The organism is Klebsiella sp. 141203 (assembly GCF_032601985.1).
Lineage (GTDB): Bacteria > Pseudomonadota > Gammaproteobacteria > Enterobacterales > Enterobacteriaceae > Klebsiella > Klebsiella aerogenes.
This window is the reverse complement of record NZ_JAQIRL010000003.1, coordinates 1-57,671: the sequence shown is the minus strand read 5'-3', so window position 1 is coordinate 57,671 and position 57,671 is coordinate 1. Positions and strand designations below refer to the sequence as shown.

Here is a 57,671-nt window from a genome sequence, read left to right as displayed (position 1 = left end):
CCGTTCGTCAATGAAACCGGCTCTGATTCAAGCTCGATGGATAATATGCTGGAACTGCTGCTGGCAGGCGGGATGGATATCGTCCGCGCGATGCGCCTGCTGGTACCGCCAGCCTGGCAGAATAACCCGGACATGGATCCGGAGCTGCGCGCGTTCTTCGACTTTAACTCCATGCATATGGAGCCGTGGGACGGCCCGGCGGGCATCGTCATGTCCGACGGCCGCTACGCCGCCTGTAACCTCGACCGTAACGGTCTGCGTCCGGCGCGCTACGTCATCACTAAAGACAAACTCATCACCTGTGCGTCTGAAGTCGGTATCTGGGACTACCAGCCGGATGAGGTGATGGAAAAAGGCCGCGTTGGGCCTGGCGAGCTGATGGTCATCGATACCCGCAGCGGGCGTATTCTGCACTCGGCGGAAACCGATAACGATCTGAAAAGCCGCCATCCGTACAAAGAGTGGATGGAGAAAAACGTCCGCCGTCTGGTGCCGTTCGAAGACCTGCCGGAAGAAGAAGTCGGCAGCCGTCAGTTGGATGATGACACGCTCGCCAGCTACCAGAAACAGTTTAACTACAGCGCCGAAGAGCTGGACTCTGTCCTGCGCGTCCTTGGGGAAAATGGCCAGGAAGCGGTCGGTTCGATGGGCGATGATACCCCATTCGCCGTGCTCTCCAGCCAGCCGCGTATCATTTACGATTATTTCCGCCAGCAGTTCGCCCAGGTGACAAACCCGCCTATCGATCCGCTGCGTGAAGCGCACGTGATGTCGTTGGCTACCAGTATCGGCCGTGAAATGAACGTCTTCTGCGAAGCGGAAGGCCAGGCGCACCGTCTGAGCTTCAAATCGCCGATCCTGCTCTACTCAGACTTTAAACAGCTGACCACCATGGAAGAGGAGCACTATCGCGCCGACACCCTGGATATTACCTTTGATGCCAACGAAACCACGCTGGCCGAGACGGTAAAAGCGCTGTGCGATAAAGCGGAACAGATGGTGCGTAACGGCACCGTACTGCTGGTGCTGTCCGACCGCAACATCGCGAAAGATCGTCTGCCGGTACCGGCGCCGATGGCCGTTGGCGCCATCCAGACGCGCCTCGTCGATAAGAGCCTGCGCTGCGACGCTAACATCATCGTCGAAACCGCCAGCGCCCGAGACCCGCACCACTTTGCGGTGCTGCTGGGCTTTGGCGCGACGGCTATCTATCCGTATCTAGCTTATGAAACCCTGGCGAAGCTGGTAGATAGCAAAGCTATCGATAAAGAATACCGTGCGGTGATGCTGAACTACCGTAACGGCATCAACAAAGGCCTGTACAAAATCATGTCGAAGATGGGGATCTCGACCATCGCCTCCTACCGCTGCTCGAAGCTGTTCGAAGCGGTCGGTCTGCATCGCGACGTGGCCGACCTCTGCTTCCAGGGCGTAGTGAGCCGCATCGGCGGCGCCGGTTTCGACGACTTCCAGCAGGACCTGCTGAATCTGTCGAAACGCGCATGGCTGGCGCGTAAACCGCTGGCTCAGGGCGGCTTGCTGAAATATGTCCACGGCGGCGAATATCACGCCTATAACCCGGACGTCGTTCGCACCCTGCAGCAGGCGGTTCAGAGCGGTGAATACCGTGATTATCAGGAATACGCGAAGCTGGTTAATGAACGCCCGGCGGCCACGCTGCGCGATCTGCTGGCGCTCAACCCAGGCGATGAAGCCGTTAGCATCAATGAGGTGGAATCAGCGAAAGAGCTGTTTAAACGCTTCGATACCGCGGCCATGTCGATCGGCGCACTGAGCCCGGAAGCGCACGAATCACTGGCGGAAGCGATGAACAGCATCGGCGGCTTCTCCAACTCCGGTGAAGGCGGTGAAGACCCGGCGCGCTACGGCACCAACAAAGTCTCGCGTATTAAGCAGGTGGCTTCCGGTCGTTTCGGCGTTACTCCAGCCTACCTGGTGAATGCCGACGTAATCCAGATTAAAGTCGCCCAGGGCGCGAAACCTGGTGAAGGCGGACAGTTGCCGGGTGACAAAGTGACGCCCTATATCGCCAAACTGCGTTATTCGGTACCGGGCGTGACGCTGATCTCCCCGCCGCCGCACCACGATATTTACTCTATCGAGGATCTGGCGCAGCTGATTTTCGACCTCAAGCAGGTCAATCCGAAGGCGATGATTTCCGTCAAACTGGTTTCCGAACCGGGTGTCGGCACTATCGCCACCGGCGTGGCGAAAGCCTACGCAGACCTAATCACTATCGCCGGCTACGATGGCGGCACCGGGGCGAGCCCGCTCTCATCGGTGAAATATGCCGGCTGTCCGTGGGAACTTGGCCTGGTGGAAACCCAGCAGGCGCTGGTCGCCAACGGCTTGCGTCATAAAATTCGCCTGCAGGTAGACGGCGGCCTGAAAACCGGCCTCGATATCATCAAAGCGGCGATCCTTGGCGCGGAAAGCTTCGGCTTCGGCACCGGCCCAATGGTCGCGCTGGGCTGTAAATACCTGCGTATCTGTCATCTGAACAACTGCGCCACCGGCGTGGCGACCCAGGACGACAAACTGCGTAAGAACCACTACCACGGCCTGCCGTTCAAAGTGACCAACTACTTTGAATTCATCGCCCGCGAAACCCGCGAGCTGATGGCGCAGCTGGGCGTGAAGCGTCTGGTGGACCTGATCGGCCGCACCGACCTGCTGAAAGAACTGGAAGGCTTTACGGCGAAACAGCAGAAACTGGAGCTCGGCAAGCTGCTGGAAACCGCTGAGCCACTGCCAGGCAAGGCGCTGTACTGCACCGAGAGCAACCCGCCGTTCGATAACGGCGTGCTCAACGCGCAGCTGCTGCAGCAGGCGAAGCCGTATGTGGATAACAAACAGAGCAAAACGTTCTGGTTCGATATTCGCAACACCGACCGTTCCGTTGGGGCGTCGCTGTCCGGTTATATCGCCCAGACTCACGGCGACCAGGGGCTGGCCGCCGACCCGATTACCGCCCACTTTAGCGGTACCGCGGGCCAGAGCTTCGGCGTCTGGAACGCCGGCGGCGTTGAGCTGCACCTGACCGGCGATGCCAACGACTACGTGGGTAAAGGCATGGCGGGCGGTCTGCTGTCGATTCGTCCTCCGGTCGGCTCCGCCTTCCGTAGCCATGAAGCAAGCATCATTGGCAACACCTGTCTGTATGGCGCGACCGGCGGTCGTCTGTACGCGGCAGGACGCGCGGGCGAACGCTTTGCGGTACGTAACTCCGGCGCCATCACCGTGGTGGAAGGCATCGGCGACAACGGTTGTGAATACATGACCGGCGGTATTGTCTGTATCCTGGGGAAAACCGGCGTGAACTTCGGCGCAGGTATGACCGGCGGCTTTGCTTACGTCCTGGATGAAGATGGCGACTTCCGTAAACGCGTTAACCCCGAACTGGTGGAAGTTCTGGACGTGGACACGCTGGCTATCCATGAGGAGCACCTGCGCGGCTTAATTACCGAGCACGTCCAGCTTACCGGTTCGCAGCGCGGCGAAGAGATCCTCGCCAACTGGCCGGCCTTCGCGGCGAAGTTTGCGCTGGTTAAACCGAAGTCCAGCGATGTTAAAGCACTGTTGGGTCACCGTAGTCGTTCCGCAGCTGAGCTGCGGGTGCAGGCGCAGTAAGGGGTTAAGATGAGTCAGAACGTATACCAATTTATCGACCTGCAGCGCGTTGATCCGCCAAAGAAACCGCTGAAGATCCGTAAAATTGAATTTGTAGAAATTTACGAGCCGTTTTCAGAAGGCCAGGCCAAGGCGCAGGCGGATCGCTGCCTCTCCTGCGGCAACCCGTACTGCGAATGGAAATGTCCGGTGCACAACTACATCCCTAACTGGCTGAAACTGGCCAACGAGGGGCGTATTTTTGAAGCGGCGGAGCTGTCGCATCAGACCAACACCCTGCCGGAAGTCTGCGGACGTGTCTGCCCGCAGGACCGCCTGTGCGAAGGTTCCTGCACCCTGAACGATGAGTTCGGCGCGGTGACCATCGGCAACATTGAACGCTATATCAACGATAAGGCGTTTGAGATGGGCTGGCGCCCGGACTTGTCCGGCGTGAAGCAAACCGGAAAAACCGTCGCCATTATCGGCGCCGGTCCGGCAGGCCTGGCCTGCGCGGATGTGCTGACCCGCAACGGCGTGAAGGCTATCGTCTTCGATCGTCATCCGGAAATCGGCGGTCTGCTGACCTTCGGCATCCCGGCGTTTAAGCTGGAAAAAGAGGTGATGACCCGCCGCCGCGAGATCTTCACCGGCATGGGGATTGAATTCCGGCTCAATACCGAAGTGGGTCGTGACGTCCAGCTCGACGATCTGCTGAAAGAATACGACGCGGTATTTCTGGGCGTGGGCACCTACCAGTCCATGCGCGGCGGGCTGGAAAACGAAGATGCCAACGGCGTGTATGACGCGCTGCCGTTCCTTATCGCCAACACCAAACAGATCATGGGCTTTGGCGAAACGGCGCACGAACCCTTCGTCAGTATGGAAGGCAAACGCGTGGTAGTTCTCGGCGGCGGCGACACCGCGATGGACTGCGTGCGGACCTCTGTTCGTCAGGGGGCGGCGCACGTTATCTGCGCCTATCGCCGTGACGAAGAAAACATGCCAGGCTCCAAACGTGAAGTGAAAAACGCGCGTGAAGAGGGTGTCGAATTCCAGTTCAACGTCCAGCCGCTGGGCGTGGAAGTGAATGCCAACGGCAAAGTGTGCGGCGTGAAAATGGCGCGCACCGAAATGGGCCAGCCGGATGCGAAAGGCCGCCGCCGCGCGGAAATCGTCGCCGGTTCCGAGCACGTGGTGCCCGCAGACGCGGTGGTGATGGCGTTTGGTTTCCGTCCACATAGCATGGAATGGCTGGCGAAGCATAGCGTCGAGCTGGATTCTCAGGGCCGCATCATCGCCCCGGAAGGCAGCGACAACGCGTTCCAGACCAGCAACCCGAAAATCTTTGCCGGCGGCGATATCGTTCGCGGTTCAGACCTGGTGGTAACGGCGATTGCCGAAGGCCGCAAAGCGGCAGACGGTATCCTCAATTACCTTGAAGTCTGATTAAAGCCTGAGTCTCAGCGCATAAAAGCCCGATGGTTAACGCCACCGGGCTTTTTTATGCTTGATCGTGGTTAAGCGTGGGCAAAAAAAACAGGCCCCGGAGGGCCTGTCAGGAATTACTTCACAACGCGCAGCGCCGGACGACCACCGCGCGGCGGCGGTGGCGTATCGTCAGGATCGTCATCGTGATTATCCGGCTTATCGCCATCAATCACCGACATCACCGTTTCGTTTTCGCTCTCAGGCGCAACGTCATCATCGTTGAGGCTGCTGACATCTTCGTCATAGGCCGCTTCAGGTTCAAACATCGTTCCTGCGCCGTTCTCACGGGCATAGATAGCGAGTACCGCAGCCAGCGGCACGGAAACGTTGCGCGGTACGCCGCCGAAGCGAGCGTTAAAGCGCACTTCGTCATTCGCCAGTTCCAGATTGCCCACCGCACGCGGCGCAATGTTCAGAACGATTTGGCCGTCGCGAGCGTACTCCATCGGCACGAGAACGCCTGGCAGCGTCACATCGACGACCAGGTGCGGAGTCAGCTGGTTATCCAGCAGCCACTCATAGAACGCCCGCAGCAGGTACGGGCGACGCGGCGTCAGCTGTGATACATCCATTATTTAGCCCCGGCCGAGGCGCATTTCACGCTCGGCTTCAGTTAAAGAAGCGAGGAAAGAATCACGTTCGAAGACGCGAGTCATATAGCCCTTAAGCTCTTTCGCGCCAGCCCCCACCAGTTCTACGCCGAGAACCGGCAAACGCCACAGCAGCGGAGCCAGGTAGCAATCGACCAGGCTGAATTCGTCGCTCAGGAAGTAAGGCTTCTGAGTAAAGACCGGCGCAATCGCCTGCAGTTCTTCACGCAGCTGCTTACGAGCGGCATCAGCCTGGGCCGCGGTACCGGTCTGGATGGTATTCATCAGCGAATACCAGTCTTTCTCGATACGTTGCATGTACAGACGGCTTTCACCACGCGCCACCGGGTAAACCGGCATTAGCGGCGGATGCGGGAAACGCTCATCCAGGTATTCCATAATGATGCGGGATTCCCACAGAGTGAGCTCACGATCCACCAGCGTCGGGACGCTTTGATTCGGGTTGAGGTCAATCAGATCCTGAGGCGGGTTATCCTTCTCCACGTGCTCTATCTCAAAACTGACACCTTTTTCGGCCAGCACGATGCGGACCTGATGGCTATAGATGTCAGTAGGACCAGAAAACAGCGTCATTACCGAACGTTTGTTGGCAGCGACAGCCATGAAAACCTCCAGGTATATTCAGAATTTTTACTGCTGCCGACCACGCATGGCCAGCCAGATGTATAAACCCCATTCGCACGGCGACGATATGTTCATTGATTAACTAAAAAATGAACAACCACCAGCATTTGGGCAGAAAATTGGATGATAGTTTACCAGATTTTGCGGACGTTGTGGTGAGGGTATTCTGGAAATGCTGAAAAAGTGGTAAGAACAGACCATTTCTTTGTGGATAACAGCTGTTTTATCCATAAAAAAACCCGCCGAAGCGGGTTTTTTCGCAAATTGTTCTGCGTGAGCAGAAAACAATTAACGTTTGGAGAACTGCGGACGACGACGTGCTTTACGCAGACCGACTTTCTTACGTTCAACCTGACGAGCGTCACGAGTAACGAAGCCAGCTTTACGCAGTTCAGAACGCAGGGACTCGTCGTACTCCATCAGAGCGCGGGTGATACCGTGACGGATCGCACCAGCCTGACCAGAGATACCACCACCTTTAACAGTGATGTACAGATCCAGTTTCTCAACCATGTCGACCAGTTCCAGCGGCTGACGAACTACCATGCGGGCAGTTTCACGACCGAAGTACTGTTCCAGCGAACGCTGGTTGATTACGATTTTGCCGTTGCCCGGTTTGATGAAAACGCGAGCTGCGGAACTTTTGCGGCGACCAGTGCCGTAGTATTGATTTTCAGCCATTGCCTATAATCCCGATTAGATGTCAAGAACTTGCGGTTGCTGTGCCGCGTGGTTGTGCTCGTTACCAGCGTAAACTTTCAGTTTACGGTACATAGCACGACCCAGCGGGCCTTTTGGCAGCATGCCTTTAACCGCGATTTCAATCACACGCTCAGGACGGCGGGCAATCATCTCTTCAAAGGTCGCTTCTTTGATACCACCGATGTGGCCGGTGTGGTGGTAGTACATTTTGTCTTCGCGCTTGTTGCCGGTTACAGCAACTTTTTCTGCGTTCAGAACGATGATGTAATCACCAGTATCAACGTGCGGAGTGTATTCCGCTTTGTGCTTACCGCGCAGGCGACGAGCCAGTTCAGTAGCCAGACGGCCCAGAGTTTTACCGGTCGCGTCAACAACATACCAGTCGCGTTTTACGGTTTCTGGTTTAGCTGTAAAAGTTTTCATTAAAAGCTTACCCAAATAAATAAGTTACACGTTGGTGAACACCCAAACGTTTAGTCAGTTGAGGTTCACACGACAAAGTCCGGCAAACCTACCCCTTCGAATAGCCTATGCCAGCACATAGAAGATTTCGGGAAAAAAAACCTTCTCGTAACGTGGGGTCGCAAGATTATAGAGAAGTAGGGGCCAAAGATCGACCCCTTTATGTGATTTGCAGCAGGTTTTTCTCAGCGTGAGAAGAAGGCTGGATTCAGGGCATGTGCGGCTGCTTCAGATACTCTTCGCTTTGCATTTCCTGCAGGCGCGATAAACAGCGCTGGAACTCAAATTTCAGGCGTTCGCCCTGATAGATCTCATACAGCGGTACCGCCGCGCTGACCACCAGCTTCACGTGGCGTTCGTAGAATTCATCCACCAGCGCGATAAAGCGCCGCGCTTCGCTCTCGAGCTGCGTCGTCATCACCGGCACATCGAACAACATCACGGTGTGGAACAGGCGTGACAGCGCGATGTAATCATGCTGGCTGCGCGCATCCACGCACAGCGTGTCAAACGACGCCGCCAGGGTCTGGTTTTCCACGCCCAACGTCGGCAGCGGCCGGTGGTTAATTTCCAGCGTCGGCATCTGCTCGCGTTTAGCCCCCGCCAGCGCCAACCAGAGCTTATCCATTTGCTGGCTGGTCTCGCCATCGAGCGGCGACAGCCACAGATGCGCCTGGGTCAAAGTGCGCAGGCGGTAATCAATCCCCGCATCCACGTTCATAATGTCGCAGTGCTGTTTGATGGCGTCTATCGCCGGCAGGAAACGCGCGCGTTGCAGACCATTGCGGTAGAGTTCGTCCGGCGGGATGTTCGAGGTAGCGACCAGCGTAATCCCACGCGAGAACAGCGCTTTCATTAAGCCGCCGAGCAGCATGGCATCGGTGATGTCGGAGACAAAAAACTCGTCGAAGCACAACACATCGGTTTGCGCTTTAAAGCGATCGGCAACGATCTCCAGCGGGTCGCTATGCCCCTGCAGGGTGGTTAACTCTTCGTGCACGCGCAACATAAAGCGATGGAAATGCAGGCGCTGTTTACGTTCGCCCGGCAGGCTTTGATAAAACATATCCATCAGCCAGGTTTTACCGCGCCCCACGCCGCCCCACATATACAGGCCACGCACGGCGGTTGCTTCCGCCGTCGGTTCGCGCTTGCCGAGTAGTTTGCTGAATTTCGCCCGCAGCCCGCCGCCCGCGGGCGCTGCGGCTACAGGTTTTTCCTGCAGTTCACGATAGATGGTATCGAGGCGGCTGACCGCTTCTTGTTGCACGTCGTCAGGTTGATGGCTGCCCTCTTTGAGAGCTAAAAGGTAACGCGATGTTGGGGACAGGCTTTGCATGATCTTATTGTTATTCCTTGAAAACCGTGGCGCCGTGACGCACGATTGACGAAAAAAAGGCGGTTCTACAGTACGCGATGATACGCCAGGATTCCACTTCTGTGGAATTAGCGGTTATAGTGGCACTATCGGGCGCAGGCGGAGAGCCTAACAGCCACCCTACGGAACCACAAAACAACGGGAGATGTTCATGACCTGGGAATACGCGCTAATTGGATTAGTCGTCGGTATCATCATCGGTGCCGTCGCCATGCGTTTTGGTAACCGCAAATTGCGTCAGCAACAAGCGCTGCAGTTCGAACTGGAAAAGAATAAAGCAGAGCTTGAAGAGTATCGCGAAGAGCTGGTCAGCCATTTTGCGCGCAGCGCAGAACTGCTGGACAACATGGCGGATGACTACCGTCAGCTGTATCAGCACATGGCAAAAAGCTCCAGCAGCCTGCTGCCGGACGCGATGGCGGAAGCTAATCCGTTCCGCAATCGCCTGGCGGAGTCCGAAGCCAGCAACGATCAGGCGCCTGTCCAGATGCCGCGCGATTATTCTGAAGGCGCATCCGGCCTGCTGCGCGGTGGCGCGAAACGCGACTGATCCCGCTGTCTGCGTAAAAATATTTACCGGGCGCGCCTTCCGCGCCCGTCTTCCCCCTGCATCCCAGCTACAATTTAAGCACGGACCGCATTGTTAGCCGGTCGAAAATTCAATAACATCAAATCATTCGGACGTTTTTTCCATACACCTCAGGTTACGAGAGCCAGCATCTAATGAAGAAACAGACTTTGCTGTTGAGTGCGTTAGCGTTAAGCATTGGATTATCGTTGTCGGTCCTGCCTCCGGCGGCGGCATCACTGCCGACCCAGGTTCCAGGCCAGGGCGCGCTACCGAGCCTCGCGCCGATGCTGGAAAAAGTATTGCCTGCGGTGGTGAGCGTGCAGGTAGAAGGCACCGCCTCGCCGGTGCAGAATATGCCGGAAGAGCTGAAAAAATACTTCGGCGATAACGCGCCGCAAGAGCAGGCGCAGCCGTTTGAAGGCCTCGGTTCAGGGGTGATTATCGACGCCGCCAAAGGCTACGTGCTGACCAACAACCACGTAATAAGCCAGGCGCAGAAAATCAGCATTCAGTTGAACGATGGCCGCGAGTTCGATGCCAAACTGGTCGGCAGCGACGAGCAGAGCGATATCGCTCTGCTGCAGGTTTTAAAACCCAGCAATTTAACGCAAATCGCCATCGCGGATTCCGACAAGCTGCGCGTCGGCGATTTCGCCGTTGCCGTCGGCAACCCCTTCGGCCTCGGCCAAACCGCCACTTCCGGCATCATCTCCGCGCTGGGCCGAAGCGGCCTTAATCTCGAAGGGCTGGAAAACTTTATTCAGACCGATGCCTCAATTAACCGCGGCAACTCCGGCGGCGCGCTGCTGAATCTCAACGGCGAGCTTATCGGCATTAATACCGCCATTCTGGCGCCGGGCGGCGGCAGCATCGGCATCGGCTTCGCCATTCCGAGCAACATGGCGAAGACCCTCGCCGATCAGCTTATTCAATACGGCGAAATCAAACGCGGCCTGCTGGGCATTAAAGGCATGGAAATGAGCGCGGATATCGCCAAAGCGATGAACATCAACGCTCAGCGCGGCGCCTTCGTAAGCGAAGTCCTGGCCAATTCCGGCTCCGCAAAAGCGGGGATTAAATCCGGTGACGTTATCGTCAGCATGAACGGCAAGCCGCTAAGCAGCTTCGCCGAGCTGCGTTCGCGTATCGCCACTACCGCCCCTGGCACTAAAGTGAAACTGGGGCTACTGCGCGACGGCAAACCATTGGATGTCGAAGTCACGCTGGATAAGAGCACCTCTTCCACCGCCAGCGCCGATCTGATTATCCCGGCCCTGCAGGGAGCGGCGCTAAGCGATGGCCAGCTGAAAGACGGCACTAAGGGCGTGACCATCGATAACGTCGATAAAGGCAGCGCGGCGGCGCAGGTTGGCTTGCATAAAGACGATCTGATTATCGGCCTCAACCGCCAGCGCGTGCGTTCCATCGCCGAGCTACGTAAAGTGCTGGAAACCAAACCGGCCGTCATCGCGCTGAATGTGCTGCGCGGTAACGAAAGCATTTATCTGCTGCTACGCTGACGGCTGCTTCCGGACATCGTGCGTCGTGCGATGTCCGGATAAGTCATGCTATGCTGCGCCTGCCCATTAATTAACGATATTCGCATCATGCCAGGAAAGCTTTTACGTTCAGTCCTTATCGGTTTAATCGTCGGCGGCATCCTGCTGGCGGCGATGCCTTCGCTGCGCCAGTGGCAACTCTCATCGGCGACGCCGAGCGATACCGCTGATGAATCGCCCGCCAGCTATAATGCTGCGGTAAGACGCGCCGCGCCTGCGGTGGTCAACGTCTATAACCGCGCGCTGAACAGCACCAGCCATAACCAGCTGACGCTTGGCTCCGGCGTTATCATGGACCAACGCGGATATATCCTCACCAACAAGCACGTCATCAACGATGCCGATCAGATAATCATCGCTTTGCAGGATGGACGGGTATTTGAAGCCCTGTTGGTCGGTTCTGATACCCTGACCGACCTGGCGGTGCTCAAAATCAACGCCAGCGGCGGCCTGCCGGTCATCCCGATTAACCCGAAACGCGTTCCACACATCGGCGATGTAGTACTGGCGATAGGCAACCCGTATAACCTCGGGCAAACCATCACCCAGGGCATCATCAGCGCGACCGGTCGTATCGGCCTGAACCCTACCGGGCGGCAGAATTTCCTGCAAACCGATGCTTCTATCAACCACGGCAACTCCGGCGGCGCGCTGGTCAACTCGCTGGGTGAACTGATGGGAATTAACACCCTGTCATTCGATAAGAGCAATGACGGCGAAACGCCGGAAGGGATCGGCTTTGCCATCCCGTTCCAGCTGGCGACCAAGATCATGGATAAACTGATCCGTGACGGCCGGGTGATCCGCGGTTACATCGGGATCAGCGGCCGCGAGATCGCGCCGATGCATGCGCAGAGCGGCGGCATGGATCAGATCCAGGGGATCGTCGTCAATGACGTCGCCCCGGATGGCCCGGCGGCGCAGGCGGGGATCCGCGCTAATGACGTGATCATCTCAGTGAACGATAAACCAGCGGTTTCGGCGCTGGAAACCATGGACCAGGTCGCAGAAATTCGCCCGGGTTCAGAAATCCCGGTGGTCATCATGCGCGATGATAAGAAAATCACCCTGCACGTGGCGGTACAGGAATATCCGGCGACAAATTAACGATTAGCGCTCCGTTATCGGAGCGCGATTAATCAACAAACAGCGGCCCGGCCGGGAATCTGGCCAGAAACCCGGTCACCGCCAGCAGCGACCACAACGATGGCCAGCGGACCTGCCGCTCCCGCAGTTCATCATCCAGCGTCAGTAACGCGAACTCCCCTCTCTCGCCGAGAACGCCGCCCTGCCACAACAGCCGTTGCGCCTGCTGCCGCGCCCACGGCGATTCACTCTTCCAGGCCAGCAAATGCAGCAGCGACTGCTGTAAACAAACGCTGTGCGAATGACTGTCCCGCAGCAATCGTCGATACACCGGCAGCGAGATACTGCGTACGCTGTAGAAACCGCTGCGCGATTCACTATCAGCCTGCGCCACGCTGGCGCACATCTGCCCGGCCAGATCGCATAAACGGTTATGCGTCAGCGGCTGGCGCAGCGCATCCAGATGCCCGGCGGCGGCGCAAAGCAGGCCGCTCCTTTGCTGCTCATGCGTCCGCGAACCCAGCAACGCCGCTACCGTTTCATCCTCCCCGGTCTGCGCATGCTGTACACCCGCGTCATAACAACAGACAAAGAAATCATGGCTGCCATGGTCGATTGACGGGTGCGCCAACAGATTCAGCGCCGGGTGCAGTTGTTCAAGCTCCTCCAGCGACGCCAGGGTGTCATCAACGACTCCCTCTTTTGCCGATGACCTGCTGCCAGGACGTAATGCTACCGTTTCATTCATCAAAGCCTCCTCAGGGAAAATTCCCGGCTCGCGCTACGCTTACCGGGGCTACAAACCGGAGCGGACCGGTCGCCCGGATAAGGCGCCAGCCACCATCCGGGAACCTCTCCCCGGTGGCGCTGCGCTTACCGGGGCTACAAACCGGAGCGGACCGGTAGCCCGGATAAGGCCTCAGCCGACATCCGGGAACCTCTCCCCGGTGGCGCTGCGCTTACCGGGGCTACAAACCGGAGCGGACCGGTAGCCCGGATAAGGCGCCAGCCGCCATCCGGGAACCTCTCCCCGGTGGCGCTGCGCTTACCGGGGCTACAAACCGGAGCGGACCGGTCGCCCGGATAAGGCGCCAGCCGCCATCCGGGAACCTCTCCCCGGTGGCGCTGCGCTTACCGGGGCAACAAACCGGAGCGGACCGGTAGCCCGGATAAGGCGCCAGCCGCCATCCGGGAAGGATGCCGGTTACATCGCCAGCACGTACTTGAGCATCACCCCGGCGGCGATCGCCGAGCCGATCACCCCGGCCACGTTCGGGCCCATCGCGTGCATCAGCAGGAAGTTCTGCCCGTCCGCTTCCAGACCCACCTTGTTGGACACCCTCGCCGCCATCGGCACCGCCGACACCCCGGCGGAGCCAATCAGCGGGTTGATCTTGTGTTTACTGAACACGTTCATCAGCTTCGCCATGATCACCCCGGCCGCGGTGCCCACGCAGAAGGCGATCACCCCCAGCAGCAGGATCCCCAGCGTCTGCGGCTGCAGGAACTTGTCCGCCACCAGTTTGGCCCCCACCGACAGCCCGAGGAAGATGGTGACAATGTTGATCAGCGCGTTCTGCACCGTGTCGCTAAGACGATCCACCACGCCGCTTTCGCGCATCAGGTTGCCGAAGCAGAACATCCCCAGCAGCGGCGCGGCGTCCGGCAGCAGCAGCGCCACCAGCAGCAACAGCACCGCCGGGAAGAGGATCTTCTCGCGTTTGCTCACCGTACGCAGCTGTACCATGCGGATCTTCCGCTCTTTGTCGCTGGTCAGCGCCTTCATGATCGGCGGCTGGATCAGCGGCACCAGCGCCATATAGGAGTAGGCGGCCACCGCGATGGCCCCCAGCAGCTCCGGCGCCAGTTTGCTCGACAGGTAGATAGCCGTCGGGCCGTCGGCGCCGCCGATGATGCCGATGGCCGCCGCCTGCGGCAGGGTGAAGTGGATGAAGCCGAAGTAGTTCAGCGCCAGCGCCCCGAGCACGGTGGCGAAGATCCCGAACTGCGCCGCCGCCCCCAGCAGCAGGGTGCGCGGGTTGGCCAGCAGCGGGCCGAAATCGGTCATCGCCCCGACGCCCATAAAGATCACCAGCGGCGCGATACCCGAGCCAATCGCCACCTTATAGAAGATGGCCAGCACCCCGGAGGAGTAGCCCATGTCCACCGCCAGCGTCTCCATCTGCCCCTGCACCGACGGCAGGGCCAGGGCCAGCGCCTCCTTGATGGCGTGGACGTCCGGCGCGCAGTTGAGCTTCGCGGCAATCACCGCCAGCTGGACCGGGTCGTGATGGGCCAGCAGGTTTTCCAGCGCGCTCAGCGCCAGCCCGGCCTCCGGAATATTGGAGAGCAGGCCGCCAAAGCCAATCGGCAGCAGCAGTAACGGCTCGAACTTTTTCGCAATCGCCAGCCACAGCAGCAGCAGGCTGACCAGCAGCATCACCGCCTGGCCGGCCCCCAGGTGCATCAGCCCCATGCCCTGAATCAGGGCGTTCAGACTTTCCATTTGCGCTCCTCGTCCTTACGCCAGCTGCAGCAGGGTGTCGCCGACCGCCACCGCATCGCCGGATTTCACCGCGATACCGCGTACGGTACCGGCCTGCGCGGCGCGGATTTCGGTTTCCATCTTCATGGCTTCCAGAATCAGCAGTACCTCGCCTTCCGCCACCGCCTGGCCTTCGCTGGCCAGCACCTTCCAGATAGTGCCCGCCAGCGGCGCGGTCACCGGGGTGCCGGCGCCTGCCGGGGCCGGGGCGGCAGCGGCTACCGGCGCAGCGGCGCTGAGCTGGCTGACGTCGCCGCCGTCGCTGACCTTGACCACGAAGGCTTTGCCTTCCACTTCGACGGTGTAGACGCCGGAGGCGGCGGCTTTTGCCGGCGCGGCAGATTTTGCTTCTTCCACCTGCGGCACGGGCTCAAAGGCCGCCGGGTTGTGGCGGTTTTCGAGGAACTTCAGGCCGACCTGCGGGAACAGCGCCACGGTGAGCACGTCGTCGATGGCGTTTTCGGCAAGCGTGATGCCCTTCTCCTGCGCCTGGTGTTTCACGTCGGCTTCAAGCTCCGCCAGCTCCGGCTTGAGTAAATCCGCCGGGCGGCAGGTGACGGCGTCGGCGCCGTTGAGCACCCGCGCCTGCAGGGCGGCGTTAACCGGCGCCGGGGTGTGGCCGTATTCGCCTTTCAGGATACCGGCGGTCTCTTTAGCGATGGTTTTGTAGCGCTCGCCGCCCAGCACGTTGAGCACCGCCTGGGTGCCGACTATCTGCGAGGTCGGGGTGACCAGCGGGATGAAGCCGAGGTCCTCGCGCACGCGGGGAATTTCCGCCAGTACTTCATCCAGACGGTGGGCGGCGCTCTGCTGTTTGAGCTGGCCTTCGAGGTTGGTGAGCATCCCGCCCGGCACCTGGGCGACCAGGATGCGGCTGTCGGTGCCTTTCAGCTGGCCTTCGAAGGCGTGGTATTTTTTGCGCACCTCGCGGAAGTACGCGGCGATGCTCTCCAGCTTGTGGATATCGAGGCCGGTGTCGTACGGCGTGCCGGCGAGGGTGGCCACCAGCGCTTCGGTAGCCGGGTGGCCGTAGGTGGCGCTCATCGAGGAGATGGCGGTATCAACGCCGTCGACGCCGGCTTCAATGGCCTTCAGCAGCGCCATTTCCGCCATGCCGGTGGTGGCGTGGCAGTGCAGGTGCAGGGTGACGGCATAGCGTTTTTTGATTTCGCTGACCAGCTCAAAGGCGGCATGCGGGGTGAGGATGCCGGACATGTCCTTGATGGCGATGGAGTCGACGCCGGTCTCCAGCAGCTGTTCGGTGAGGTCGAGCCAGGTCTGCAGAGTGTGCGCCGGGCTGGTGGTGTAGCTGAGGGTGCCCTGGGCGTGGGCGCCGTGGCGGCGGACCGCCTGCAGGGCGGCCTGCATGTTGCGCGGGTCGTTCATGGCATCGAAGACGCGGAACACGTCCATGCCGTTTTTGACGGCGCGCTCCACGAAGCGCTCCACCACGTCATCGGCGTAGTGGCGGTAGCCAAGCAGGTTCTGGCCGCGCAGCAGCATCTGCAGCGGGGTTTTCGGCATCGCCTTTTTCAGCTCGCGCAGGCGGAGCCACGGGTCCTCGCCGAGGAAGCGGATGCAGGCGTCAAAGGTGGCGCCGCCCCAGCATTCCAGCGAGCGGTAGCCGACGTCGTCGAGCGCGGCCGCAACGGGCAGCATATCGTCGAGACGCAGACGGGTGGCGAACAGGGACTGGTGGGCGTCGCGCAGGACGACATCGGTAATGGCAACGGTCATAAATTCCTCCGTGAATTAAGGATTAAGGCGGCGATGGTGGTGAATGGCGGCGACAATCGCCGGTTTTAAACGGGCGAAGTCGTCGGCGGGCGCGACGGCCGCGGGCGCCGCTTTGGGCGCGGCAGGCGGCTCAGGAAACAGACGGGTAACGGCGACGGACATCCCCCGGATGGCGAAAATGAGCAGCAGCAGAAACAGCAGCACGAAGCCCATGCCAAGAAACATCAGGGTGAAGCCTTCGCCTAACAGCGCAGCATCAGTCATAAAATAGCCTTTGGAGGGGCGCAATAATGGCGTAATAAACAGCCGCGATAGCCGAGTGGATTTCCCCAGACCACATAGTCAGAAGCCTCTTTATCGCGGAAATTAATTTTCGCCACTACTGCGCAATATATTTAACCGGGAGTTATTTAATAAAACTTACGTGCTGACAGATTTCATCAGCGACAATCTCTTTGCGCTGATTAAATATCACTTTATTCTGCTCAAACAGGTTATTCCCGTGGGTATCGATCGACACAATCAGTGGACCGAACTCTTTCACCCGGCAAACCCATAAGGTTTCAGGCATCCCCAAATCACGCCACTGGGCATCTTCAATTTCTTCTACACAGACCGCGGCGACCACCGCGCAGCCGGCCGGGAAGACACAGTGGAGCGCTTTATGTTCGGCACAGCCCTCTTCGGTCCCCTTACCCATGCCGCCTTTGCCGACGATTAATTTCACACCGGTCTTAGCAATAAATTCTTTTTCAAATTTCTCCATGCGCATACTGGTGGTTGGCCCAACAGAAACCATTTCAAATTTATCTTCCGTACCTTTAATCGGCCGTACAATGGGTCCGGCATGTAATATCGCGCCGCCGGCAACGTTGACCGGTAATTCGCGACCGCCTTCAATTAAACGACGATGAGCAACATCACGACAGGTAACAATATGACCATTGAGATAAATAATATCGCCCGCTTTAATATCAGCTAAATCTTCATCTTTAATTGGCGTAGTGAGTATTTTTTTAGTCATCAGAAAGCCACTCCTGTGTGAGACGTAATGGTGTAATTCAAATCTTTATCGAAAACGATATGTCCTTTGCGGTGCGACCAGCAGCCGACGTTGACCGCCACGCCGATGGTGGAAGGATGGCGCGCGGTATTTTCGATATTGACGCCCATCACCGAGGTGTTACCGGACATTCCCTGCGGGCCAAGGCCGATTTTATTAATGCCGTCTTCGAGCATTTTCTCCAGCGATGCGGCACGTTCATTCTCATTGTGCGACCCCACCGGGCGCATCAGCGCTTTCTTCGACAGTAGCGCCGCGGTTTCAACGGAAGTCGCGACGCCAACGCCAACCAGCAGCGGCGGACAGGCGTTCAGGCCATAACTGGTCATGACATCCAGCACGAAACGAGTTACGCCTTCGTATCCAGCGCCCGGCATTAGCACCATCGCTTTACCCGGCAGCGAGCAGCCGCCGCCGGCCATATAGGTGTAAATACTGCACTGGTCAGAATCAGGGACAATCTCCCAGAATACCGTCGGCGTACCTTTACCCACGTTTTTACCGGTGTTGTATTCGTCAAAGGTCTCTACGCTGTTGTGGCGCAGCGGAGAATCCACGGTGGCTTTAATCACCGATTCGCGCAGCAGCGCTTCCAGCTCGCCAATCAGCGGGAAGTTGGCGCCGCACTCAACCAAAAACTGAATCACGCCGGTGTCCTGGCAAGACGGACGATCCAGCTCTTTCGCCAGACGCTGGTTTTCAATCATGGTGGTAAAGATGACGTCCGCCAGATGGCTGGTCTCTTTTTTATGCAACTCTTTCAGTTTTGCAGTGACGTCATCAGGCAATACTTTGCCGGTATATCCCACGAATTTGGCCATAATATCGGTCATTCGGGATATCTGTTCGCTTTTGCTCATAAAGGCTCCTTAGTCAGAACAGCGTCCGTAAATTACGGGTGAAAAGGGAAAAGAATTGGCAGCAGTACGAGGCTGACAATGGTAGAAACGAGAATCAGAGGAAGGCCGGATTTGGCGTAATCGACAAACTTATAGCCGCCGGCCGATAGCACCATCATGTTGGCGGGCATGCCGATCGGCGTCGCGTAGGCGCAGGAGCTGCCGATAACGGTCGCCATCAAAACCGCTTTCGGATCGGCGCCCATACCGGCCGCGATCGACAAACTCACCGGTACCAGTAGCGCGACGGTGGCGGTATTGGACATAAAGTTGGTCATGATGACGGACAGCGCAAAGACCACCGCCATCAACATGAATGGGGAAGAGTTCTGGCCCAGCATGCCGATGACATGATCGGCAACCAGCTTCCCAGCACCGGTCATTTCCAGCGCTTTTGCCAGCGCCAGCGTGCCGCCAAAAATGAAAATAGTCTGTGAATCAATCGCTTTATAGGCCTGCTTTTCCGTCAGCACGCCGGTAAACACCAGAACTAACGCACCGATACAGCCTGCCACCGTCAGGCTAATGCCGGTCTGTTTCTCAAAAATCATGCCGAGGATCGTGGCGATCAGCACCACCAGAGACAGGATCTGTTTCCAGCGCGGAACGTGGCTGTAATCTCGCTGTTCGCCGACGCTACCGACTTCACCGCCATTCGCGGTAGCAGGCAGGAATTTATAGCCGATAGTCAGGAAATAGAGGATGCCGCAGAGCAGCATCGGTAAACCCACCTTCGCATACTCAAAGAAACCAAACCCGCTACCGATATTCTGCAACGCCGATTGCGCGATCAGGTTGCCGGGCGCGCCAATCAGCGACAGGTTACCGCCGAGCGCGGCGGCAAAAACCAGCGGCATCAGTAAACGAGAGCGGGCAAAACCCGATTTCGCCGCCACGCCAATCACTACCGGGATCAGTACCGCCGCCGTACCGGTGTTGGAAAGAAAACCCGACATCACGCCGACGACCACCATGATGGTGAAAATCAGCTGTTTTTCGGTTTTGGCGAAGTGAGTGATCACCCCACCAACTTTATTGGCCATCCCGGTTTCAAATAACGCCCCGCCGACGATGAACATGGCGACAAAAAGAATGACGTTGGAGTCGATAAAACCGGCAAAAGCTTGTTTTAGATCCAACACGCCGGTGAGCACTAACGCCACGCAGACCACCATGGAAGTCACTGCCAAAGGCACCTTCTCCCAGACGAACATGACGATAGCGAACACCAGCAAACATAAGGTGATGGTAATCGGTTCCATATTTATAATTATCCCTATCAATGATATATGATATTGTATCCAATATTGACGAGGGAGAAATTATGCCCATGCAAAAAGTAAGTCAATGCGTTTTTAAACAAAGATCGCGCAGTGCGATCTGCATCAAGATCCTCTGCAGATCGTCACAAGAGATGATTAATAGCGTTGATGAATGCGACTAAAACCAGCAGGCTTTAGCGCTATACAGAGGTTTCGGGAAGGTATCGCGTGAGCATATTTTCCATTGAGCGGATAATATGCTCGCGCATGCGCTGACGCGCCAGCTCTTCATTATGCTGTTCAAGTGCCTGTAAAATCTCTTTATGTTCCTGTATCGAGATAGCCGCATACTCCGCTTCGGTGACCTTGTGCCCCATCGACAGTCCGTTCCACATGTTGCAGAGCAGCATCTTCATTTTTTCGTTGCCCGCGGCGTTCCAGATCTCCATATGGAAAGCCTGATTCAGGTCGGAATATTCAGTGAAGTTATTATCGGCCAGCGCTTTTTCTGCTGAGTAGTGTACCTGGGCAATGCGCGAAATATCCGTGCCGGGACGAGATGCCTTCGCCACCGCCTCACTTTCCAGCAGCGCGCGAATTTCATAATGCTCGCGAATCGTCTGCTCGTTGATCCCTAACACCACCGCCCCTTTATTGGGGCGGACTTTAATCAGGCCATCGGCGGCTAAAATCTGAAACGCTTCGCGCACCGGCATGCTGGAAACCCCAACCATGCGGGCAATGCCTTCGAGAGTTATCTCCTGCCCTTCCACTAAATCCCGCGAAAGAATCGCTTTGCGTAATACCGCCGCGACCTGCTCTTTCGCCGAAAGAAGCTTAATTTTCCCTAATTTAGGCTTCTGCACTTTCCCAATCCTTCATATGTTGACGCATAATTTCCGCAAGCATGAGGAAATAACGCTGTGTTGCCTGAGCAATATTGCCCGCATCGCCGCGGCTAATGGCTCCAGCCAGTTCATGTAGTATCAGTGCCGATTCCTGGCTATCGTCTTTCAGATACAGAATGACATAAGAAATATATCCATCCAAAAATTGCTGATATGCCTTCGCCAGATAACGGTTATCAAGATAGGAAATCAGTAACTGATGAAAATCCAGTTCGCGAGTTTTGTCGCCAGGCTGCGCCAGGGCCTGCGCGCGCCCGAGCAGCAATTCCCCCTGGTTTGTCGGCACGAGAGTGAACAATTCGGCAGCCATCACCGCTATCACGCGAAAAATATGGCTAACATCATCGGGCACCAGCTTTGATACCTGCATATGACGGTTAGGCAAGCGCACCAGAAACCCCTCTTGTTCAAGAGACTGCAACGCTTCTCTAACCGGCATACGTGAAAGCCCTAGCTGCTCGGCAATACTCTCCTGCGCCAGCTCATCTCCCGCTTTCATCGCTCCGGAAAGAATTTGATAGCGAATGATTTGCGTAATGTGGTCCCTGGTCTGCTTTCTGTCGATCTTTTTCACAACGTCCTCATTGCTTGGGGCTTAAGACGCGGGGATTTTAGCAGATTTAGCCGCCAGACGGCGCATTCGGCAGGGATATGAGGCGATAAAAAAGCCGGAACGACGGTTCCGGCTTTTCTGCTAAGTAGACATTACTTATTCACGAAATCTTCGCCGAGGGCGATATCTTTCTTCAGCGTATCCAGCATGCCTTCCAGCGCCTGTTGTTCAAAAGCGCTGAGTTTACCGATGGACTGGCGCTCTTCCACGCCATTTTTGCCCAACAGCAGCGGCTGCGAGAAGAAACGGGCATACTGGCCGTCGCCTTCGACGTAGGCACATTCAACCACGCCTTTTTCACCCTGCATGGCACGCACCAGTGAGAGCCCGAAACGCGCAGCGGCCTGGCCCATAGAGAGTGTTGCCGACCCGCCGCCCGCTTTCGCTTCCACGACTTCCGTCCCGGCGTTTTGAATACGTTTAGTGAGATCCGCGACTTCCTGCTCGCTAAAGCTGACGCCAGAAATCTGCGACAATAAAGGCAGGATAGTGACGCCAGAGTGGCCGCCAATGACCGGAACTTCAACCTCGGTGGCCGACTTGCCTTTGAGCTCGGCGACAAAAGTATTAGAACGAATGATATCGAGAGTGGTAACGCCAAACAGTTTGTTTTTATCGTACACGCCGGCTTTTTTCAGCACTTCGGCGGCGATAGCGACGGTGGTATTTACCGGGTTGGTGATAATACCGATGCAGGCCTGCGGACAAGTTTTCGCAATCTGCTGCACCAGGTTTTTAACGATACCGGCATTAACATTAAATAAGTCGGAACGATCCATGCCGGGCTTACGCGCGACGCCGGCGGAAATCAGCACCACATCAGCGCCTTCCAGCGCCGGGGTGGCATCTTCACCGGAGAAACCTTTGATTTTTACATCTGTGGGAATATGACTTAGATCTACCGCCACGCCCGGCGTAACCGGAGCGATGTCGTACAACGAGAGCTCTGAACCTGAAGGCAGTTGGGTCTTAAGTAGTAGGGCAAGCGCCTGGCCGATTCCACCAGCGGCGCCGAGGACTGCAACTTTCATCCTAAACTCCTTATTATGGTTAATTTACACCCTAAATAATTCGAGTTGCAGGAAGGCGGCAAGAGAGTGAATCCCCAGGAGCTTACTGAAGTAAGTGACTGGGGTGAACGATTGCAGCCAACGCCCATGCAGCTCGAAGTATGACGGGTATAGTCTTTCGTTATTCCGTCGCCTGGACCTTAATTCACAAGATGAACAATTACAATAATTATGGCTGAAGAATGCGGGGTACGCGCAATGATGCAGCAAATTCGCATTTTTCTTCCTGAGACTGGCCATCCAGCAAAGCCGTAGTACCGGATCGACTATTGGTTACAATACACCCAGCTCGCTCGGCAAAACAATATCAATTTCATAACATTTATTTCACTTTTACAGCAATTTACCCGCTGTGATGCAAGCATGTTCCTCATCAGGGTTATTTGCTAAAATATGCGCCTTTCATAACATTATTTACGCTATTCCCTTGCGGATTATTTGCATAAAAATGCACTTGTATGCATAATGATGTTGTTTTTACCACCATAATCTGGGTGACTTATGCGTAGTTCGGCAAAACAAGAAGAACTGGTTAAAGCGTTTAAATCGCTGCTTAAAGAAGAAAAATTCAGCTCGCAAGGCGAAATCGTTCAGGCGCTGCAGGAAGAAGGTTTCGAGAACATCAACCAATCGAAAGTTTCCCGCATGCTGACAAAGTTTGGCGCCGTTCGTACGCGTAACGCCAAAATGGAAATGGTCTACTGTTTGCCTGCCGAACTCGGCGTGCCGACGACCTCCAGCCCGCTGAAAAACCTGGTGCTGGACATCGATTATAACGATGCAGTGGTAGTGATCCACACCAGCCCCGGCGCGGCGCAGCTGATCGCACGCCTGCTGGATTCCTTAGGCAAAGCCGAAGGTATTCTGGGTAGTATCGCGGGTGATGACACTATCTTTACCACCCCTGCCCGCGGTTTTTCCGTTAAAGATCTCTACGACGCGATTCTGGTCCTGTTCGAACAGGAACTCTAAGCGCTCCCCCTCTGGTTCCTGCCAGAGGGTTCTTCCCCGCAAAATGCTATTCCCCAAACCTTCAAATAAAGCAGCATTTTTTTAACATTTAGTGTGGTTTTCCACCTCTATACATTCCTTTACCGAATGATAACGGCTAAAGCGCACAAAAGATCAAAGCGCAATATCTATTTGATTTAAATATAAATAATCATGACATTCACCCCATGAATGACATTTCTAATTCTTATACGTTATAAAAACGACATTTCTTGGAAATTATTTACACTGAAAACAATTAGCATGGTATTAATATTTTTGGTGATTAGTGTATACTTGATTTTGTGATGAGGGTCACGAAACAAAGCCCCCTAATAATAAAATTCGACGAGGTGAACATCATGAAAATCAAAACCACTGTAGCCGCACTCAGCATGCTATCCGTACTGTCCTTTGGCGCTTTCGCCGCTGATTCAATCAACAGCACTCAAGCGGAAAGCCGCCAGTCACTGGGCACCGTATCTATCGGCGCGGTAGGTTCTTCCCCGATGGATATGCATGAAATGCTGAACAAAAAAGCACAAGAAGAAGGTGCTTCTTCTTATCGCATTATCGAAGCTCGCACCGGCGACCATTGGCACGCCACTGCTGAACTTTATAAATAAGCTTTAACGATTGTCGGTCATTAACTGAAACAGTATCTCTTCAGCGGCCTGGGTTCATATGAAATCTCCCGCCGCTGCACATAAGGTTGGAGTCAAGATTATGAAAAGCGCAATTATCATCGCATCCCTGGGTCTGGCATCTGTTCTCTCGTTCGGCGCAAGCGCAGCCGTACAGCAAGTGAACGCCGATCAAGCACAAAACCTGCAACCAATGGGCACTATCTCTGTATCGCAAGTAGGTAGCGCGCCAATGGATATGCGCCAGGAACTGGCGGCTAAAGCCGAGAAAGAAGGCGCCAGCAGCTACCGCATTATTGAAGCTCGTACCGGCGACAGCTGGCACGCGACTGCTGAGTTGTACAAATAAACCCTCGTCGTCTTATCCGACGACTTGCCCCCGCCTGCCGGGGGCTTTTTTATGCCCAACGGGCATTAAAACGTAGTAGCCCTTCCAGCTCCTCTTCCGCTTCATCGAACAGCAAAATTAACGCACCAAAGCGACGACGCTGTTTTTCATCCAGATGGACAAATTCAATCTCCAGCGGGAACGGTAAGCGCCCTCCCGTCACCGCGCTCCACAGCGCGTCAAGGTTATCCACCTGCTTATCCGGTAGCGCGAAGGCGCGGGAAAACTCACGATAGAAATCCTGTTGCTCAGCTATTTCATCAAAATCAAAGGTATAAACAGTCATTGCCCGGCGCCCCTTAAGCTCTGTCCCTCTACACCAAATAAGTATAGCGATAAAAAAACCGACGCCGGGCGTCGGTTTGCAGGTTAGCTATTGGTAAATACGTGCTGATATTTTTTCAGCATATCGACCAGTCGTCGTACCGGCTCAGTGACCTGGGGCGACGCCTGCCAGTGAAGGAGTTTTTCCTGATAAACATCAAGCTCTTCCAGCAAGCGGGTAAAGTAACGACGGCGCTTATCGTCGCTACCGGCGGAGATAACGTGATCGGCGGTTCGCCGCAGCTGGCGGTGGAAGGCCGACAGATCCTCGTTTACCGGCACCGGGGCATCGCGTAGACGCTGGTGCGCGATAATCAGCGTCAGCGCCAGCCGGAAGCGGGCGATATCGCCGGGAAACTTATTCAGCAGTAAAAACAGCTGTTGATACAGCGCCGGCAAATGGTTCTCTTTACGCCGGGCGCTATTCGTGGTGAGCGAAGAGACCGCCGCCGAGACGAACTGGTTCAATAACACCCGTCCGGTGCGGGCCTGCGAGTTATCACGCACTAACAGAATCACCATCAGCGCGAGGAAACAGCCGACAATCTGCCCCAGAGCGCTATCGAGGAACTGGCTAAACTGAAACTGCATCGGGTTATCCAGCACCAGAATATTGATGGTGCTCGCCAGGGCCCCCAGCGATCCGAGCCGCCGCTTTTGTACCTCAATACCGATAAAGAACGCCATCGCGGCAAGGCTGATACACAATAGCAGCATACTCTGCTGCGTCGCAGGCATGACGACAAGGAAGAACAGCGCGCCGAGCGGTAAAGCGGCAAGGGTGCCATAGAGGAAGTCTAAGGCCACCATTCGCGGGTTAGGCAGGCGCATCGCCAGCGCGGTCACCACGGCAATCATAACCATCGCCCCGCTACCGGATGTCCAGCCGGTCCATAGCCAAAACAGGGTGCCGAGAATACAGGAAATGGAGGTTCGCCAGAAGTTAACCATCGCGTGGTGACGCTCGGCGGACTCAACCTTCACCACCGTTTCGCCGCGTAAGACTTCATCTTCAATACGGCTAATTTTGGTATTGCCGACCACGCCGCGCTTGAGCAGCAGATAGCGCGTCGCCGCGCCGACCCAGCTATAAATAGTGACCGGCGTATTGTGTTCACCTTTCCAGGTCAGGAAGCGGCGCATACGCTTAAGCTGTTGATGCACATCCTGTACCGTTTCTACGGGCTCGGCAAACAGCTCACGGTAGTCGTCAGTCACCATCTCCGGGCGTGAGTTCTGGATCAGATAGGTTTCGCAGGCCTGAGTAATCAGCGTCAGCGATAGCGTGTTGATCGCCTTTAGCCGCTGGTTTACCTTCGACCAGCGCGAAGATTCCATGATCAGATTGCCGCGCATTCCTTCCAGTGCGGCAGTACGGCGCACCAGCGCTCCCCAGGCTTTGTCCACCACCTCGCTATCGCCATGGGCGACACAAAGCTGCATCAGGCGATACTGATCCAATAGCAGATTATCCAGTTCGAGGTCGATCTCTTTTTTGATGGAGCGCGGGGAAAATAGCAGGTCAGCGACGATGGCGCTGACGATCCCGATGACGATTTCGCTGCAGCGCTCGACGGCAAACTGCGGCGCCAGCATCGGGTCGGTATGAATGGTGATGATGATAATCAGCGCCGTATAACCCGCCAGCCCCCAGGCGTAGGAGTTTTCCACCTTCACCAGCGAGGAGATCCAGGTGCAGAAACCGGCCCAGAGACAGCAAACCAGCATCATCAATAGCGGCGCGCGGATCATGAGGATAATGATCGCCAGTGCGGCAATACAGCCGATAAACGTCCCGGCAATACGCAGCATCCCGCGGTAGCGAATCGCCCCGGAATAGGGCTCTCCGCCGGCGGCAAATGCCGGACCGGCGGTCACGATAGCCGCGGTCAGTACGGCCCAGCGCGGCGTCTCAAGCTGAAAATGAAAGCCGACGAACAGCGCCAGCACCACCGCGCATGCAAGCTTAATGGCAAAGCGGAGATGCCGGGGAGCAATGGTATAGGTCCCCATGGCGATTAACCAAACTCACGCAAGCGCATGGCGACTTTCTGGAAGAAGTTGGCCTGGCTGGCGTCGCGATCTTCTTTACCGGTAATGACAACGGTCGCGGTGGTGCCCGACGGCCAGAGGTTGCCCTGCTGCTGGTCAAGACGGATACGTACCGGCACGCGCTGCGCCAGACGTACCCACTCAAGGTTGGAGTCAACGGAAGCCATGCCTTTCGCATCGCTGCTGCTGCTGGCGTTAGTCACGCCCGCGGCAACGCTGTCAACGGTACCTTTTATCACCTTACTACTGCCGAGCGGAGTGATTTCGGCACGATAGCCCGGACGCACGCCTTCCAGTTTGGTCTCTTCCAGATAGGCCATCACGTAGAAGGTATTTTGTTTAACCAAAGCGACCGCGGTCGAACCGCGGGTAATGAATTCGCCGGAGTAGACGTTCAGGTTGGTCACCCAGCCATCGGCTGGCGCACGAATCACCGTACGTTCAAGATCCAGTTTGGCTAAATCGCGGCTGGCCACCGCTTTCGCCAGCTGATGCTCAACGGTTTGCAGCACGTTGTTGGCCTGGTCAATCTCTTCGCGCGACATGGCCTGCACGCCGAGCCTGTTACGGCGCCCGGCTTCAACGCGTTTTTCCTGAGCCAGCGTCTGGTAATAGGAGACGTCGGCTTGCGCCTCCGCCAGCGCTTTTTGGTAACGAGGTTGGTCAATAACGAACAATACCTGGTCTTTCTTAACCAGTTGGTTATCCTTGACATTCACCTGCGAAATAAGCCCCGACACGTCCGGCGCGATGGCGACAATATCGGCGCTAAAGCGCGCATCGCGCGTCCACGGCGACGCGGTGTAGTACACCCATGCGCGAAAAATAGCGATAAACGCCAGAATAACCAGTATCACAGTGATGGCAGTACGCAGGATATTTCTTGTTAGTGTTTTCACATCGACCTCAAACGAACAAGCGCGATATCAGATAAAACAGACAGCAATACAGCGCAGTATTAAACAGTGCAGGGTGCCAGACAAAATCATAAATACCGGTCGGAACCAGCAAACGGTGCACCAGCCAGAAGATGGCTAGCGACAATAGCAGCTCAAAGAAGATCGGCGGAAACGATAGGCCGAAAATCACTATGACAGGAAACAGACTCATGATGACCTTGATAAGAAGCGTACAGGTGGTAGCGTGATGCGTTTATTATGTAGCTAACTATATATTAACGTAACAATTGCAGCCTTATCTATAATATGTGATCTAAATCACTTTTAAGCCAGAGTGAATAATGGAACGACTAAAACGTATGTCGGTGTTCGCCAAAGTGGTTGAGCTGGGCTCTTTCACCGCCGCCGCACGCCAGCTCCAGATGAGCGTTTCATCTATCAGCCAGACCGTTGCTAAACTGGAAGACGAGCTACAGGTAAAGCTGCTCAACCGCAGCACCCGCAGCCTGGGCTTAACAGAAGCGGGTAAAATTTATTACCAGGGCTGCCGAAGAATGCTCTTTGAAGCGCAGGACGTCCATGAACAGCTGTATGCCTTCAACAATACCCCTATCGGCACGCTGCGCATCGGTAGCTCTTCAACTATGGCACAGAATGTGCTGGCGCGCATAACCGCCGAAATGCTCAAAGAATATCCGGGTTTATCGATTAATCTGGTGACCGGCATCCCCGCCCCGGACCTGATTGCCGACGGCCTCGACGTGGTGATACGCGTCGGCGCATTGCAGGATTCCAGCCTCTTCTCGCGGCGGCTGGGCTCGATGCCAATGGTGCTCTGCGCGGCGAAAAGCTATCTCCAGCACGCGGGATGCCCGGAAAAACCGGCGGATCTCGCCAGCCATTCGTGGCTGGAATATAGCGTACGGCCAGATAATGAGTTCGAAATTATCGCCCCGGAGGGGATCTCAACACGCCTGATCCCACAAGGACGCTTTGTCACCAACGACCCGATGACGCTGATCCGCTGGCTGACTGCCGGCGTTGGCGTGGCCTACGTTCCGCTGATGTGGGCGATCGACGAGATCAATCGCGGCGAACTGGAGATCCTGCTGCCGAGCTATCAATCGGATCCGCGACCGGTCTATGCGCTGTATACCGAAAAAGACAAACTGCCGCTGAAGGTGCAGGTGTGTATTAACTATCTGACGGATTATTTCGTCGAAGTGGCGAAGATTTATCAGGGAATGCACGGGCGCGGGATGACCCGTTAATTGACTTCCCGGCAGCGGCTTCGCGCCGCCGGGACCAGCCGTTATCAGGCGGTGCCGCCAACGGTAAGGTTGTCGACTTTCAGCGTCGGCTGACCGACGCCGACCGGTACGCTTTGCCCTTCTTTACCGCACACGCCTACGCCGCTATCCAGCTTCAGGTCGTTACCGACCATAGAAATCTGCTGCATCGCTTCGATACCGGAACCGATTAGCGTCGCGCCTTTGACTGCTTTAGTCACTTTGCCTTTTTCAATCAGATAGGCTTCCGAGGTCGAGAAGACAAATTTACCGGAGGTAATATCCACCTGGCCGCCGCCGAAGTTCGGCGCATAGATACCGTAATCGACCGATTCGATAATCTCCTGCGGCGTCGACTTACCGGCCAGCATATAGGTGTTGGTCATCCGCGGCATCGGCAGATGCGCATAGGATTCACGGCGACCATTACCGGTCGGCGCAACGCCCATTAAACGCGCGTTGAGCTTATCCTGCATATAACCTTTCAGGACGCCGTTTTCGATAAGCACGTTGTATTGACCCGGCGTACCTTCGTCATCAATCGCGACCGAACCACGGCGATCGGCCATGGTGCCGTCATCCACGACGGTGCACAGTTCAGAGGCGACTAATTCGCCCATGTGACCGCTGAAGACCGAGGTGCCGCGACGGTTAAAGTCACCTTCCAGGCCGTGGCCGACGGCTTCATGCAGCAGCACGCCAGGCCAGCCCGCGCCAAGCACCACCGGCAGCATTCCGGCTGGCGCGGCAACCGCGGACAGATTGACTAATGCCATACGTACCGCTTCACGCGCCCAGACATCCGCCCGTACGTCGCCATCCAGCGGCGCGAGGAAATAATCATAGCCAAACCGTCCGCCGCCGCCGCTGGCGCCGCGCTCGCGTTTGCCGTCTTCTTCCACCAGCACGCTCACGGAGAGACGAACCAGCGGACGAACATCAGCGGCCAGCGTTCCGTCCGTTGCCGCCACCAGGATAAGCTCGTAGACGCCGCTCAGGCTGGCGGAAACTTCCTGCACGCGCTTATCGGCAGCACGCGCCACCTTATCAACGCGGCGCAGGATATCCAGTTTCTCTTCGCGGCTCATGCTCTGCAGCGGATCGACGCTGGTATAGAGAGAGCTGTATTCCACCGCGCCGAGCGTCTGCACTTTGCCGTCGCCATGGTCGCGGACGATAGTACGCGCCGCCTGGGCGCTCTGCTCAAGCGCCAGTTTGCTGATTTGGTCCGCATAGGCAAAACCGGTTTTTTCGCCGCTTACCGCCCGGACGCCTACGCCCTGGTCAATATTGTACGACCCATCTTTGATGATGCTGTCTTCCAGAACCCAGGATTCGTGATAGCTCGACTGAAAATAAAGATCGCCGTAATCGAGACGGCGCTCAGCCAGTTGGCCAAGAATGGCAAACAGGTCCTGATGGTTCAGGCCATTTGCCGACAGTAATTGTTCACTTACCAGGTTCAAACTCATCGTTACGCTACTCGTTTGTTGCCGCCTGACACAGGGAAATGCCATGCGGCGAAAAAGATGACGGGGAGAAAATACTCTCTATTGAGAGTGCGATAATTCCCCGTACTCGTCAAATCATTGCTTTTTGTTGCTGCGCGCCTGGCGCAGCACTTCATTGATTTCCGGCTGATCGATTGGACCCGTAATGCGATAGCGCAGAATCGATACTTTGTTCCACAGCGGCCCAAGCACCTTGCTGGCGGCAAACACCGCCGCGCCGACAATCGGGTTGACGGCGAATGCCGCCGCTACGCCCACGGTTGCCGAAATTTCCGGCGCCACCACCGCTTGTAAATCTAAACGACGGCGCACCAGATCGACCGAACCTTTCATCGCGATGTCGGCTTCAAGCCCATCCACCAGCGTATCATCCGTATTCAGCACGCCGTCTTTAATCCACGCCGTACTGCGAATTGAATCGAACCAGAACCCTTCCTGGAAGGTGTCGCTGAAATCGAAGCGTAGCTTACGCAGCAGCGCATCAACGCTCAATAGCCTTAACAGCTGACCGGCATGACCAGTGCTCAGGTCAGTAAACTCGCCTTTGCCGAGGCGGCTTTTGAGGATCCCGTTCAGCGAAGCGACATCAGGCTGCCATGGCGGCGCGCGCCAGTGCAGATCGTAATCGACATCAAACGACGACCCTTTCACCGGCGTCGAAACACCGAAGAAGTTCACGAAGTCGTCCGTTTTATTACCGTGCAGCTTGCCTTTCAGCGAGGTACGCACGCCGCCGGGCGCATTCACCCAGACGCCATCGGTAGTGAGGCGGCCAAAGCCGGTATCCACCAGGCCATTGCTGAGGGTTAGCGTATCGCCCTTGATATTGAAGTCACCGTCGATTCGCCCATACTTTTGCCCCCACAGCCAGCACTCTTTACAGCGCAGCTGTAAATCAGGCCAGCCGCGGAAATCCAGACGCGTATCAGCCAGCGGGCCGCTCTCTTTTTTCACCGTGCCGTTGTTATCGCTGGAAGGGTTGTAATAGATATAGCGAATGGCCGCCAGCCAGGGCGCGTTCTTATGCATCGTCAACGTGGCGTTGATTTCACGCCCCTGCGCCTCCACCTTCGAGCCGCTACCGTCAGGCTGGGAAACCAGACTGACGTTATTCCAGTTCTGTCCGGCGAAGGCCAGCGACGGTGTACGAAGCGTCACGCGCTCCGGGAAGGCCATATTACTGCTCACTTCGTTGACGGCCCCCCGCTGGAACAACGCCAGCCATTGCGCGCCATCCATCGCCGGCATGTTCAGCTCGACGCCTGATGCTTCAGGCAGCGAAGGAATCGCTTTGCTGTCGGAGGTCAAAATCGCCCGGTCGAGCGTCAGCTTATTATTCAGCAGCCAGCGACTATTGACGTGGTTCTTGCTGCCGATATTGCCGGTCAGATCGAAGCTGTTTAAGCCGCCGGTCACGTTGATTTTCACCGGCAACGGTTCGCCCGCCGATTTATTCACCGGCGCAGGTAAGTGACTACTCACATTTCTCAGATCGCCGTTGATATCGACTTTGTAGCTCGCGCTACCGCGATACGGTAACTCAATGGCCACTTTGCCATCCCAGGGGATGCTGCCGCGGAGTTCATCGTTGACCGCTTTCGGCAGCAGGCCGGTACGCGTCGGCTGCCAATTAGCGTTCATGCCGACGTCAACGAGGAAGGCTTTCGCCCCTTCCGTGGTGGTGAAATTGAGGTTCAGCGGTTGATTAAACCAGGTCGCGCTTAGCAGCCCGCTTTTTAAATCTCCATTCTCAAAGCTGAACTGACCATTGAGATTCTTCAGCGTCGCGTCAATCGGCTTGATAAACAGATCGTTATTTTTCAGCCGCACATCGCCTTTGGCGGTGGTCATCTCGCCATCGAGCGGGATAGCAAGATGTAAGCGAGCGCTCACATTACCATCAAGCTGTAGTTCATCCAGCGCCGAGCCGAGCGTGTCCTTCAGCGGGGTCTGTTTGAAATAAGGGCCAACCTCTTTGCCTGGACCGTTAACATCGGCATCGATAAACAGTTTTTCATGGGAATAGTCAGGGATCACCGCGTCAAGGTTGCTGGCGGTGACGTTGCCCAGCATCGCTTTATCCGCCTTCATCCACAGACCGTTATTAACGAAGTTAAGGTTGATATCTAATCCGGTCAGCGCCGGCCAGTCCGGCTGGAAGGCGAAGGTCGCGTTCTTCAGCGGTACCGAGACCTGGAATTGGCCTTCGTTATGCTCATAAGGGAACAGATGCGGGTTGCCGCCGTAAACCAGGGTAGCGTTGCTGGCCTGTCCGCCCTTAATTGCGCCGCTCAGGTAATCCACCAGCGCTTTGCCCATCAGGTTTTCCGGGAAATAACGCCACGCCTGGCCGCCGTCGTTAGTGCTGATGCCCGCCAGGATGCCTAACCACGGCTCATCGCCTTCCGGCTGCAGATAGCGGAAGCCGCCGCGCGCGCGAACGCCGGTTGCCTGCACGTCGATATCGCGGCCATCCAGCATAAAGCCCTTGCTGTTCTTCTCCCAGCTCAGGGTCGCATCGCCCTGGGCTATCTCCAGCGGCGCGCGAAAGACCGTTTCATAAGGCATTTTCGCCTGGGTCATATGCGCGCGCAGTTCGCCGTTTTCCACACTGCCGCTCAGGCTGCCGGAAAAGTGCTCGGCCCCCGGCAACAGCTTCCACTGCTTCCAAGCCAGATCGCTCCAGTCAGCCTGGAAACGGGTCTTCTCCGTTGCCTGCAGCGGGATATCTAACGCCAACAGGTTAATTTTTCCGCTCGGCTGGGTGGTTCGCCAGACTTCGCCGAAGCTCGGCGCCAGCTTATCGGCCATCGGTTGCAGACCGGTCAGGCCGCCAAGATCGAGATTGCTGGCGCGGATGCGCAGTTCATCGCTGCGCTGATTGTTATTACCACCCACTTCCTGCGCCGGGATCCACGCCATCGCCAGCGCGCCGCGCGGCCAAGCCTTGCCGTCTATCGAGATCCGCGTGTCGGGGATATGAAATGCCCAGCTTTGATTTTCGCGTGTGATATGCGCCGTCAGGTTATCCACCGACAGCTTATGCAGATGTTTATCACCCTGCCAGCTGGCGCCGCCTTTTTTCAGCCATACATCACCGCTGGCGACATCGCCTTTATCGATAGTCATCCAGCCTTCGAGACTAAAGCGCGCGCTCTGCAGGGCGATGTTGTCCTGCATCCAGCGCCCGAGCCAGGGCTTAACGTCGATGTCGTCGGCCTGTAACCAGAGGCGCCCCTTATTGAGCAGGCCGTTCTCGTCACGTAAATCCATCCGCACCTGCATGACGCCGTGCTGGCCGGTGAGACTCGAAAGGCTCAGTTGCCCCTCGGCGCGGTGGCGGTTTTTACCGTTAAGCCAGGTCAGCTGTGGTATCGCCAGTTCAGCACGCTGACCGGAAATCGTCAGGAAGCTTAAATGGCTATCACGGAGAATAAAGTGGTCAAACTGACGCAGGAACAGATCGCTGATGCGATCGGTCTTCAGACTTGCGCCGTCGTCGTTAGTCTGGATGGGCGTATTGGTGTGAATTTGCAGCTGCCAAAAGGTCAGGTCGCGGAACTGCCAGCGCATATGTAGCAGGCTTTGCCAGACGTCGAGCGCAAGGGTAACCCGTTTGATCGTCATTTCGCCACCGTCTTTCAAGGTGGCTTTAATATCGCGAACGTCCAGCGTCGGGCCGAAGTTTTCCCAGTTGGCGTTGATCTGCGAGGCATCAACCGCGACCCCGGATACCGCGGTAATTTTCTCCAGCAGTTGGGGACGCCAGTTATTTAGCTGCGGCAATGCCAGACGCAGGCCACTCACCAGCAGCGCAACAATCACCACCACGGTTGCCACGGTGAGCAGTAATATCCCGGGCCATCGCCTCAACGCATCTCTCCTTGTCAGCCTGTTACGCTTTATCCTTCAGCCCGCCTGTTTACCCGCCCCCGACGCCATCGGGAGCGACAGGCTGAATGATTACATCATTACCACATCGAACTGCTCTTGATTATAGAGCGGCTCAATTTGTACTTTGACCTGCTTGCCGACAAAGATTTCAACTTCCGCCAGCGCGTGGGACTCTTCCCCTTTCAGCGCTTCCGCGACGGCAGGTGAAGCATAGACCAGGAAGCGGTCTGAGTCATACGCATGATGCACGCGGACTATTTCGCGCATGATCTCATAACAGACCGTTTCGACCGACTTTACCGTACCGCGCCCATGACAGGTAGGACACTCGTTACACAGCACATGTTCCACGCTTTCACGGGTGCGTTTACGGGTCATCTCGACCAGCCCCAGCTGCGAGAAGCCGTTAATGCTGGTTTTCACCCGGTCTTTACTCAGCGCCTGCTCCAGGGAATGCAGTACCCGACGACGATGATCTTCATTATTCATATCGATAAAATCAATGATGATAATGCCGCCCAGATTACGCAGACGCAGCTGGCGCGCGATGGCCTGCGTGGCTTCAATATTGGTATTGAAGATAGTGTCGTCGAGATTGCGGTGGCCAACGAACGCCCCGGTGTTGATATCGATGGTGGTCATCGCTTCGGTCTGATCGATGATCAGATAGCCGCCTGATTTCAGCTCAACTTTACGCTCCAGCGCGCGCTGGATTTCGTTCTCAACGTCAAAGAGATCGAAAATCGGCTGGCGGCCGCTGTAATGTTCCAGCTTGCTGGTCATTTCCGGGATGTATTCCGCGGTGAACTCCAGCAGCGCCTCGTAGGTCAGGCGCGAATCCACGCGAATGCGGTCAAGCTGAGCATCGGCGAAATCGCGCAGCACGCGCTGGGCCAGCGCCAGCTCGCCGTACATCTGATAGCGGGTCTGGTTACGCTTTTTGCGTTCCATCACTTTGGTCCAGACGCGCTTGAGGTAGGCCGCATCCGCCGCCATCTCTTGCTCATGCACGCCTTCCGCCGCGGTGCGAATAATAAACCCGCCCTGCTCGTCGCAATATTCGGTGACCACGCTTTTCAGACGTTCGCGCTCAGCCTCGCTTTCAATTCTCTGCGATACGCCGACGTGCGAAGCGCCCGGCATAAACACTAAATAGCGGGAAGGTATGGTGATGTCGGTGGTTAGACGCGCGCCTTTGGTACCCAGCGGGTCTTTCACCACCTGCACCATCAGGTCCTGGCCCTGACGCACTAGTTCGGAAATATCGCGAACGGTAAACTGCTTTTGCTCTTCACCCGCTACGCACTCGGTGTGCGGCATGATATCGGAAGCATGCAGGAAGGCGGCCTTATCCAGGCCAATATCTACAAAAGCCGCCTGCATTCCAGGCAACACACGACTGACACGACCTTTGTAGATATTGCCTACGATTCCGCGCCGCGCTTCTCTCTCAATATGAATTTCCTGCAGGATCCCGCCATCGATATACGCGACGCGCGTCTCGGATGGCGTTACGTTAACTAATAATTCAGCCGTCATCTTTATCCCTTTTCTTCACGCAGTGAGTTAAAGTTACTCAGCAACTCATACGTTTCCACCAGCGGTAAGCCGACTACGGCGTGATAGCTGCCATTTATCTTCCTGACAAAACAACCACCCAACCCTTGAATACCGTATGCGCCTGCTTTATCTAAAGGTTCGCCACTGGCTACGTAGGTAGCGATATCCTGCTCGGAGAGCAGACGGAAGGTCACTTCCGTCACCACCAGGCAATCCAGCGTTTGCTGCTTATCCGCCAACGCCACCGCGGTCATCACCTGGTGGGTTTTTCCGGAAAGCATGCGAAGCATTTCTGCGGCGTGCCCGGCGTCGCGCGGCTTTTCCAGCACTTCGCCGTTAAGAATGACAATCGTATCCGCGCCCAACACCGGCAGATCGCGCGGCGCCATCGCCACGCCAGCCAGCGCTTTTTCACGCGCCAGACGCGCAACGTAATGCGCAGCGCTCTCCTGCGGGTCGCGCCGTTCCTCAATACCCGGAACCAGGCGTTCGAAAGAGAGACCAAGCTGAGTTAACAGTTCCTGCCGACGCGGGGAACCAGAAGCCAGATACAGAGTTGTCATATCAACCTTTATTGAACCGCAAATTGCTGACGCACTTTACGCATTAGCAGGAATAGCCACGGCCAGAGCACACCATTTACTACACTACTCCAGAACACTTCCGGACGGAAAGAGACGTTGATCACTAAAAACTCTGCCCAGAAAACAATGATATCAACGGCAAGAGACAACAGCATGACCACCAGCGCCTGTTGCCAGAGCGCCAGATTACGGAACAGCTGATATTTTAAAGCGACCAGATAGGCAACAATACTTAACGACAGCGCGCGTACGCCGAGGGTCGAACCGCTGATGAGGTCGAGAACCGCCCCCATAACAAAGCCGGTACCGACGTTAACCCGATGCGGCAGCGCGAGGATCCAGTACAGCAGAATCAATAACACCCAGTTTGGCCGGAAGACGGTGATGTCCTGCGGCCAGGGCATAATCTGCAGCAATAGCGCGATAAGAAACGAGAGCCAGATAACCCAGCGTCCCTGGCTACGATAACTTGCCACTATTGCCCCCCTGCTGGCAGAGGTTGCGCGGACGGCGGCGGCGTCAGGCCCGTCGCCGGCGCCGGCATCTGCGGCCCCATAGCATCAGGCGCAGGCAGCACCTGCGGCATCATTTGCATCAGGCGCTCATTGGCAACGCGGTGAACCTCTTCCGGGGTCATCGGGTTGGCGCCGTTGCGATCGGCGCCCCACAGCAGCAGCAGATAGCGCAAACGCTGCAGACCGGCGGTCGGACGGGCCTGGATTACCGTATAAGCACGTTGAGTATCCAGACGTACCGAGGAGACCACCCCAACCGGATATCCTTCCGGGAAGCGTCCGCCGAGCCCGGAGGTCACCAGCACATCGCCGACGCGAATATCGGTATTCGCCGGCAGGTGTTCAAGCTGTAAATCATCAGTGCAGCCGTTGCCGGCGGCAATCACGCGGATATCGTTACGCAGCACCTGGATCGGCAAGGCATGGGTCGCATCGCAAATAAGCAGCACGCGGCTGGTCATTTTCGCAACCGCCACCACCTGGCCGACAACGCCCTTGTCGCTAATAACCGGCTGGCCTTCATATACGCCATTGACGCTGCCTTTATCGATAACGACCTGATCGCTGTAAGGGTCGTTAACCGTCGAGATAACCTGAGTCACCATCTTCTGCTCGTCCTGACGCAGCGGCGAGCCTAACAGCTCACGTAAACGGGCATTTTCTTGTTTGTATTGACCAAGCATCAGCAGATCGCTGTTTTTCAGCAGCAGTTCCTGACGCAGCGCGCGGTTTTCCAGTTCGAGCTGATCGCGGGTCGCCAGCGATTGCGATACGCTGTCGAGCAGTTCCCGGGGACCATTTGAGATAAAGTAGAAAGGACTGACGGCTGTATCCATGTACGTTCGGATTTGGCTGAACGTACCCAGGCGGCTGTCGGCGATAATGACGCCAAGCGCCACCAAAACCGCCAGAATAAGGCGAATCTGTAGCGACGGGCCACGGCTAAAAATTGGCTTCATAGGCTATGCGTATTCTCGTGTCAGTAAAGACCAGAGGCAGCCCTTAAGCTGCCCCAGACCTTCAGGCTGACTACTCTTCGCTGAACAAGTCGCCGCCGTGCATATCGATCATTTCCAGCGCCTTACCGCCGCCACGAGCGACGCAGGTCAGTGGATCTTCTGCAACTACGACAGGGATCCCTGTCTCTTCCATTAACAGACGGTCAAGGTTGCGCAGCAGCGCGCCGCCGCCGGTCAGGACCATACCGCGCTCGGAGATATCGGATGCCAGCTCCGGCGGGCACTGTTCCAGCGCGACCATAACGGCGCTGACGATGCCGGTCAGCGGCTCCTGCAGCGCTTCGAGGATTTCGTTGGAATTCAGGGTGAAGCCGCGTGGAACGCCTTCAGCCAGGTTACGGCCGCGCACTTCGATTTCGCGTACTTCATCACCCGGGTAAGCGGAACCGATTTCGTGTTTGATACGCTCAGCGGTCGCTTCGCCGATCAGGGAACCGTAGTTACGACGCACGTAATTGATCACGGCTTCATCGAAACGGTCGCCGCCGATACGTACGGAAGAAGAGTAGACCACGCCGTTCAGGGAGATAACCGCGACTTCGGTAGTACCGCCGCCGATATCAACAACCATAGAACCGGTCGCTTCAGAAACCGGCAAGCCTGCGCCGATCGCGGCCGCCATCGGCTCTTCGATCAGGAAGACTTCGCGGGCGCCAGCGCCCTGCGCGGATTCGCGGATAGCACGACGCTCAACCTGAGTCGCGCCAACCGGCACGCACACCAGCACGCGCGGGCTCGGGCGCATAAAGCTGTTGCTATGCACCTGTTTAATAAAGTGTTGCAGCATCTTTTCAGTCACGAAGAAGTCGGCGATAACGCCGTCTTTCATCGGGCGAATCGCCGCGATATTGCCCGGCGTACGGCCCAGCATCTGCTTCGCTTCATGACCTACAGCGGCAACGCTTTTCGGCGAACCGGCACGATCCTGACGAATGGCCACAACGGAAGGCTCATTCAATACGATGCCTTGTCCTTTTACATAAATAAGGGTATTCGCGGTACCCAGGTCAATGGACAGGTCATTGGAAAACATGCCACGAAATTTTTTTAACATACTAAGGGATAATCCTGAAAGCTGGGGCGGAAAACAAAATCCGCTTACTTTACCAACCACACGCAGCAGCGACAAGGCGCAAAAATCATCTGCTACGGTGAAAATTAGTGCAGTTCATTTCCTTTGTTACAAACATTTACGAAGTCCCTTCGGCGCTGAATAAATCAGCTGCGCTCCGTGCTCTGTTTGTACCTGTCAAAGGTCAGTCTTGCGTAAGTTGCGACATTCCGGCGGGTAGACAAGCACACCCCCTTTACTATGGCGCGCGTTATTCTACGTGAAATCACGCCAAACGGCAGATCAAACAGAGTATCTTTGCGAATATTTTTTCACATTTGTGTCAAGTGGCTGTGAGGCGGCAAAAAATTCCCCCTGACCGCCGGTCACGCCGCATTGCGACAGCACCTGCCACTCGCTGCGACTGCGGACTCCCGTCGCAAAAACCTGTACCGGCATCCCTTTACAGGCCTCCACCAGACTTTGAACCAGTAACTGGTTCTCGCTGCGTTTTTCAATATTGCGCGATAGCCCTTGATGCAGCTTGATCACTTCCACGTCCAGCTGCTTGATCCAACTGGTGCCAACCAGCGTCAACCCGGCCTGAACCACGGCGACGCGAATGCCCAGCGCGTTTATCAACCGCATTACCGGGTGTAAACGGCCGATATATTGACAAACATCCGCCTCTGCAAGTTCAAAAATAATCCGCCGACGTTGCGATTTTTCGCACTGCATCATGGTATCGCGCAGCCAGCGCTGGAAACGCGGGCGAATCAGCGACTCCACGGTCACCTGTAGCGCCAGCGTTTGATCCGGCCAATAACTTAATAACGGCAGCAAACGCGTAATCTGTAGGCGATCGTACTCTTCCGCTAAGCCGAACTGCTGCACCATCGGCATATACTCGGCGGCAATCACCTCTTCTTTACCGTCATAGATGCGGCACATGAGCTCGCGGTGATGTACCCGCCCATCGCGCATGACCGCCGGTTTCTGATACAAGCGCGGGCCGCCGCGGCTGAGCATCTGCTCGATAAGCGTTCGCCAGCGCACGTTGCCACGCCCCTTCTCCGGCAGCGAATCATCGTAAACCGCCCAGCTATTACTCCCCTGCAGCACGGCGTTGCGGGTGGCGGCTTCAGCATGTTCCATCACCTGAGAGGTGGACTGGCCGCTGCGGAACGCGCAGATGCCGATATGCATCGTGTCGTCTTTATCCAGCACCCGCGTTGACGGCAGCGCATCCATTGCCTTCAGCAACTGCCCGGCAATACTATCAGCCTCTTTTAAAGTGCGATGCGGCAATAAGACGGCGAAGTCGCTACGGTGATAGCGCGCCAGTAGCGAGCCGGGATAGCGCATAATAAAAGTAGACAGCAAATTAATTAGCGTGAAGTAATGTTCTTCCGCCGCCGCCCGTCCCCAGTTATCGCGCAGCAGATCAAACTCCGGCAGGCGAATCATCATCACAATACCGTGCGCCCCCACCTTTTCCTGATCGTCCAGCAGCGTCGCCAGTTGATTATCAAAGAACAGGCGGTTGTTAAGGCCGGTTTTAGAATCCTGGGCGGCGTAGGAGCGAATCAGGGTATCCATGCGGCTGCGCTGATCGCTGGCAAACTGCAGTTCCGAGAGCAGCATATCCAGCGCGCTGCTGGTACTGGCCGGCCATTCATGAACCGAACCGCGCACCTGCGGCCCGCGCTCGCCGCTGAGAATGCGCCGCGCGCGCAGCTCCAGTAGCTCCTGTCCCGCCAGCTGACGGCGGATCCAGCGAATCGAAAAGAAGATAATCAGCACCATGAAGCCGATGGCGAAGGAGAGCGGCGCGGTGACGTGAAGCGAGCGGAAGTAATTGACCATCGGGTCCATGTAGACCAGACGAATCGAAATTCCGGGATGTTTGAGCGAGGGTACCGTCATTTCACGATACTGGTTGTTACTGCCCAGCGGACGGTAACTATCACCGCGGGTATGGCTGTAAAGCGATTTGCCGTTGAGCAGAAAATCAATATGTTCGACTTCTACCGGCGTGAGCAGCTCGTCCATTTGCGGTTCGAGCTTCTCAAAAGAGGTGGTCACCAGGCGGCTATCCAACATCGTCGCCACCGCCTGCACGCGATTCTCAACTTTAATCTGAATGCCGTTGTAAAAGCTCAGCGACGCGCCGATAAGCGTGACAAAAATCGTCAGGCTGGTGAGCAGCGTAACAAATGCTGAGAATTTCGTCGTTAATCGCATCCCTGTGTTAACTCCGCGTGTGAATAACTACCCGATGGGCATTCGGGCCCCTTTTAAGACTTTTACTTAAGTAAGTACTAACTTTCTGAAGCGACGCATACTACCAAAGCTGGCGTATCTGGCAATTTATTGCGTTACATCCACGTAATAATGCCGTTAGCGAGTATAGTCTGCAGAATAATTTTTCCAATCTTCAAACCGCGAGGAACCACATATGCAGGCTTTAATCTTAGAACAGCAGGATGGCAAAACCCTTTCCTCGGTGCAAAACATCGATGCCAACCTGCTGCCGCCAGGCGATGTGACTGTCGATATTCACTGGTCGAGCCTCAATTATAAAGATGCCCTGGCCATTACCGGCAAAGGAAAAATTATCCGCAACTTTCCGATGATTCCTGGTATCGATTTTGCCGGTACCGTCCATGCCAGCGAAGATCCGCGTTTTCACGTTGGCCAACAGGTGTTACTCACCGGTTGGGGCGTGGGAGAAAACCATTGGGGCGGCCTGGCCGAGCGCGCCCGTGTCAAAGGCGAATGGCTGGTGGCTATGCCTGAAGGTCTCGACGGACGCAAAGCGATGGCGATCGGTACCGCAGGTTTTACCGCTATGCTATGCGTGATGGCGCTGGAAGACGCCGGCGTGCGTCCGCAGGATGGCGAGATCGTCGTAACAGGCGCCAGCGGCGGCGTCGGCAGCACGGCAGTCGCTCTGCTGCATCATCTGGGTTATCAGGTGGCGGCGGTTTCCGGTCGCGAAAGTACCCATGACTATCTGAGAAGCCTCGGCGCGCAACGTATTCTGGGCCGCGACGAGTTCGCTGAGAGCCGTCCGCTGGAAAAACAAATCTGGGCGGGCGCTATCGATACCGTCGGCGATAAAGTGCTGGCTAAGGTGCTGGCGCAGATGAATTACGGCGGCTGCGTCGCGGCCTGCGGCCTGGCGGGCGGTTTCGCGCTGCCGACCACCGTGATGCCGTTTATCCTGCGCAACGTACGCCTGCAGGGCGTCGATTCGGTAATGACTCCGCCTGCGCGCCGCGCAGAAGCCTGGCGCCGGCTGGTGCGCGATCTGCCTGAGTCTTTTTACGCGCAAAGCGCGACCGAAATCAGTCTGGCGGATGCCCCGGCCTTTGCCGACAAAATCATGAACAACCAGATCCAGGGACGTACGCTGGTCAAAATCGGCTAATCTGCAATTTTTCGTGACATATTCGCGATCGCGCTCCGCCTCCGTCATGCTTAGAAAAAAGTATGACGGAGGACGCCATGAAAACCAGAAAACTGACGGAAGCCGACGTAACGGCGGAATCGGTATTTAACCTGCAGCGCCGCCAGGTGCTGAAAATGCTCGGTATCGGCGCGACGGCGATGTCGCTCTCAACGAAGGCCCACGCCGACCTGCTCGATTGGTTTAAAGGCCATGACCGCCCGCCGGCGCCCGCCGGAAAGGCGCTGACCTTCGATAAACCCGCAGCATGGCAAAACAAGCTCGCCCTCACCCCGGAAGATAAAGTCGCCGGCTACAATAACTTTTATGAATTCGGCCTCGATAAAGCCGATCCGGCCGCTAACGCAGGCAGCCTGCGCACTGACCCCTGGACGCTTACCATCGGCGGCGAAGTCGCCAAACCCCTGACGCTCGATCACGACGACCTGACCCATCGTTTCCCGCTGGAAGAGCGTATTTATCGTATGCGCTGCGTAGAGGCCTGGTCGATGGTCGTGCCGTGGGTCGGCTTCCCGCTGCATAAACTGCTCGCGCTGGTGGAGCCCACCAGCAACGCCCGCTACGTCGCTTTCAAAACGCTGTATGCGCCGGAACAAATGCCGGGACAAAAAGATCGCTTCATCGGCGGCGGCCTGACCTATCCCTATGTCGAAGGGTTGCGCCTTGATGAAGCAATGCACCCGCTCACGTTGATGAGCGTTGGCGTCTATGGGAAAGCGCTGCCGCCGCAAAACGGCGCGCCCATCCGCCTGACCGTGCCGTGGAAGTATGGATTTAAAGGGATTAAATCTATCGTAAGCATCGAATTAACCCGCGAGCGGCCGCCGACCACCTGGAATCTGGCGGCGCCGGATGAATACGGTTTCTATGCTAATGTGAACCCGCACGTCGATCATCCGCGCTGGTCGCAGGCCAGCGAGCGGTTTATCGGCGCCGGTGGCGTACTCGATGTAAAACGCCAGCCGACGTTACTGTTTAATGGCTATGCCGAGGAAGTCGCGTCGCTGTATCGAGGGCTTAACTTACGGGAGAATTTCTAGTGCGCCTGAGCGTTAAACAGATAGGCTGGCTGAAAGTTGTGCTGCATTTAGCCGGTTTTTTACCGCTGGTCTGGCTGTTCTGGGCCGGACATCAGGGCTATTTCAGCGCCGATCCGGCAAAGGATATCCAGCATTTTACCGGACGGATGGCGCTGAAGTTTTTGCTTGCCACCTTGCTTATTACGCCGCTGGCGCGTTACGCTAAACAGCCATTATTGATACGCACCCGCCGGTTATTAGGGTTATGGTGCTTTGCCTGGGCCACGTTGCACCTCACCAGTTATACGTTGCTGGAGCTCGGCATTAACAATCTGGCGCTGCTCGGTTCCGAGATAATCAACCGTCCGTATCTCACGCTTGGTTTAATCAGTTGGCTGGTTTTACTGGCGCTGGCGGCGACGTCAACCCAGTACATGCAACGAAAATTAGGCCGACGTTGGCAAACATTGCACAACTTCGTCTATCTGGTGGCGATCCTCGCCCCTATTCATTATCTGTGGTCGGTGAAGATTTTATCGCCGCAGCCGCTGATTTATGCCGGACTGGCAATAGTACTTTTAGCCAGCCGCTACAAGAAGTTTCGCCAGTGGTGGCGCTAATCTCCGGATATGTGCAGTTCCCCGCAGAACGTTTATCAACCGCGACTCTTTTTACGATAGCGGTTGATAATCTTCCCTGATAAGACCAGTATTTAGCTGCCAATTGCTACGAAATCGTTATAATGTGCGACTTTGGTTTTCCTGAAGGGGTTTTCGAACCCTGAAAAGGTGACAAGCGCGTATCGAAGGTATATTTTGTTTTTTACCCGAGGTTAGCAGGAGATAGCTGCACAATGGCTGACAAGTTTCGCATTTTGCTTTTGAACGGACCAAACCTTAATATGCTCGGCAGCCGTGAACCCGAGAAGTATGGTTCGCTAACGCTGGCAGAAATTGTTAACCGTTTAACCGCAGAAGCGGAAGCGCTAAACGTGACGCTCGACCACCTGCAATCCAATGCGGAGTTCGCGCTCATCGACCGAATTCATCAGGCTAAAGACTCTGTGGACTATATCCTGATCAATCCGGCCGCGTTTACGCATACCAGCGTGGCCATCCGCGACGCGCTGCTTGCCGTGAGTATCCCGTTTATCGAGATCCACCTGAGCAACGTGCATGCGCGCGAGCCGTTCCGTCACCACTCGTATCTGTCTGATGTCGCCTCGGGCGTGATCTGCGGATTAGGTGCGGACGGCTATTCATACGCTTTACAGACGGCGGTCAAACGCCTGTCACAAACACACTAAACAAAGAGTACGGAACCCACTCATGGATATTCGTAAGATTAAAAAACTGATCGAGCTGGTTGAAGAATCAGGCATCTCCGAACTGGAAATTTCTGAAGGCGAAGAGTCTGTACGCATCAGCCGTGCAGCGCCTGCTGCTAGCTATCCGGTAATGCAGCAAGCCTATGCTGCGCCAATCGCCCAGCCTCAGGCGCCAGCCGCCGCAGCGCCGGCAGCAGCACCTGCCGCTGAAGCGAAAGCGGAAATCAGTGGTCACATCGTACGTTCCCCGATGGTCGGTACTTTCTACCGCACCCCGAGCCCGGACGCGAAAGCCTTTGTGGAAGTCGGTCAGAAAGTTAACGTGGGCGACACCCTGTGCATCGTAGAAGCGATGAAAATGATGAACCAGATCGAAGCCGACAAAGCCGGCGTGGTTAAAGCCATTCTGATCGAAAGCGGCCAACCTGTAGAATTCGACGAGCCGCTGGTTGTCATCGAGTAACGAGGCGAACATGCTGGATAAAATTGTCATCGCTAACCGTGGCGAGATCGCACTGCGCATCCTGCGTGCCTGTAAAGAACTGGGCATCAAGACCGTTGCTGTGCACTCCACCGCGGATCGCGATTTAAAACACGTATTATTAGCGGATGAGACGGTCTGCATCGGCCCGGCTCCGTCCGTAAAAAGCTATCTGAACATCCCGGCTATCATCAGTGCGGCGGAAATCACCGGCGCGGTAGCGATTCACCCGGGTTACGGTTTCCTCTCCGAGAACGCTAACTTTGCCGAGCAGGTTGAACGTTCCGGTTTCATCTTCATCGGCCCGAAAGCCGACACCATCCGCCTGATGGGCGACAAAGTGTCCGCTATCACCGCGATGAAGAAAGCTGGCGTCCCGACTGTTCCAGGTTCTGATGGCCCGCTGGGCGACGACATGGACGCTAACCGCGCGCATGCCAAACGTATCGGCTATCCGGTTATCATCAAAGCCTCCGGCGGCGGCGGCGGTCGCGGCATGCGCGTCGTGCGCAGCGACGCTGAACTGGCGCAATCCATCTCCATGACCAAAGCGGAAGCGAAAGCGGCTTTCAACAACGACATGGTCTATATGGAGAAGTACCTGGAAAATCCTCGTCACATCGAGATTCAGGTGCTGGCGGATGGCCAGGGCAACGCTATCTATCTGGCGGAACGCGACTGCTCCATGCAGCGTCGTCACCAGAAAGTCGTCGAAGAAGCGCCGGCGCCGGGCATTACCCCGGAACTGCGTCGCTACATCGGCGAACGTTGCGCGAAAGCCTGTGTGGATATCGGCTACCGCGGAGCGGGTACCTTTGAGTTCCTGTTCGAAAACGGCGAGTTCTACTTCATTGAGATGAACACCCGTATCCAGGTAGAACACCCGGTTACCGAAATGATCACCGGCGTTGACCTGATCAAAGAACAGCTGCGCATCGCGGCGGGTCAGCCGCTGTCTATCAAGCAAGAAGAAGTGCAGGTTCGCGGCCATGCGGTAGAATGCCGTATCAACGCCGAAGACCCGAACACCTTCCTGCCGAGCCCGGGTAAAATTACCCGCTTCCACGCGCCGGGCGGTTTTGGCGTGCGCTGGGAGTCTCATATCTACGCCGGTTACACCGTACCGCCGTACTATGACTCAATGATCGGCAAACTGATCTGCTACGGCGAAAGCCGTGATGTGGCGATTGCCCGCATGAAGAATGCGCTGCAGGAACTGATCATCGATGGCATCAAAACCAACGTAGAGCTGCAGATGCGCATTATGAGCGACGAGAACTTCCAGCATGGTGGCACCAATATCCACTATCTGGAGAAAAAACTCGGACTGCAGGAAAAATAATCCTGTACTCGCTGCAAAAGGCCGGATAATCCGGCCTTTTTTCTTTTTCTCTCCCCTCGACTTTTCCATGCGGTACAATCCCCGCTTTCTTCATCCTCAAGGGACAAAAAATGGACAAAAGATTTGTTCAGGCCCATAAAGAAGCGCGCTGGGCGCTGTGGCTGACCCTTCTCTATCTTGCCGCCTGGCTGGCTGCGGCCTATTTACCGGGCGTCGGTATCGGCTTTACCGGCCTGCCGCACTGGTTTGAACTGGCCTGCCTGCTGGTGCCGCTGCTGTTCATCCTGCTGTGCTGGGCGATGGTGCGCTTTATCTTCCGTGATATCTCTCTGGAGGATAACGATGCAGCTTGAGATTATCGTGGTGCTGATCGCTTATCTGTTTGTGGTCTTCGGGCTGTCTCTTTACGCGATGCGTAAACGCAGTACCGGGAACTTCCTTAGCGAGTACTTCCTCGGCAGCCGATCGATGGGCGGTTTTGTATTAGCCATGACCCTCACCGCTACCTATATTAGCGCCAGCTCGTTTATCGGCGGCCCCGGCGCCGCGTACAAATATGGGCTGGGCTGGGTACTGCTGGCGATGATCCAGGTACCGACGATCTGGCTTTCTCTCGGGATCCTCGGCAAGAAGTTCGCGATCCTGGCGCGCCGCTACAACGCCATTACCCTTAACGATATGTTGCAGGCGCGCTACCAAAGCCGCGCGGTGGTATGGATTGCCAGCGTCAGTCTGCTGGTGGCCTTTGTTGGGGCCATCGCGGTGCAGTTTATCGGCGGCGCGCGCCTGCTGGAAACCGCCGCCGGGATCAAGTACGAAACCGGACTACTGATATTTGGCATCACGATTGCGCTCTACACCGCTTTTGGCGGCTTCCGCGCCAGCGTACTCAACGATACGATGCAGGGGATGGTGATGTTGATCGGAACGATCGTCCTGCTGGTTGGCGTCGTCCATGCCGCCGGCGGCCTGCATCAGGCGGTAGACACGCTCCAGCAAATCGATCCGCAGCTGGTATCGCCCCACGGCGCGGATGATATCCTCACGCCAACCTTTATGACCTCGTTTTGGGTGCTGGTCTGTTTCGGCGTCATCGGCTTGCCGCATACCGCCGTACGCTGTATCTCTTATAAAGACAGTAAGGCCGTACACCGCGGGATCGTTATTGGCACTATCGTAGTAGCGATACTGATGTTCGGTATGCATCTCGCCGGCGCTCTTGGCCGCGCCGTCCTGCCGGGCCTCACCGTGCCCGATCAGGTGATCCCGACGTTAATGGTTCAGGTGCTGCCGCCGTGGGCCGCTGGGCTGTTTTTAGCGGCGCCGATGGCCGCGATTATGTCTAACGTTAACGCCCATTTACTGCAGGCATCGGCTACGATCATTAAAGATCTATGGCTCAGCGCTCAGCCGACGAAAAAGCGTAATGAGCAGAAGCTGAAGCGGATCTCAACGATCGCCACTTTAGTGCTGGGCATACTCATGATGCTGGCCGCCTGGCGGCCGCCGGAAATGATTATCTGGCTTAATCTGCTGGCCTTTGGCGGCCTGGAAGCGGTGTTCTTATGGCCGCTGGTATTGGGCCTTTACTGGGAGCGGGCAAATGCTGCCGGCGCGCTCAGCGCGATGTTAGTCGGCGGCGTACTGTATGCCGTGCTCGCGACGTTTAATATTCAGTACCTGGGCTTCCATCCTATCGTGCCCTCGCTGCTGCTAAGTTTGTTGGCTTTTGTCGTCGGGAACCGTTTCGGCCAGCCCGTACCGCCAGCCCCTATTATGACTACTGATAAATAAAGAGTTTTGCCATGCCTTGGATCCAACTAAAACTGAATACGACCGGCGCTCACGCGGAAGAACTGAGCGACGCGCTGATGGAGGCCGGCGCGGTCTCGATTACCTTCCAGGACACCCACGACACGCCGGTGTTCGAGCCGCTGCCGGGTGAAACCCGTTTATGGGGAGATACCGACGTTATCGGCCTGTTCGATGCGGAAAGCGACATGAACGAAGCGGTTGCTATCCTTGAGCAGCATCCGCTGCTCGGCGCCGGCTTCGCGCATAAAATTGAACAACTGGAAGATAAAGACTGGGAACGTGAGTGGATGGATAACTTCCACCCGATGCGTTTTGGCGAACGACTGTGGATTTGCCCGAGCTGGCGCGATGTTCCTGATGAGAATGCGGTCAACGTGATGCTTGATCCTGGACTGGCCTTTGGTACCGGCACTCACCCGACGACCGCGATGTGTCTGCAGTGGCTCGACGGCCTCGATCTGCAGGGCAAAACGGTTATCGATTTTGGCTGCGGTTCCGGCATCCTGGCCATCGCCGCGCTGAAGCTCGGCGCCGCCAAAGCTATCGGTATTGATATCGATCCGCAGGCCATTCAGGCCAGTCGTGATAATGCCCAGCGCAACGGCGTCTCCGACCGTCTTGAACTTTATCTGCCGCAGGATCAGCCAGAAGCCATGAAAGCCGATGTGGTGGTCGCAAACATCCTGGCGGGCCCATTGCGTGAGCTGGCCCCGTTAATCAGCGTGCTGCCGGTTACAGGCGGCCTGCTGGGCCTTTCCGGAATCCTGGCAAGCCAGGCGGAAAGCGTCTGCGAAGCCTACGCTCCGCTCTTCACCCTTGACCCGGTGGTGGAGAAAGAGGAGTGGTGCCGGATTACCGGCCGGAAAAATTAAGTGAGACTGCGGCCTACGGGCCGCATTTTTGTTTCCAGTAACCGTCGAATATTGCCAGGAAATGAGAGCCGGATCGCATTACGATGCCCTTTTTTGGCTACAAAAACAGCGTTTTATCCCGTCTCGTATCGCCTTCATCTCAGAAAAATCGAGAAGTTTTGTGATTTTATAATTGGACACAAATTATCCAGTTGTTAATAACGTAATGATTAATATGATAATTTATTCACGGCTATTACGTTACTCCTGGATTCATTGATCTGTAACAGAGGATTGGTCAAAGTTTGGCCTTTCATCTCGCGCAAAAAATGCGTAATATACGCCGCCTTGCAGTCACAGTATGGTCATTTCTTAACTCATGCGCATCGGACACCACCAGCTCAGAAATCGCCTGATCGCAGCACCTATGGCTGGCATCACTGACAGACCATTCAGGACGCTGTGTTACGAGATGGGAGCAGGTTTAACCGTCTCCGAGATGATGTCCTCCAACCCGCAGGTATGGGAGAGCGACAAGTCCCGGTTACGGATGGTGCACATTGATGAGCCCGGTATTCGTACCGTGCAAATCGCCGGTAGCGTACCGGAAGAGATGGCCGCGGCCGCCCGTATTAACGTGGAAAGCGGCGCCCAGATTATTGATATCAATATGGGGTGCCCGGCTAAAAAGGTGAATCGTAAGCTCGCTGGTTCAGCCCTCTTGCAGTATCCCGATCAGGTGAAGTCAATCCTGACCGCGGTCGTCAAGGCAGTGGACGTTCCGGTGACTCTCAAGATTCGCACCGGTTGGGAACCGGAACACCGTAACTGTGTAGAGATTGCCCAACTGGCTGAAGAATGTGGCATTCAGGCTCTGACTATTCACGGACGCACTCGCGCCTGCTTGTTTAACGGAGAAGCTGAATACGACAGTATTCGGGCAGTTAAGCAGAAAGTTTCCATTCCGATTATCGCGAATGGCGACATTACTGACCCGCTTAAAGCCAGAGCCGTGCTCGACTACACGGGGGCTGACGCTCTCATGATAGGCCGTGCGGCTCAGGGAAGACCCTGGATCTTTCGGGAAATCCAGCATTATCTGGACACTGGGGAGTTGCTGCCCCCCCTGCCGTTGGCAGAGGTTAAGCGCTTGCTTTGCGCGCACGTTCGGGAACTGCATGACTTTTACGGTCAGGCAAAAGGGTACCGAATCGCGCGTAAACACGTCTCCTGGTATCTCCAGGAGCATGCTCCAAATGACCAGTTTCGGCGCACATTCAACGCCATTGAGGATGCCAGCGAACAGCTGGAGGCGTTGGAGGCATACTTCGAAAATTTTGCGTAATAGAAATAAAGAGCTGACAGAACTATGTTCGAACAACGCGTAAATTCTGACGTACTGACCGTTTCTACCGTTAACTCTCAGGATCAGGTAACTCAAAAGCCCCTGCGTGACTCGGTTAAACAGGCACTGAAGAACTATTTTGCTCAACTGAATGGTCAGGATGTTAATGATCTGTATGAGCTGGTATTGGCTGAAGTTGAACAGCCACTGTTGGACATGGTGATGCAATACACCCGTGGTAATCAGACCCGCGCTGCCCTGATGATGGGTATCAACCGCGGTACTCTGCGTAAGAAACTGAAAAAATACGGCATGAACTGATATTAATCAGTGAATTGCTGAATTAAAAAGGCGCTCTTCGGCATGGGGAAGCGCCTTTTTTTATGGCCTGAGTTTTTATACGGAATTACTGCCCCACGGCAGCCATCGGCCACCCGCTATGGTCAGGTTGCTGCAACGATAACGCCGACATAATATTGTCTACCAGCACGGGCGCCTGCTGATAGAGATTGAATTGTTCAGGATCCATTAACCAGTTTTTAATAATTCCTGTAAAAGCCCCGTGTAATATAATCAACGTAATTTCGATATTTGTTTCAGCTGGTAATAGTCTGTTTCTGACACAGCATTGTAGTACGTCACGGACTATCGCGTAATTAAAGCCAATTCGCTTGCGAATTTCCGTTTCCGGTAACATATCGCTGGCGAACTCACATTTATGATAAAGAATCTGTAATAGTGCCTGCTGCCGGGGATTCTCAGCGATATATTGCAATCCGGTAATAAATTTTTTACGTAACCCGGTTAACGGATTTTGGTTATCCAGTTCCCACTGCTGATGAGGCAGTAACTCTCTGAGCGGCGGTTGCTGCTGCCACATCTCATTAAACAATTCAGCCTTGCTGGAAAAATGCCAGTACACCGCCCCACGCGTGACGCCAGCGGCGTCGGCGATATCAGTGAGAGTGGTATTGGTGACGCCGCGCTGTGCGAACTGCTGAATAGCGGACTCAATCAGGAGTTGACGCGTTCTTAATGCGTCCTCTTTGGTTTTTCTGGCCATAACCTTTTCCCACTCGCAACCTAACGGTGAATACAGAATTGACTGATACATCTGTCAATTTAGCATTCCAAAGAAAATATTATTTAGCAAAAATGCAGATACGAATATTTAATTTCGAGGAAATACAATACACACGACAAATATAAATACAAAACACATTCACGGAAGCAATATTAAAGAGAAGCGAACTAAACCAACTGCCTGTTTTTTGTTTTTGCGTGCCTTGTTCATTGCTCAAAAATAACTATTTCTTACATCCACCGGTGTTTATTTGTAGGATAACGAACCGCTTTAATATTCATTATTTCTTCGCAGATTCGCCGCCCTATCCGGCCCGTAATCTATAAGGAACAGCAATGACGAGTCATGCCAGAGTTTCTCTTTTATCCAGCTTAATTATCTCCGCCTTGTTGCTTACCGGTTGTGATAATTCAGGCGATCAACAGGCACAGCCACAAGCGCCTCAGGTTAGCGTGCATGTGGTGCACAGCGAACCGCTTTCTGTGACTACCGAACTACCGGGGCGAACTTCTGCTTTTCGCGTCGCTGAAGTTCGCCCCCAGGTCAGCGGCATTATCCTGAAACGCAACTTTGTCGAGGGCAGCGATATCAAGGCCGGTGAATCGCTCTATCAAATCGACCCAGCCACCTATCAGGCGGCCTGGAATAGCGCCAAAGGCGACGAGGCGAAAGCCGAAGCCGCGGCGGCTATCGCCCATCTGACGGTGAAACGCTATGTCCCTCTGCTTGGAACTCAGTATATCAGTCAGCAGGAATACGATCAGGCCGTCGCGACCGCGCGTCAGGCCGATGCCGACGTCGTGGCGGCTAAAGCCGCGGTCGAAAGCGCCCGTATCAACCTGGCGTACACCAAAGTGACTTCGCCCATCGACGGGCGGATTGGTAAATCCACCGTGACCGAAGGCGCGCTGGTGACCAACGGCCAGGCGGACGCCATGGCGACGGTGCAGCAGCTCGATCCGATCTATGTCGACGTAACCGAGTCCAGCAACGATTTTATGCGCCTGAAACAGGAAAGCCTGCAGCGCGGTGATGACAGTAAAAGCGTGCAGCTGATTATGGAAAATGGCCAACCCTATTCCCTGAAGGGATCGCTGCAATTTTCTGACGTGACCGTCGATGAAAGCACCGGGTCCATCACCCTACGCGCGGTATTCCCTAATCCGCAACACACTCTACTGCCGGGCATGTTTGTCCGCGCCCGTATCGATGAAGGCGTCAATCCGCAGGCGATTCTGGTACCGCAGCAGGGTGTTACCCGCACGCCACGCGGCGATGCCACGGTGATGATCGTCAATGCGCAGAACCAGGTAGAAAACCGTGAAGTCACCGCCGCACAGGCGATCGGCGATAAATGGTTAATCACCGGCGGTCTGCAAAACGGCGACAAAGTCATCGTCAGTGGATTACAGAAGGTTCGCCCGGGCATCACCGTGAAGACGACGGAAGATACCGCTGCCCCTGCCGCACAATAAGGTATGAATCGCTATGTCTAAGTTCTTTATTCATCGACCGGTGTTTGCGTGGGTGCTGGCAATCATCATGATGATTGCCGGTGGCCTTGCCATCATGCAGCTTCCTATCGCGCAATATCCCACGATCGCGCCGCCCGCGGTAGCCATCTCGGCAACCTATCCTGGCGCGGATGCGCAAACCGTGCAGGATACCGTTACCCAGGTTATCGAACAGAATATGAATGGTATCGATAATCTGATGTACATGTCCTCTACCAGTGATTCATCCGGTAGCGTGACCATCACGCTCACTTTCGAATCCGGCACCGATCCGGATATCGCGCAGGTACAGGTACAGAACAAACTGCAGCTGGCGACGCCGCTACTGCCGCAGGAAGTACAACAGCAAGGTATTAGCGTTGAGAAATCCAGCAGCAGCTTCCTGCTGGTTGCCGGTTTTATCTCTGATAACCCAAACACTACCCAGGATGATATTTCCGACTACGTTGCCTCTAACATCAAGGACCCTATTAGCCGCCTTAACGGCGTGGGCGATGTGCAATTGTTCGGCGCGCAATATGCCATGCGTATCTGGCTTGACGGCAACTTGCTGAATAAATATAACCTCACGCCGGTCGATGTTATCAACCAACTGAAGGTGCAAAACGATCAGATTGCCGCCGGGCAGCTTGGCGGTACGCCGTCGGTTAAAGGTCAACAGCTCAACGCCTCGATCATTGCCCAGACTCGCCTGAAAGATCCGGAGGAGTTCGGTAAAGTCACCCTGCGGGTTAACGCCGATGGTTCCGTGGTTCGCCTGAAGGATGTCGCGCGTATTGAACTGGGCGGCGAGAACTATAACGTTGTCGCCCGTATTAACGGCAAACCCGCCTCTGGCTTGGGGATTAAACTGGCGACCGGCGCCAATGCGTTAGATACCGCTACGGCGATTAAAGCGAAACTTGCCGAGCTGCAGCCCTTCTTCCCGCAAGGGATGAAAGTTGTTTATCCCTACGACACCACGCCGTTCGTTAAAATCTCCATTCACGAAGTGGTTAAAACGCTGTTTGAAGCCATTATCCTCGTCTTCCTCGTGATGTATCTATTCCTGCAGAACATCCGTGCAACGCTTATCCCGACGATTGCCGTGCCGGTGGTTTTGTTGGGCACCTTTGCGGTACTGGCGATGTTCGGCTACTCCATCAACACGCTAACCATGTTCGGCATGGTGCTGGCGATAGGGCTACTGGTCGACGATGCCATCGTGGTGGTGGAGAACGTCGAGCGCGTGATGGTCGAGGAGAAGCTTTCCCCCGTTGAAGCCACCGAGAAATCAATGGAGCAGATCCAGGGGGCGCTGGTTGGTATCGCCATGGTGCTCTCGGCGGTATTCGTCCCGATGGCCTTCTTTGGCGGCTCGACCGGGGCGATTTATCGTCAGTTCTCCATCACTATCGTTTCCGCGATGGCGCTGTCTGTACTGGTCGCGCTGGTACTGACCCCGGCGCTGTGCGCAACCATGTTAAAACCAGCATCCGCAGACCATCATGGCAAAAAGGGGTTCTTCGGCTGGTTTAACGCCAGGTTTGACCAAAGCGTTAACCACTACACCAACAGCGTAAGCGGGATCCTGCGCGGCACCGGGCGCTATCTGGTTATCTATCTGCTGATTGTTATCGGCATGGCCGTACTGTTTGTCCGCCTGCCGACATCATTCTTACCTGATGAAGACCAGGGCGTGTTCCTGACCATGATCCAACTGCCCGCAGGCGCCACCCAGGAGCGTACGCAGAAGGTGCTTGATTCCGTCACTGACTACTATCTGCAGAAAGAGAAAGCTAACGTTGAAAGCGTGTTCACCGTTAACGGCTTTAGCTTCAGCGGACAGGGCCAAAACTCCGGTATGGCCTTCGTTAGCCTGAAACCGTGGGAAGCGCGCAGCGGTACGGAAAACGGTGTCGAAGCCATTATCAAACGCGCCACTGCCGCCTTTGGCCAGATTAAAGATGCGATGGTCTTCCCGTTCAACATGCCGGCCATCATCGAATTAGGTACCGCGACTGGTTTCGACTTCGAACTGATTGACCAGGGCGGTTTAGGACACACACAGTTGACCCAGGCCCGAAACCAGCTTCTGGGGATGGTAAAACAACATCCGGCTCAACTGGTACGTGTTCGCCCTAATGGCCTTGAGGATACGCCGCAGTTTAAACTCGACGTCGATCAAGAGAAAGCGCAGGCGCTGGGCGTTTCACTATCCGATATTAACGAAACGATCTCGGCAGCGCTTGGCGGCTACTATGTGAATGACTTTATCGACCGCGGCCGCGTGAAAAAGGTCTACGTTCAAGCCGATGCCAGCTTCCGTATGCTGCCGGGTGATATCAATAATATGTATGTCCGCAGTTCTAACGGTGAAATGGTACCGTTCTCTGCATTCGTCACCTCACGTTGGGTATATGGTTCTCCGCGCCTTGAGCGTTACAACGGCCTGCCTTCGATGGAGATCCTCGGCGAAGCTGCTCCGGGCAAGAGTACCGGGGAAGCGATGGCGCTGATGGAGCAACTGGCCAGTAAACTACCTACGGGTATTGGCTATGACTGGACCGGCATGTCCTATCAGGAGCGTCTCTCAGGCAACCAGGCGCCAGCGCTATATGCTATTTCGCTGATAGTCGTCTTCCTCTGCCTGGCTGCACTCTATGAAAGCTGGTCTATTCCATTCTCAGTTATGCTGGTTGTGCCATTAGGGGTTATCGGCGCATTATTAGCAGCTTCGCTTAGAGGATTGAATAATGACGTTTATTTCCAGGTCGGCCTATTAACCACTATTGGTTTATCTGCGAAGAACGCTATTCTTATTGTCGAGTTCGCTAAAGATCTTATGGATAAAGAAGGCAAAGGCATTATTGAGGCGACCCTGGAAGCATCTCGTATGCGTCTGCGCCCTATATTAATGACTTCATTAGCCTTTATTCTCGGGGTCATGCCATTAGTGATTAGCCATGGAGCTGGTAGCGGCGCGCAAAACGCTGTCGGTACCGGTGTGATGGGCGGTATGCTTACCGCAACGCTGCTGGCCATCTTCTTCGTGCCGGTGTTCTTTGTGGTCGTAAGGCGTCGCTTTACCCGCCACGCAGAATAATCGACTATAATTATCAAGGCGCCACGCGGCGCCTTTTTTATTTCTATCAGAACAACAAGTTAGTAGAAATATTAATTTTTCATCTCCGACTAACGCCTTGAAATATCCCCCTCTGCATATTTTCTTCATTATTTCTCATTTCTCTTCACGATATTTACACTGCTCATAATTTGAGATTATTTCCCCTTCCAGGCCTGGGTCATTGCGATGGTAAAATAAGCTATTCCGTTATGTGTTGACATCGTTGACAGCAAACGGTTATTTAGAGGTAATACCATGAAAAAATTAATATTAGTGACATTGTTAGCAACGTTGCTTGCTGGCTGTGCCCATGATTCCCCGTGCGTGCCTGTCTATGACTCGCAGGGCCGACTGGTGCATACCAACACCTGTGTAAAAGGCACAACACAGGATAACTGGGAAACAGCTGGCGCGATCGCCGGTGGTGCCGCAGCGGTTGCCGGTCTCACGTTAGGTATCGTGGCGCTTACTCGTTAGCGATTCCTCGCCATAATGCTCAGCCGGGAGGTATCCCTGTCGGCTTATTCCCCTGAAAGGCAAAAGGCCCGGTCACACGACTGGGCCTTTCATTTATATTGATATGGTCGCTTTCCCCGGGGGCGGCGCGATGCGCCTTTCCCGGGCTACGATTTTTGTAGCCCCGGTAAGCGCAGCGCCACCGGGGATCTGGCGGCGCGTCTGGCCGCAAAAGACAAAAACGAAAGGCCCGGTCACACGACTGGGCCTTTCATTTATATTGATATGGTCGCTTTCCCCGGGGGCGGCGCGAGGCGCCTTTCTCGGGCTACGATTTTTGTAGCCCCGGTAAGCGCAGCGCCACCGGGGAGATAGACGCCACACAGCAAAAAACCCTGCACCTTCCGGTACGGGGTTCTTCTTGTTTGATGCCTGGCAGTTTATGGCGGGCGTCCTGCCCGCCACCCTCCGGGCCGTTGCTGCGCAACGTTCAAATCCGCTCCCGGCGGATTTGTCCCTACTCCGGAGAGCGCTCATCGACAAACAACAGATAAAACAAAAGGCCCAGTCTTTCGACTGAGCCTTTTGTTTTATTTGATGCCTGGCAATTCCCTACTCTCACATGGGGAGACCCCACACTACCATCGGCGCTACGGCGTTTCACTTCTGAGTTCGGCATGGGGTCAGGTGGGACCACCGCGCTCTCGTCGCCAGGCAAATTCTTTACAAGTGCCGAACTTTAACCTAAAAAGTGGTGCTGATACCCAGAGTCGAACTGGGGACCTCACCCTTACCAAGGGTGCGCTCTACCAACTGAGCCATATCAGCACGCTAAATTTGATGCCTGGCAGTTCCCTACTCTCACATGGGGAGACCCCACACTACCATCGGCGCTACGGCGTTTCACTTCTGAGTTCGGCATGGGGTC

Annotated in this window: 51 protein-coding genes, 1 tRNA gene and 2 rRNA genes (1 of these 54 running past the window's edge); 23 read left to right on the top strand and 31 right to left on the bottom strand. The window is 55.7% G+C overall.

Annotation, left to right across the window (positions count from 1 at the left end; genetic code table 11):
* Both gltB and gltD read left to right on the top strand, forming a co-directional pair.
* On the top strand, positions 1 to 3,651 hold the 3' portion of the coding sequence (gltB, locus tag PGR29_RS12835) for a glutamate synthase large subunit (RefSeq protein WP_072050360.1). It extends 810 nt beyond the left edge of the window; only the last 3,651 of its 4,461 coding nucleotides appear in the window; the start codon falls outside the window, past its left edge; it ends in the stop codon at positions 3,649 to 3,651.
* A 9-nt stretch (positions 3,652 to 3,660) separates the two neighbouring features.
* Positions 3,661 to 5,079 carry a glutamate synthase subunit GltD gene (gene gltD / locus PGR29_RS12830; RefSeq protein WP_015369485.1) on the top strand — a complete coding sequence of 473 codons (1,419 nt, stop codon included), beginning with the start codon at positions 3,661 to 3,663 and terminating at the stop codon, positions 5,077 to 5,079.
* A 116-nt stretch (positions 5,080 to 5,195) separates the two neighbouring features.
* Here the strand turns inward: gltD and sspB are convergent, their stop codons facing one another.
* The 5 genes from sspB to zapE form a co-directional block, all read right to left on the bottom strand.
* Positions 5,196 to 5,693, bottom strand: a complete 498-nt coding sequence (gene sspB, locus PGR29_RS12825) for a ClpXP protease specificity-enhancing factor (protein ID WP_045394985.1) — start codon at positions 5,691 to 5,693, stop codon at positions 5,196 to 5,198.
* Between the two features lie 3 nt (positions 5,694 to 5,696).
* Positions 5,697 to 6,335 (bottom strand): stringent starvation protein SspA, encoded by a 639-nt coding sequence (gene sspA, locus PGR29_RS12820; RefSeq protein WP_015369483.1) that lies wholly within the window; start codon positions 6,333 to 6,335, stop codon positions 5,697 to 5,699.
* A 309-nt stretch (positions 6,336 to 6,644) separates the two neighbouring features.
* Positions 6,645 to 7,037 (bottom strand): 30S ribosomal protein S9, encoded by a 393-nt coding sequence (gene rpsI, locus PGR29_RS12815; protein ID WP_000829818.1) that lies wholly within the window; start codon positions 7,035 to 7,037, stop codon positions 6,645 to 6,647.
* 15 nt (positions 7,038 to 7,052) lie between these two features.
* On the bottom strand, positions 7,053 to 7,481 hold the full coding sequence (gene rplM, locus PGR29_RS12810) for a 50S ribosomal protein L13 (protein ID WP_002918559.1): 429 nt from the start codon (positions 7,479 to 7,481) through the stop codon (positions 7,053 to 7,055).
* Between the two features lie 247 nt (positions 7,482 to 7,728).
* A complete protein-coding gene (gene zapE, locus PGR29_RS12805; protein ID WP_316424663.1) occupies positions 7,729 to 8,859 on the bottom strand; it encodes a cell division protein ZapE in 1,131 nt (376 codons plus the stop codon).
* A 190-nt stretch (positions 8,860 to 9,049) separates the two neighbouring features.
* Between zapE and zapG the strand changes: the two genes are divergently transcribed.
* The 3 genes from zapG to degS all read left to right on the top strand — a co-directional run bounded on the left by zapG (position 9,050) and on the right by degS (position 12,135).
* Positions 9,050 to 9,448 (top strand): Z-ring associated protein ZapG, encoded by a 399-nt coding sequence (gene zapG / locus PGR29_RS12800; protein ID WP_015703613.1) that lies wholly within the window; start codon positions 9,050 to 9,052, stop codon positions 9,446 to 9,448.
* A 173-nt stretch (positions 9,449 to 9,621) separates the two neighbouring features.
* Positions 9,622 to 10,989, top strand: a complete 1,368-nt coding sequence (gene degQ, locus PGR29_RS12795) for a serine endoprotease DegQ (protein ID WP_045394989.1) — start codon at positions 9,622 to 9,624, stop codon at positions 10,987 to 10,989.
* An 87-nt stretch (positions 10,990 to 11,076) separates the two neighbouring features.
* Positions 11,077 to 12,135, top strand: coding sequence for an outer membrane-stress sensor serine endopeptidase DegS (gene degS / locus PGR29_RS12790; RefSeq protein WP_015703614.1), 1,059 nt, complete (start codon positions 11,077 to 11,079; stop codon positions 12,133 to 12,135).
* Between the two features lie 28 nt (positions 12,136 to 12,163).
* On the opposite strand, the gene PGR29_RS12785 is transcribed toward degS, so the two are convergent.
* The 10 genes from PGR29_RS12785 to mdh all read right to left on the bottom strand — a co-directional run bounded on the left by PGR29_RS12785 (position 12,164) and on the right by mdh (position 22,172).
* Complete coding sequence (locus PGR29_RS12785; RefSeq protein ID WP_213316680.1) at positions 12,164 to 12,862, bottom strand: hypothetical protein; 699 nt, start codon at positions 12,860 to 12,862, stop codon at positions 12,164 to 12,166.
* 456 nt (positions 12,863 to 13,318) lie between these two features.
* Positions 13,319 to 14,620 (bottom strand): oxaloacetate decarboxylase subunit beta, encoded by a 1,302-nt coding sequence (locus tag PGR29_RS12780; protein ID WP_087859668.1) that lies wholly within the window; start codon positions 14,618 to 14,620, stop codon positions 13,319 to 13,321.
* Between the two features lie 15 nt (positions 14,621 to 14,635).
* A complete protein-coding gene (gene oadA / locus PGR29_RS12775) occupies positions 14,636 to 16,396 on the bottom strand; it encodes a sodium-extruding oxaloacetate decarboxylase subunit alpha (protein WP_316424662.1) in 1,761 nt (586 codons plus the stop codon).
* A gap of 15 nt (positions 16,397 to 16,411) precedes the next feature.
* Positions 16,412 to 16,660, bottom strand: a complete 249-nt coding sequence (locus tag PGR29_RS12770; RefSeq protein ID WP_087859670.1) for an oxaloacetate decarboxylase subunit gamma — start codon at positions 16,658 to 16,660, stop codon at positions 16,412 to 16,414.
* Positions 16,661 to 16,802: 142 nt separating this feature from the next.
* Positions 16,803 to 17,420, bottom strand: a complete 618-nt coding sequence (gene ttdB, locus PGR29_RS12765; RefSeq protein WP_015703618.1) for a L(+)-tartrate dehydratase subunit beta — start codon at positions 17,418 to 17,420, stop codon at positions 16,803 to 16,805.
* Entirely contained in the window at positions 17,420 to 18,319 is a 900-nt protein-coding gene (ttdA, locus tag PGR29_RS12760; RefSeq protein ID WP_087859179.1) for a L(+)-tartrate dehydratase subunit alpha, read from the bottom strand. The genes ttdB and ttdA overlap by 1 nt, the downstream gene beginning before the upstream one ends.
* Before the next feature lie 32 nt (positions 18,320 to 18,351).
* On the bottom strand, positions 18,352 to 19,620 hold the full coding sequence (locus PGR29_RS12755) for an SLC13 family permease (protein WP_087859178.1): 1,269 nt from the start codon (positions 19,618 to 19,620) through the stop codon (positions 18,352 to 18,354).
* Between the two features lie 200 nt (positions 19,621 to 19,820).
* Complete coding sequence (locus tag PGR29_RS12750; RefSeq protein ID WP_087859177.1) at positions 19,821 to 20,486, bottom strand: GntR family transcriptional regulator; 666 nt, start codon at positions 20,484 to 20,486, stop codon at positions 19,821 to 19,823.
* Positions 20,473 to 21,102, bottom strand: a complete 630-nt coding sequence (locus PGR29_RS12745) for a GntR family transcriptional regulator (RefSeq protein ID WP_213317948.1) — start codon at positions 21,100 to 21,102, stop codon at positions 20,473 to 20,475. The genes PGR29_RS12750 and PGR29_RS12745 overlap by 14 nt, the downstream gene beginning before the upstream one ends.
* A gap of 131 nt (positions 21,103 to 21,233) precedes the next feature.
* Complete coding sequence (gene mdh / locus PGR29_RS12740) at positions 21,234 to 22,172, bottom strand: malate dehydrogenase (protein ID WP_045397222.1); 939 nt, start codon at positions 22,170 to 22,172, stop codon at positions 21,234 to 21,236.
* 540 nt (positions 22,173 to 22,712) lie between these two features.
* Between mdh and argR the strand changes: the two genes are divergently transcribed.
* The 3 genes from argR to yhcN-B all read left to right on the top strand — a co-directional run bounded on the left by argR (position 22,713) and on the right by yhcN-B (position 24,194).
* Positions 22,713 to 23,183 (top strand): transcriptional regulator ArgR, encoded by a 471-nt coding sequence (argR, locus tag PGR29_RS12735; RefSeq protein ID WP_015369474.1) that lies wholly within the window; start codon positions 22,713 to 22,715, stop codon positions 23,181 to 23,183.
* Between the two features lie 380 nt (positions 23,184 to 23,563).
* Positions 23,564 to 23,827, top strand: a complete 264-nt coding sequence (gene yhcN / locus PGR29_RS12730; protein ID WP_015369473.1) for a peroxide/acid stress response protein YhcN — start codon at positions 23,564 to 23,566, stop codon at positions 23,825 to 23,827.
* A 100-nt stretch (positions 23,828 to 23,927) separates the two neighbouring features.
* Entirely contained in the window at positions 23,928 to 24,194 is a 267-nt protein-coding gene (gene yhcN-B / locus PGR29_RS12725) for a DUF1471 family stress response protein YhcN-B (RefSeq protein WP_015369472.1), read from the top strand.
* A 49-nt stretch (positions 24,195 to 24,243) separates the two neighbouring features.
* Here yhcN-B and PGR29_RS12720 read toward each other — a convergent pair whose 3' ends face one another.
* From PGR29_RS12720 to aaeX, 4 genes are all read right to left on the bottom strand, one after another.
* Positions 24,244 to 24,519, bottom strand: a complete 276-nt coding sequence (locus PGR29_RS12720) for a barstar family protein (protein ID WP_087859174.1) — start codon at positions 24,517 to 24,519, stop codon at positions 24,244 to 24,246.
* Between the two features lie 83 nt (positions 24,520 to 24,602).
* Complete coding sequence (gene aaeB / locus PGR29_RS12715) at positions 24,603 to 26,570, bottom strand: p-hydroxybenzoic acid efflux pump subunit AaeB (protein ID WP_087859173.1); 1,968 nt, start codon at positions 26,568 to 26,570, stop codon at positions 24,603 to 24,605.
* A gap of 5 nt (positions 26,571 to 26,575) precedes the next feature.
* Positions 26,576 to 27,508: a p-hydroxybenzoic acid efflux pump subunit AaeA gene (aaeA, locus tag PGR29_RS12710; RefSeq protein ID WP_316424661.1), complete on the bottom strand. Its 933-nt coding sequence runs from the start codon at positions 27,506 to 27,508 to the stop codon at positions 26,576 to 26,578.
* A 7-nt stretch (positions 27,509 to 27,515) separates the two neighbouring features.
* Positions 27,516 to 27,719: a p-hydroxybenzoic acid efflux pump operon protein AaeX gene (aaeX, locus tag PGR29_RS12705; RefSeq protein WP_002918640.1), complete on the bottom strand. Its 204-nt coding sequence runs from the start codon at positions 27,717 to 27,719 to the stop codon at positions 27,516 to 27,518.
* Positions 27,720 to 27,849: 130 nt separating this feature from the next.
* On the opposite strand from aaeX, the gene aaeR reads away from it, so the two are divergent.
* Entirely contained in the window at positions 27,850 to 28,779 is a 930-nt protein-coding gene (gene aaeR / locus PGR29_RS12700; RefSeq protein WP_015703623.1) for an HTH-type transcriptional activator AaeR, read from the top strand.
* A gap of 44 nt (positions 28,780 to 28,823) precedes the next feature.
* Here aaeR and tldD read toward each other — a convergent pair whose 3' ends face one another.
* The 8 genes from tldD to csrD all read right to left on the bottom strand — a co-directional run bounded on the left by tldD (position 28,824) and on the right by csrD (position 41,175).
* On the bottom strand, positions 28,824 to 30,269 hold the full coding sequence (gene tldD / locus PGR29_RS12695) for a metalloprotease TldD (protein ID WP_015369467.1): 1,446 nt from the start codon (positions 30,267 to 30,269) through the stop codon (positions 28,824 to 28,826).
* A gap of 114 nt (positions 30,270 to 30,383) precedes the next feature.
* Positions 30,384 to 34,181 (bottom strand): AsmA2 domain-containing protein YhdP, encoded by a 3,798-nt coding sequence (gene yhdP, locus PGR29_RS12690; protein WP_316424660.1) that lies wholly within the window; start codon positions 34,179 to 34,181, stop codon positions 30,384 to 30,386.
* A 90-nt stretch (positions 34,182 to 34,271) separates the two neighbouring features.
* Positions 34,272 to 35,741: a ribonuclease G gene (gene rng, locus PGR29_RS12685; protein ID WP_015369465.1), complete on the bottom strand. Its 1,470-nt coding sequence runs from the start codon at positions 35,739 to 35,741 to the stop codon at positions 34,272 to 34,274.
* 2 nt (positions 35,742 to 35,743) lie between these two features.
* On the bottom strand, positions 35,744 to 36,325 hold the full coding sequence (locus PGR29_RS12680) for a Maf family protein (protein WP_087859171.1): 582 nt from the start codon (positions 36,323 to 36,325) through the stop codon (positions 35,744 to 35,746).
* 8 nt (positions 36,326 to 36,333) lie between these two features.
* Complete coding sequence (gene mreD / locus PGR29_RS12675; RefSeq protein WP_087859170.1) at positions 36,334 to 36,822, bottom strand: rod shape-determining protein MreD; 489 nt, start codon at positions 36,820 to 36,822, stop codon at positions 36,334 to 36,336.
* A complete protein-coding gene (gene mreC, locus PGR29_RS12670; RefSeq protein ID WP_015369462.1) occupies positions 36,822 to 37,820 on the bottom strand; it encodes a rod shape-determining protein MreC in 999 nt (332 codons plus the stop codon). The genes mreD and mreC overlap by 1 nt, the downstream gene beginning before the upstream one ends.
* Positions 37,821 to 37,890: 70 nt before the next feature.
* The gene (gene mreB / locus PGR29_RS12665; protein ID WP_002918653.1) at positions 37,891 to 38,934 is read right to left on the bottom strand and encodes a rod shape-determining protein MreB; all 1,044 of its coding nucleotides are present in this window, start codon (positions 38,932 to 38,934) and stop codon (positions 37,891 to 37,893) included.
* 300 nt (positions 38,935 to 39,234) lie between these two features.
* Positions 39,235 to 41,175: an RNase E specificity factor CsrD gene (gene csrD, locus PGR29_RS12660; protein WP_015369461.1), complete on the bottom strand. Its 1,941-nt coding sequence runs from the start codon at positions 41,173 to 41,175 to the stop codon at positions 39,235 to 39,237.
* A 214-nt stretch (positions 41,176 to 41,389) separates the two neighbouring features.
* On the opposite strand from csrD, the gene PGR29_RS12655 reads away from it, so the two are divergent.
* From PGR29_RS12655 to fis, 11 genes are all read left to right on the top strand, one after another.
* Complete coding sequence (locus tag PGR29_RS12655; protein WP_213317945.1) at positions 41,390 to 42,364, top strand: MDR family oxidoreductase; 975 nt, start codon at positions 41,390 to 41,392, stop codon at positions 42,362 to 42,364.
* A 77-nt stretch (positions 42,365 to 42,441) separates the two neighbouring features.
* On the top strand, positions 42,442 to 43,443 hold the full coding sequence (msrP, locus tag PGR29_RS12650; RefSeq protein ID WP_113375047.1) for a protein-methionine-sulfoxide reductase catalytic subunit MsrP: 1,002 nt from the start codon (positions 42,442 to 42,444) through the stop codon (positions 43,441 to 43,443).
* Positions 43,443 to 44,042 (top strand): protein-methionine-sulfoxide reductase heme-binding subunit MsrQ, encoded by a 600-nt coding sequence (gene msrQ, locus PGR29_RS12645; RefSeq protein WP_087859167.1) that lies wholly within the window; start codon positions 43,443 to 43,445, stop codon positions 44,040 to 44,042. The genes msrP and msrQ overlap by 1 nt, the downstream gene beginning before the upstream one ends.
* Before the next feature lie 233 nt (positions 44,043 to 44,275).
* The gene (gene aroQ, locus PGR29_RS12640; RefSeq protein ID WP_015369457.1) at positions 44,276 to 44,728 is read left to right on the top strand and encodes a type II 3-dehydroquinate dehydratase; all 453 of its coding nucleotides are present in this window, start codon (positions 44,276 to 44,278) and stop codon (positions 44,726 to 44,728) included.
* Positions 44,729 to 44,750: 22 nt separating this feature from the next.
* Entirely contained in the window at positions 44,751 to 45,212 is a 462-nt protein-coding gene (gene accB, locus PGR29_RS12635) for an acetyl-CoA carboxylase biotin carboxyl carrier protein (RefSeq protein WP_015369456.1), read from the top strand.
* Between the two features lie 10 nt (positions 45,213 to 45,222).
* A complete protein-coding gene (accC, locus tag PGR29_RS12630; RefSeq protein ID WP_015369455.1) occupies positions 45,223 to 46,572 on the top strand; it encodes an acetyl-CoA carboxylase biotin carboxylase subunit in 1,350 nt (449 codons plus the stop codon).
* 110 nt (positions 46,573 to 46,682) lie between these two features.
* Complete coding sequence (locus PGR29_RS12625) at positions 46,683 to 46,925, top strand: DUF997 family protein (protein WP_087859166.1); 243 nt, start codon at positions 46,683 to 46,685, stop codon at positions 46,923 to 46,925.
* Positions 46,915 to 48,366 (top strand): sodium/pantothenate symporter, encoded by a 1,452-nt coding sequence (panF, locus tag PGR29_RS12620; protein WP_087859165.1) that lies wholly within the window; start codon positions 46,915 to 46,917, stop codon positions 48,364 to 48,366. Before PGR29_RS12625 ends, panF begins: the two co-directional genes overlap by 11 nt.
* 11 nt (positions 48,367 to 48,377) lie before the next feature.
* Positions 48,378 to 49,259, top strand: a complete 882-nt coding sequence (gene prmA / locus PGR29_RS12615; RefSeq protein WP_316424659.1) for a 50S ribosomal protein L11 methyltransferase — start codon at positions 48,378 to 48,380, stop codon at positions 49,257 to 49,259.
* A gap of 358 nt (positions 49,260 to 49,617) precedes the next feature.
* Entirely contained in the window at positions 49,618 to 50,583 is a 966-nt protein-coding gene (gene dusB / locus PGR29_RS12610) for a tRNA dihydrouridine synthase DusB (protein ID WP_015369451.1), read from the top strand.
* 24 nt (positions 50,584 to 50,607) lie between these two features.
* Positions 50,608 to 50,904 carry a DNA-binding transcriptional regulator Fis gene (gene fis, locus PGR29_RS12605; protein WP_000462905.1) on the top strand — a complete coding sequence of 99 codons (297 nt, stop codon included), beginning with the start codon at positions 50,608 to 50,610 and terminating at the stop codon, positions 50,902 to 50,904.
* 85 nt (positions 50,905 to 50,989) lie between these two features.
* Here the strand turns inward: fis and envR are convergent, their stop codons facing one another.
* Positions 50,990 to 51,646, bottom strand: a complete 657-nt coding sequence (gene envR, locus PGR29_RS12600; RefSeq protein WP_113375051.1) for an acrEF/envCD operon transcriptional regulator — start codon at positions 51,644 to 51,646, stop codon at positions 50,990 to 50,992.
* 356 nt (positions 51,647 to 52,002) lie between these two features.
* Here envR and PGR29_RS12595 point away from each other — a divergent pair, with 356 nt between their 5' ends.
* The 3 genes from PGR29_RS12595 (at position 52,003) to PGR29_RS12585 (ending at position 56,764) form a co-directional block, all read left to right on the top strand.
* Positions 52,003 to 53,142, top strand: a complete 1,140-nt coding sequence (locus PGR29_RS12595; RefSeq protein WP_113375052.1) for an efflux RND transporter periplasmic adaptor subunit — start codon at positions 52,003 to 52,005, stop codon at positions 53,140 to 53,142.
* Between the two features lie 13 nt (positions 53,143 to 53,155).
* The gene (locus tag PGR29_RS12590) at positions 53,156 to 56,266 is read left to right on the top strand and encodes an efflux RND transporter permease subunit (RefSeq protein WP_087859146.1); all 3,111 of its coding nucleotides are present in this window, start codon (positions 53,156 to 53,158) and stop codon (positions 56,264 to 56,266) included.
* Between the two features lie 276 nt (positions 56,267 to 56,542).
* A complete protein-coding gene (locus tag PGR29_RS12585) occupies positions 56,543 to 56,764 on the top strand; it encodes a hypothetical protein (protein ID WP_015369447.1) in 222 nt (73 codons plus the stop codon).
* A gap of 578 nt (positions 56,765 to 57,342) precedes the next feature.
* Here the strand turns inward: PGR29_RS12585 and rrf (PGR29_RS12580) are convergent.
* The 3 genes from rrf (PGR29_RS12580) to rrf (PGR29_RS12570) all read right to left on the bottom strand — a co-directional run.
* Positions 57,343 to 57,458: ribosomal RNA gene (rrf, locus tag PGR29_RS12580) — 5S ribosomal RNA — on the bottom strand.
* Between the two features lie 37 nt (positions 57,459 to 57,495).
* A tRNA-Thr gene (locus tag PGR29_RS12575) sits at positions 57,496 to 57,571 on the bottom strand.
* A gap of 14 nt (positions 57,572 to 57,585) precedes the next feature.
* Positions 57,586 to 57,671, bottom strand: a 5S ribosomal RNA gene (gene rrf, locus PGR29_RS12570); the annotation flags it as partial.

Bases quoted from the DNA above. Each gene is read 5' to 3' on its own strand.
- PGR29_RS12585 (WP_015369447.1), top strand. From the start codon at position 56,543: ATGAAAAAATTAATATTAGTGACATTGTTAGCAACGTTGCTTGCTGGC.
- PGR29_RS12755 (WP_087859178.1), bottom strand. From the start codon at position 19,620: ATGGAACCGATTACCATCACCTTATGTTTGCTGGTGTTCGCTATCGTC.
- degQ (WP_045394989.1), top strand. From the start codon at position 9,622: ATGAAGAAACAGACTTTGCTGTTGAGTGCGTTAGCGTTAAGCATTGGA.
- degS (WP_015703614.1), top strand. From the start codon at position 11,077: ATGCCAGGAAAGCTTTTACGTTCAGTCCTTATCGGTTTAATCGTCGGC.
- PGR29_RS12770 (WP_087859670.1), bottom strand. From the start codon at position 16,660: ATGACTGATGCTGCGCTGTTAGGCGAAGGCTTCACCCTGATGTTTCTT.
- rpsI (WP_000829818.1), bottom strand. From the start codon at position 7,037: ATGGCTGAAAATCAATACTACGGCACTGGTCGCCGCAAAAGTTCCGCA.
- mreC (WP_015369462.1), bottom strand. From the start codon at position 37,820: ATGAAGCCAATTTTTAGCCGTGGCCCGTCGCTACAGATTCGCCTTATT.
- rplM (WP_002918559.1), bottom strand. From the start codon at position 7,481: ATGAAAACTTTTACAGCTAAACCAGAAACCGTAAAACGCGACTGGTAT.
- yhcN-B (WP_015369472.1), top strand. From the start codon at position 23,928: ATGAAAAGCGCAATTATCATCGCATCCCTGGGTCTGGCATCTGTTCTC.
- gltD (WP_015369485.1), top strand. From the start codon at position 3,661: ATGAGTCAGAACGTATACCAATTTATCGACCTGCAGCGCGTTGATCCG.
- accB (WP_015369456.1), top strand. From the start codon at position 44,751: ATGGATATTCGTAAGATTAAAAAACTGATCGAGCTGGTTGAAGAATCA.
- rng (WP_015369465.1), bottom strand. From the start codon at position 35,741: ATGACGGCTGAATTATTAGTTAACGTAACGCCATCCGAGACGCGCGTC.
- csrD (WP_015369461.1), bottom strand. From the start codon at position 41,175: ATGCGATTAACGACGAAATTCTCAGCATTTGTTACGCTGCTCACCAGC.
- argR (WP_015369474.1), top strand. From the start codon at position 22,713: ATGCGTAGTTCGGCAAAACAAGAAGAACTGGTTAAAGCGTTTAAATCG.
- zapE (WP_316424663.1), bottom strand. From the start codon at position 8,859: ATGCAAAGCCTGTCCCCAACATCGCGTTACCTTTTAGCTCTCAAAGAG.
- sspB (WP_045394985.1), bottom strand. From the start codon at position 5,693: ATGGATGTATCACAGCTGACGCCGCGTCGCCCGTACCTGCTGCGGGCG.
- PGR29_RS12720 (WP_087859174.1), bottom strand. From the start codon at position 24,519: ATGACTGTTTATACCTTTGATTTTGATGAAATAGCTGAGCAACAGGAT.
- mreB (WP_002918653.1), bottom strand. From the start codon at position 38,934: ATGTTAAAAAAATTTCGTGGCATGTTTTCCAATGACCTGTCCATTGAC.
- PGR29_RS12680 (WP_087859171.1), bottom strand. From the start codon at position 36,325: ATGACAACTCTGTATCTGGCTTCTGGTTCCCCGCGTCGGCAGGAACTG.
- mdh (WP_045397222.1), bottom strand. From the start codon at position 22,172: ATGAAAGTTGCAGTCCTCGGCGCCGCTGGTGGAATCGGCCAGGCGCTT.
- PGR29_RS12590 (WP_087859146.1), top strand. From the start codon at position 53,156: ATGTCTAAGTTCTTTATTCATCGACCGGTGTTTGCGTGGGTGCTGGCA.
- yhcN (WP_015369473.1), top strand. From the start codon at position 23,564: ATGAAAATCAAAACCACTGTAGCCGCACTCAGCATGCTATCCGTACTG.
- ttdA (WP_087859179.1), bottom strand. From the start codon at position 18,319: ATGAGCAAAAGCGAACAGATATCCCGAATGACCGATATTATGGCCAAA.
- panF (WP_087859165.1), top strand. From the start codon at position 46,915: ATGCAGCTTGAGATTATCGTGGTGCTGATCGCTTATCTGTTTGTGGTC.
- PGR29_RS12780 (WP_087859668.1), bottom strand. From the start codon at position 14,620: ATGGAAAGTCTGAACGCCCTGATTCAGGGCATGGGGCTGATGCACCTG.
- oadA (WP_316424662.1), bottom strand. From the start codon at position 16,396: ATGACCGTTGCCATTACCGATGTCGTCCTGCGCGACGCCCACCAGTCC.
- msrP (WP_113375047.1), top strand. From the start codon at position 42,442: ATGAAAACCAGAAAACTGACGGAAGCCGACGTAACGGCGGAATCGGTA.
- aaeB (WP_087859173.1), bottom strand. From the start codon at position 26,570: ATGGGGACCTATACCATTGCTCCCCGGCATCTCCGCTTTGCCATTAAG.
- aroQ (WP_015369457.1), top strand. From the start codon at position 44,276: ATGGCTGACAAGTTTCGCATTTTGCTTTTGAACGGACCAAACCTTAAT.
- dusB (WP_015369451.1), top strand. From the start codon at position 49,618: ATGCGCATCGGACACCACCAGCTCAGAAATCGCCTGATCGCAGCACCT.
- fis (WP_000462905.1), top strand. From the start codon at position 50,608: ATGTTCGAACAACGCGTAAATTCTGACGTACTGACCGTTTCTACCGTT.
- PGR29_RS12655 (WP_213317945.1), top strand. From the start codon at position 41,390: ATGCAGGCTTTAATCTTAGAACAGCAGGATGGCAAAACCCTTTCCTCG.
- prmA (WP_316424659.1), top strand. From the start codon at position 48,378: ATGCCTTGGATCCAACTAAAACTGAATACGACCGGCGCTCACGCGGAA.
- ttdB (WP_015703618.1), bottom strand. From the start codon at position 17,420: ATGACTAAAAAAATACTCACTACGCCAATTAAAGATGAAGATTTAGCT.
- PGR29_RS12595 (WP_113375052.1), top strand. From the start codon at position 52,003: ATGACGAGTCATGCCAGAGTTTCTCTTTTATCCAGCTTAATTATCTCC.
- accC (WP_015369455.1), top strand. From the start codon at position 45,223: ATGCTGGATAAAATTGTCATCGCTAACCGTGGCGAGATCGCACTGCGC.
- aaeX (WP_002918640.1), bottom strand. From the start codon at position 27,719: ATGAGTCTGTTTCCTGTCATAGTGATTTTCGGCCTATCGTTTCCGCCG.
- envR (WP_113375051.1), bottom strand. From the start codon at position 51,646: ATGGCCAGAAAAACCAAAGAGGACGCATTAAGAACGCGTCAACTCCTG.
- tldD (WP_015369467.1), bottom strand. From the start codon at position 30,269: ATGAGTTTGAACCTGGTAAGTGAACAATTACTGTCGGCAAATGGCCTG.
- zapG (WP_015703613.1), top strand. From the start codon at position 9,050: ATGACCTGGGAATACGCGCTAATTGGATTAGTCGTCGGTATCATCATC.
- aaeR (WP_015703623.1), top strand. From the start codon at position 27,850: ATGGAACGACTAAAACGTATGTCGGTGTTCGCCAAAGTGGTTGAGCTG.
- PGR29_RS12785 (WP_213316680.1), bottom strand. From the start codon at position 12,862: ATGAATGAAACGGTAGCATTACGTCCTGGCAGCAGGTCATCGGCAAAA.
- sspA (WP_015369483.1), bottom strand. From the start codon at position 6,335: ATGGCTGTCGCTGCCAACAAACGTTCGGTAATGACGCTGTTTTCTGGT.
- PGR29_RS12625 (WP_087859166.1), top strand. From the start codon at position 46,683: ATGGACAAAAGATTTGTTCAGGCCCATAAAGAAGCGCGCTGGGCGCTG.